The 57671-nt window shown below is 58.4% G+C and carries 51 protein-coding genes and 4 tRNA genes (1 of these 55 running past the window's edge); 19 read left to right on the top strand and 36 right to left on the bottom strand.

All coding sequences use genetic code 11. The features are described 5' to 3' along the window. The 5 genes from LOH53_RS10295 to leuC all read right to left on the bottom strand — a co-directional run. On the bottom strand, positions 1 to 6 hold the start of the coding sequence (locus LOH53_RS10295; protein ID WP_230067648.1) for a lysophospholipid acyltransferase family protein. Its footprint begins 780 nt before the window's first position; only the first 6 of its 786 coding nucleotides appear in the window; the start codon lies at positions 4 to 6; the stop codon falls past the left edge of the window. Between the two features lie 38 nt (positions 7 to 44). Continuing rightward, entirely contained in the window at positions 45 to 1382 is a 1338-nt protein-coding gene (gene murA / locus LOH53_RS10290) for a UDP-N-acetylglucosamine 1-carboxyvinyltransferase (RefSeq protein ID WP_230067647.1), read from the bottom strand. A gap of 209 nt (positions 1383 to 1591) precedes the next feature. Then, entirely contained in the window at positions 1592 to 1948 is a 357-nt protein-coding gene (locus LOH53_RS10285) for a hypothetical protein (protein WP_230067646.1), read from the bottom strand. 120 nt (positions 1949 to 2068) lie between these two features. Further along, a complete protein-coding gene (gene leuD, locus LOH53_RS10280) occupies positions 2069 to 2668 on the bottom strand; it encodes a 3-isopropylmalate dehydratase small subunit (RefSeq protein WP_230067645.1) in 600 nt (199 codons plus the stop codon). Between the two features lie 12 nt (positions 2669 to 2680). Further along, positions 2681 to 4189, bottom strand: coding sequence for a 3-isopropylmalate dehydratase large subunit (gene leuC / locus LOH53_RS10275; RefSeq protein ID WP_326832766.1), 1509 nt, complete (start codon positions 4187 to 4189; stop codon positions 2681 to 2683). 152 nt (positions 4190 to 4341) lie between these two features. Between leuC and LOH53_RS10270 the strand changes: the two genes are divergently transcribed. The 6 genes from LOH53_RS10270 to LOH53_RS10245 all read left to right on the top strand — a co-directional run bounded on the left by LOH53_RS10270 (position 4342) and on the right by LOH53_RS10245 (position 8446). Continuing rightward, on the top strand, positions 4342 to 5061 hold the full coding sequence (locus LOH53_RS10270) for an IclR family transcriptional regulator (protein WP_230067644.1): 720 nt from the start codon (positions 4342 to 4344) through the stop codon (positions 5059 to 5061). Positions 5062 to 5100: 39 nt separating this feature from the next. Next, positions 5101 to 5640, top strand: a complete 540-nt coding sequence (locus LOH53_RS10265) for a DUF1697 domain-containing protein (RefSeq protein ID WP_230067643.1) — start codon at positions 5101 to 5103, stop codon at positions 5638 to 5640. A 196-nt stretch (positions 5641 to 5836) separates the two neighbouring features. Further along, positions 5837 to 6628 carry a hypothetical protein gene (locus LOH53_RS10260; protein ID WP_230067642.1) on the top strand — a complete coding sequence of 264 codons (792 nt, stop codon included), beginning with the start codon at positions 5837 to 5839 and terminating at the stop codon, positions 6626 to 6628. Between the two features lie 17 nt (positions 6629 to 6645). Continuing rightward, entirely contained in the window at positions 6646 to 7356 is a 711-nt protein-coding gene (locus LOH53_RS10255) for a sortase domain-containing protein (protein WP_230067641.1), read from the top strand. A 51-nt stretch (positions 7357 to 7407) separates the two neighbouring features. After that, a complete protein-coding gene (locus LOH53_RS10250; RefSeq protein WP_230067640.1) occupies positions 7408 to 7812 on the top strand; it encodes a cupredoxin domain-containing protein in 405 nt (134 codons plus the stop codon). Positions 7813 to 7855: 43 nt separating this feature from the next. Beyond that, on the top strand, positions 7856 to 8446 hold the full coding sequence (locus tag LOH53_RS10245; protein ID WP_230067639.1) for a hypothetical protein: 591 nt from the start codon (positions 7856 to 7858) through the stop codon (positions 8444 to 8446). Between the two features lie 52 nt (positions 8447 to 8498). Here LOH53_RS10245 and LOH53_RS10240 read toward each other — a convergent pair whose 3' ends face one another. From LOH53_RS10240 to LOH53_RS10190, 11 genes are all read right to left on the bottom strand, one after another. Next, positions 8499 to 10112, bottom strand: coding sequence for a GTPase (locus LOH53_RS10240; protein WP_230067638.1), 1614 nt, complete (start codon positions 10110 to 10112; stop codon positions 8499 to 8501). Further along, a complete protein-coding gene (locus tag LOH53_RS10235; RefSeq protein ID WP_376991390.1) occupies positions 10109 to 11890 on the bottom strand; it encodes a dynamin family protein in 1782 nt (593 codons plus the stop codon). The genes LOH53_RS10240 and LOH53_RS10235 overlap by 4 nt, the downstream gene beginning before the upstream one ends. 104 nt (positions 11891 to 11994) lie before the next feature. Further along, positions 11995 to 12067, bottom strand: a tRNA-Glu gene (locus tag LOH53_RS10230). Between the two features lie 91 nt (positions 12068 to 12158). Beyond that, positions 12159 to 12230, bottom strand: a tRNA-Gln gene (locus LOH53_RS10225). A 129-nt stretch (positions 12231 to 12359) separates the two neighbouring features. Continuing rightward, positions 12360 to 13151 carry an HAD family hydrolase gene (locus LOH53_RS10220; protein ID WP_230067637.1) on the bottom strand — a complete coding sequence of 264 codons (792 nt, stop codon included), beginning with the start codon at positions 13149 to 13151 and terminating at the stop codon, positions 12360 to 12362. A 3-nt stretch (positions 13152 to 13154) separates the two neighbouring features. Beyond that, entirely contained in the window at positions 13155 to 14654 is a 1500-nt protein-coding gene (gene gltX / locus LOH53_RS10215) for a glutamate--tRNA ligase (protein ID WP_230067636.1), read from the bottom strand. After that, the gene (locus LOH53_RS10210) at positions 14651 to 14770 is read right to left on the bottom strand and encodes a cupin domain-containing protein (RefSeq protein ID WP_230067635.1); all 120 of its coding nucleotides are present in this window, start codon (positions 14768 to 14770) and stop codon (positions 14651 to 14653) included. The genes gltX and LOH53_RS10210 overlap by 4 nt, the downstream gene beginning before the upstream one ends. Before the next feature lie 9 nt (positions 14771 to 14779). Then, positions 14780 to 15067 carry a cupin domain-containing protein gene (locus tag LOH53_RS10205; protein WP_230067634.1) on the bottom strand — a complete coding sequence of 96 codons (288 nt, stop codon included), beginning with the start codon at positions 15065 to 15067 and terminating at the stop codon, positions 14780 to 14782. A 7-nt stretch (positions 15068 to 15074) separates the two neighbouring features. Then, positions 15075 to 15266 carry a hypothetical protein gene (locus LOH53_RS10200; protein WP_230067633.1) on the bottom strand — a complete coding sequence of 64 codons (192 nt, stop codon included), beginning with the start codon at positions 15264 to 15266 and terminating at the stop codon, positions 15075 to 15077. Positions 15267 to 15583: 317 nt separating this feature from the next. Next, on the bottom strand, positions 15584 to 16360 hold the full coding sequence (locus LOH53_RS10195; protein ID WP_230067632.1) for a fumarylacetoacetate hydrolase family protein: 777 nt from the start codon (positions 16358 to 16360) through the stop codon (positions 15584 to 15586). A 51-nt stretch (positions 16361 to 16411) separates the two neighbouring features. Further along, positions 16412 to 17227, bottom strand: coding sequence for a formate/nitrite transporter family protein (locus LOH53_RS10190; protein WP_230067631.1), 816 nt, complete (start codon positions 17225 to 17227; stop codon positions 16412 to 16414). A 190-nt stretch (positions 17228 to 17417) separates the two neighbouring features. Here LOH53_RS10190 and LOH53_RS10185 point away from each other — a divergent pair, with 190 nt between their 5' ends. Beyond that, positions 17418 to 18455 carry a mechanosensitive ion channel family protein gene (locus LOH53_RS10185; protein WP_230067630.1) on the top strand — a complete coding sequence of 346 codons (1038 nt, stop codon included), beginning with the start codon at positions 17418 to 17420 and terminating at the stop codon, positions 18453 to 18455. Positions 18456 to 18481: 26 nt separating this feature from the next. Here the strand turns inward: LOH53_RS10185 and LOH53_RS10180 are convergent, their stop codons facing one another. The 10 genes from LOH53_RS10180 to LOH53_RS10135 all read right to left on the bottom strand — a co-directional run bounded on the left by LOH53_RS10180 (position 18482) and on the right by LOH53_RS10135 (position 28091). Further along, entirely contained in the window at positions 18482 to 19594 is a 1113-nt protein-coding gene (locus tag LOH53_RS10180; RefSeq protein WP_230067629.1) for a branched-chain amino acid aminotransferase, read from the bottom strand. A gap of 164 nt (positions 19595 to 19758) precedes the next feature. After that, positions 19759 to 20811 (bottom strand): 3-isopropylmalate dehydrogenase, encoded by a 1053-nt coding sequence (locus tag LOH53_RS10175; protein ID WP_230067628.1) that lies wholly within the window; start codon positions 20809 to 20811, stop codon positions 19759 to 19761. A gap of 60 nt (positions 20812 to 20871) precedes the next feature. Continuing rightward, positions 20872 to 22248 (bottom strand): cryptochrome/photolyase family protein, encoded by a 1377-nt coding sequence (locus tag LOH53_RS10170; protein ID WP_230067778.1) that lies wholly within the window; start codon positions 22246 to 22248, stop codon positions 20872 to 20874. Between the two features lie 34 nt (positions 22249 to 22282). Beyond that, positions 22283 to 23131 carry a prenyltransferase gene (locus tag LOH53_RS10165; protein WP_230067627.1) on the bottom strand — a complete coding sequence of 283 codons (849 nt, stop codon included), beginning with the start codon at positions 23129 to 23131 and terminating at the stop codon, positions 22283 to 22285. Then, entirely contained in the window at positions 23128 to 23436 is a 309-nt protein-coding gene (locus LOH53_RS10160) for a lycopene cyclase domain-containing protein (RefSeq protein ID WP_230067626.1), read from the bottom strand. Before LOH53_RS10160 ends, LOH53_RS10165 begins: the two co-directional genes overlap by 4 nt. Beyond that, on the bottom strand, positions 23433 to 23768 hold the full coding sequence (locus LOH53_RS10155; RefSeq protein WP_326832765.1) for a lycopene cyclase domain-containing protein: 336 nt from the start codon (positions 23766 to 23768) through the stop codon (positions 23433 to 23435). The genes LOH53_RS10160 and LOH53_RS10155 overlap by 4 nt, the downstream gene beginning before the upstream one ends. Continuing rightward, on the bottom strand, positions 23768 to 25420 hold the full coding sequence (gene crtI, locus LOH53_RS10150) for a phytoene desaturase family protein (protein WP_230067777.1): 1653 nt from the start codon (positions 25418 to 25420) through the stop codon (positions 23768 to 23770). The genes LOH53_RS10155 and crtI overlap by 1 nt, the downstream gene beginning before the upstream one ends. Before the next feature lie 104 nt (positions 25421 to 25524). Continuing rightward, positions 25525 to 26430: a phytoene/squalene synthase family protein gene (locus tag LOH53_RS10145; RefSeq protein ID WP_230067625.1), complete on the bottom strand. Its 906-nt coding sequence runs from the start codon at positions 26428 to 26430 to the stop codon at positions 25525 to 25527. Position 26431: 1 nt separating this feature from the next. Further along, entirely contained in the window at positions 26432 to 27493 is a 1062-nt protein-coding gene (locus tag LOH53_RS10140) for a polyprenyl synthetase family protein (RefSeq protein ID WP_230067624.1), read from the bottom strand. Between the two features lie 58 nt (positions 27494 to 27551). Continuing rightward, complete coding sequence (locus LOH53_RS10135; protein WP_230067623.1) at positions 27552 to 28091, bottom strand: MarR family winged helix-turn-helix transcriptional regulator; 540 nt, start codon at positions 28089 to 28091, stop codon at positions 27552 to 27554. 149 nt (positions 28092 to 28240) lie between these two features. On the opposite strand from LOH53_RS10135, the gene LOH53_RS10130 reads away from it, so the two are divergent. The 5 genes from LOH53_RS10130 (at position 28241) to LOH53_RS10110 (ending at position 35206) form a co-directional block, all read left to right on the top strand. Beyond that, the gene (locus LOH53_RS10130) at positions 28241 to 29719 is read left to right on the top strand and encodes an SDR family oxidoreductase (RefSeq protein ID WP_230067622.1); all 1479 of its coding nucleotides are present in this window, start codon (positions 28241 to 28243) and stop codon (positions 29717 to 29719) included. Between the two features lie 67 nt (positions 29720 to 29786). Further along, positions 29787 to 31094 (top strand): sensor histidine kinase, encoded by a 1308-nt coding sequence (locus LOH53_RS10125; RefSeq protein WP_230067621.1) that lies wholly within the window; start codon positions 29787 to 29789, stop codon positions 31092 to 31094. After that, the gene (locus tag LOH53_RS10120) at positions 31094 to 31798 is read left to right on the top strand and encodes a response regulator (protein WP_230067620.1); all 705 of its coding nucleotides are present in this window, start codon (positions 31094 to 31096) and stop codon (positions 31796 to 31798) included. The genes LOH53_RS10125 and LOH53_RS10120 overlap by 1 nt, the downstream gene beginning before the upstream one ends. Positions 31799 to 31915: 117 nt before the next feature. Further along, positions 31916 to 32668, top strand: coding sequence for an ABC transporter ATP-binding protein (locus tag LOH53_RS10115; protein WP_230067619.1), 753 nt, complete (start codon positions 31916 to 31918; stop codon positions 32666 to 32668). Between the two features lie 3 nt (positions 32669 to 32671). Then, entirely contained in the window at positions 32672 to 35206 is a 2535-nt protein-coding gene (locus tag LOH53_RS10110; protein WP_230067618.1) for an ABC transporter permease, read from the top strand. Between the two features lie 24 nt (positions 35207 to 35230). On the opposite strand, the gene LOH53_RS10105 is transcribed toward LOH53_RS10110, so the two are convergent. The 7 genes from LOH53_RS10105 to ilvD form a co-directional block, all read right to left on the bottom strand. Beyond that, positions 35231 to 35572 (bottom strand): hypothetical protein, encoded by a 342-nt coding sequence (locus LOH53_RS10105; protein ID WP_230067617.1) that lies wholly within the window; start codon positions 35570 to 35572, stop codon positions 35231 to 35233. 128 nt (positions 35573 to 35700) lie between these two features. Further along, a complete protein-coding gene (metG, locus tag LOH53_RS10100; protein WP_230067616.1) occupies positions 35701 to 37275 on the bottom strand; it encodes a methionine--tRNA ligase in 1575 nt (524 codons plus the stop codon). A gap of 236 nt (positions 37276 to 37511) precedes the next feature. Continuing rightward, positions 37512 to 39107, bottom strand: coding sequence for a phosphoglycerate dehydrogenase (serA, locus tag LOH53_RS10095; protein ID WP_230067615.1), 1596 nt, complete (start codon positions 39105 to 39107; stop codon positions 37512 to 37514). Positions 39108 to 39404: 297 nt separating this feature from the next. After that, positions 39405 to 40430: a ketol-acid reductoisomerase gene (gene ilvC, locus LOH53_RS10090; RefSeq protein ID WP_230067614.1), complete on the bottom strand. Its 1026-nt coding sequence runs from the start codon at positions 40428 to 40430 to the stop codon at positions 39405 to 39407. Between the two features lie 140 nt (positions 40431 to 40570). Further along, the gene (gene ilvN, locus LOH53_RS10085; protein WP_230067613.1) at positions 40571 to 41083 is read right to left on the bottom strand and encodes an acetolactate synthase small subunit; all 513 of its coding nucleotides are present in this window, start codon (positions 41081 to 41083) and stop codon (positions 40571 to 40573) included. Between the two features lie 3 nt (positions 41084 to 41086). Then, entirely contained in the window at positions 41087 to 42976 is a 1890-nt protein-coding gene (locus LOH53_RS10080) for an acetolactate synthase large subunit (RefSeq protein WP_230067612.1), read from the bottom strand. Between the two features lie 478 nt (positions 42977 to 43454). Further along, complete coding sequence (ilvD, locus tag LOH53_RS10075; RefSeq protein WP_230067611.1) at positions 43455 to 45191, bottom strand: dihydroxy-acid dehydratase; 1737 nt, start codon at positions 45189 to 45191, stop codon at positions 43455 to 43457. Positions 45192 to 45563: 372 nt separating this feature from the next. On the opposite strand from ilvD, the gene LOH53_RS10070 reads away from it, so the two are divergent. Then, a tRNA-Lys gene (locus LOH53_RS10070) sits at positions 45564 to 45639 on the top strand. Positions 45640 to 45886: 247 nt separating this feature from the next. After that, positions 45887 to 46357, top strand: coding sequence for a thioredoxin-dependent thiol peroxidase (gene bcp, locus LOH53_RS10065; RefSeq protein ID WP_230067610.1), 471 nt, complete (start codon positions 45887 to 45889; stop codon positions 46355 to 46357). Positions 46358 to 46390: 33 nt separating this feature from the next. On the opposite strand, the gene LOH53_RS10060 is transcribed toward bcp, so the two are convergent. Next, positions 46391 to 46472 (bottom strand) — tRNA-Leu (locus tag LOH53_RS10060). A gap of 198 nt (positions 46473 to 46670) precedes the next feature. Here LOH53_RS10060 and LOH53_RS10055 point away from each other — a divergent pair. The 3 genes from LOH53_RS10055 to LOH53_RS10045 all read left to right on the top strand — a co-directional run bounded on the left by LOH53_RS10055 (position 46671) and on the right by LOH53_RS10045 (position 53267). Beyond that, entirely contained in the window at positions 46671 to 48347 is a 1677-nt protein-coding gene (locus LOH53_RS10055; protein ID WP_326832764.1) for an ABC transporter substrate-binding protein, read from the top strand. 96 nt (positions 48348 to 48443) lie between these two features. Beyond that, positions 48444 to 49943 carry a malate:quinone oxidoreductase gene (locus tag LOH53_RS10050; RefSeq protein ID WP_230067609.1) on the top strand — a complete coding sequence of 500 codons (1500 nt, stop codon included), beginning with the start codon at positions 48444 to 48446 and terminating at the stop codon, positions 49941 to 49943. 54 nt (positions 49944 to 49997) lie between these two features. Next, positions 49998 to 53267, top strand: a complete 3270-nt coding sequence (locus LOH53_RS10045) for an efflux RND transporter permease subunit (protein WP_230067608.1) — start codon at positions 49998 to 50000, stop codon at positions 53265 to 53267. 32 nt (positions 53268 to 53299) lie between these two features. Here the strand turns inward: LOH53_RS10045 and LOH53_RS10040 are convergent, their stop codons facing one another. Beyond that, positions 53300 to 54763, bottom strand: coding sequence for an MFS transporter (locus LOH53_RS10040; RefSeq protein WP_230067775.1), 1464 nt, complete (start codon positions 54761 to 54763; stop codon positions 53300 to 53302). Positions 54764 to 54985: 222 nt separating this feature from the next. Between LOH53_RS10040 and LOH53_RS10035 the strand changes: the two genes are divergently transcribed. Further along, positions 54986 to 56143 carry a CE1758 family FMN-dependent luciferase-like monooxygenase gene (locus LOH53_RS10035; protein WP_230067607.1) on the top strand — a complete coding sequence of 386 codons (1158 nt, stop codon included), beginning with the start codon at positions 54986 to 54988 and terminating at the stop codon, positions 56141 to 56143. Positions 56144 to 56216: 73 nt separating this feature from the next. Beyond that, positions 56217 to 56612, top strand: coding sequence for a MarR family winged helix-turn-helix transcriptional regulator (locus tag LOH53_RS10030; RefSeq protein ID WP_230067606.1), 396 nt, complete (start codon positions 56217 to 56219; stop codon positions 56610 to 56612). On the opposite strand, the gene LOH53_RS10025 is transcribed toward LOH53_RS10030, so the two are convergent. Continuing rightward, positions 56596 to 57345, bottom strand: coding sequence for a hypothetical protein (locus tag LOH53_RS10025; RefSeq protein WP_230067605.1), 750 nt, complete (start codon positions 57343 to 57345; stop codon positions 56596 to 56598). The genes LOH53_RS10030 and LOH53_RS10025 overlap by 17 nt on opposite strands. Positions 57346 to 57671: the final 326 nt, after the last annotated feature.

The following is a 57671-nucleotide window of genomic DNA, read 5'->3' as shown; positions in this document are numbered from 1 at the left end:
AGACATTCCCCGTGGCTTGAACGGGCGCTTAGCCGGGCTCACCCCTACACCGATGCCCGGTCGGTGTCATGGACGTCAAAATTCGCGCCCAGGTCAGAGAGCTTGTCGGTGAACCTTTCGTACCCACGGCTGATGATGTCAATCCCCGTCACAGTGGAGGTGCCACTAGCGGCCAGTGCTGCGATCATGTGGCTAAATCCACCCCGTAGATCCGGAATATCAATGGTGGTCCCCGTCAGCGGTGTAGAACCAGAAATGACGGCGGAATGTATGAAGTTCCGTTGGCCAAAACGGCACGGAATACTGCCCAAGCATTCGCGGTGGAGTTGAATATTGGCTCCCATCCTAACGAGTGCCTGCGTGAAGCCAAAGCGATTTTCATAGACGGTCTCATGCACGATGGAAACGCCCTGGGCCTGGGTCAAGGCCACGACGAGCGGCTGCTGCCAATCGGTCATAAACCCGGGATGGACGTCCGTTTCCAAGACCAAGGGCAACAAATCCCCGCCGGGGTGGTAAAAACGGATGCCATCGTCGTGAATATCCATCCCGCCGCCGATCTTGCGGAAGGTATTGACGAACGTCATCATGTCGCGCTGGATAGCGCCCTCCACGTAGATGTCACCCCCTGTGACCAACGCAGCTGACGCCCAAGATGCGGCCTCGTTGCGGTCCGGGAGCGCCGTGTGCACATAGCCGGAGAGTTCTTTTACGCCTTCGATCCTGATGGTGCGGTCAGTTTGGACGGAGATGATCGCTCCCATCTTTTGCAAGACAGCAATCAAGTCCATGATTTCAGGTTCCGTCGCCGCCCCGCTGAGCTCTGTAATGCCCTCAGCCCTTGTGGCTGAAAGCAGAACCTGCTCCGTTGCACCAACGCTGGGGTAGGGAAGGCTGATCTTGGTGCCCTTCAGCCCGGTCGGTGCGGAGATCAGGATGCCGCCACCCGTTTTCTCGACCACGGCGCCGAACTTGCGCAAGACTTCCAGGTGGTAGTCAATGGGCCGGTCGCCAATCTTGCACCCACCAAGATCTGGGATGAAGGCGTGGCCGATCGAGTGAATCAAGGGCCCGCAGAGCAGGATGGGGATGCGGGAATCCCCGGCGTGGGTGTTGATTTCCGAACTGGAAGCCGTCTTGGCGTTGGACGGATCAAGTGTCAGATCCCCGGTAACCGGGTCTTTTTGGACTGTCACGCCGTGAATTTGCAGCAGCGAGGTCACAACGTCGACGTCTTTTAGTTCCGGAACATTGCGCAAAGTAGAAGGAGCGTTGCCCAATAAAGCAGCCACCATAGCCTTGGGCACCAAGTTTTTGGCACCACGTACCGTAACCCGCCCCTTGAGCGGAACTCCTCCTCTGACCGTCAGAATCCTGCTCATCTTCACCTAATCCTTAATCGCACCGCATGCTCCCCATCCGGGCGGAGTCTGGAGTCAAGCATAGTTTCTCGCCTCACGATGCCGAAATGACACGGTTTTGGATTCGGGAAGTATCACAAATGGCGAGCGCGCCTTGGCCCAACAGCTCCAGTTGTCCCAGATGAAGCCTGTGCCAAGGCCCTGCCGATTTTCCCGCGGGAGTCCTTGTCCTAAACCAGTACCCTCACTAGTGTCAGAGGTGAGCGGGTATCACGACCGCTCAGTCCATCACTAAGGAGAAGAGAGGTAAGAGTCGTGAACATCGACGAACCCACAATTCCCGGACAAGCACCAAATAGTCCCAGCCCCACCATGCCTTGGCCTAACTCGCCGGAACCCGGTTTTTCGGTGCCGTCCGAGCCTGCGCCGCCGCGGCACCCGGATCCCTCCGAGCCGGGGCCAGAAGCTCCAGAACCTTCGGGGCCGGCACCCTTTCCCCCGGAGCCACTCCAGCCACCTAACCCATCAGCACCCGGAGGCCCGGAATCGTATCCGCCAGATCCGTTTATGCCACCGGACCCGCCCATTCATTAACGCACCAACTAGCCGCAGGGCTGGGCTGGAGCGCCCGGCGGCCAGTCCGGCGGCCAGTCAGCCCGGTGGGCCGTCTTTGTGGCTTTTAGCCCGGCGGGCCTTCCAGTAGTGCGCTAGCTCTTCGCTGGCAACGTGGTGGGCTTCCATGCCGGTCGCGTTGCTTCGAACGCTGTAATCGCTGGCTCGTCCCGCAGCGTCAGGCTGATGTCATCAAGACCCTCAAGTAGGCGCCAGCGCGTGTAATCGTCGATCTGGAATGGTGCCACAACAGAGCCAGCGGTGACCATCTTGCTGTGCAGATCCACACTCACCTGCGTGCCCGGAGCGTTTTCTAGTTCCTTCCAGATCAGTTCAATGTCCTCCTGGGCAAGCTCTGCGGCCACCAGACCCGCTTTGCCTGAGTTGCCACGGAAAATATCGGCAAACCGGGAGGAAAGCACAGCCTTGAAACCGTAATCCTTCAAGGCCCAGACCGCGTGTTCCCGGGAGGACCCGGTGCCGAAGTCAGCGCCGGCAACCAGCACGGAACCGGCGTCGTATGGCTTGCGGTTGAGGATGAAGTCCGGATTCTTTCGCCAACTGGAGAAGAGTGCGTCTTCGAACCCCGTGCGAGTGATGCGTTTGAGATAAACAGCCGGAATGATCTGATCTGTGTCAACGTTGCTTTGGCGCAGCGGAACACCGATTCCGGTGTGAGAGGAGAACTTTTCCAAGGTGATAGCTCCTTACGCTGCGCTAATGGCAGGTTCTAGATCCGACGGTGAGCTCAGCGTCCCGCGGACAGCGGTCGCGGCGGCTACAACTGGCGAGACCAGATGAGTCCGCCCGCCCTTACCTTGACGGCCCTCAAAGTTGCGGTTTGATGTTGACGCGCAGCGCTCTCCCGGGGCCAGCTGGTCCGGGTTCATGCCCAGGCACATAGAGCAGCCAGCGAAACGCCATTCAGCACCAAACGCCAAAAAGACTTTATCTAGGCCCTCAGCTTCAGCCTCGAGGCGGACCCTCGCGGATCCGGGCACTACCAACATGCGAATATTCGGATCTTTTTCTCGGCCTCGGATGACGTCCGCGGCAGCCCGCAAATCCTCGATCCTGGAGTTCGTGCAAGAACCCAGGAACACGGTGTCGACGCGAATGTCTTTCATGGGTGTGCCTGCTGCCAAGTCCATATATGCCAGGGCTCGTTCGGCGGCGGCCTTCGCGTTCTCGTCGCCGAATGACTCCGGAGAGGGGACGGCGTCGTTCAAGGAAACACCCTGGCCAGGATTGGTACCCCAAGTCACAAAAGGCTCAAGTGTGTCAGCGTCCAAGGTCACCGAGGCGTCGAACTCGGCGTCGTCCTCGGTAGCCAGGGACCGCCAATAATCCACGGCAGCGTCCCAGTCATCCCCAACAGGGGCATGCGGGCGGCCTTTTAGATAGTCAAAAGTGATCTCATCCGGGGCGATCATCCCGGCCCGCGCCCCCGCTTCGATGGACATGTTACAGATGGTCATGCGGGCGTCCATGGACAGGGCACGGATAGCCGAGCCCCGGTATTCGAGCACATATCCTTGTCCGCCACCGGTGCCGATTTTAGCGATGATTGCCAAGATGATGTCCTTGGAACTCACGCCGGGGCGCAACGTGCCATCGACGTTGATGGCCATCGTCTTGAACGGTTTCAACGGAAGGGTCTGGGTCGCCATGACGTGCTCAACCTCGGACGTGCCGATCCCGAAGGCCAACGCACCAACGGCCCCATGCGTGGACGTATGTGAGTCTCCGCAGACCACCGTCATCCCCGGTTGGGTCAGCCCCAGTTGGGGACCGACCACGTGGACAATACCCTGTTCGGCATCTCCTAGAGAGTGCAAACGCACGCCGAATTCCTTGCAATTGTTGCGCAATGTCTGAATCTGGGTCCGGCTGGTCAGATCCGCGATCGGCTTGTCGATGGCCAGCGTGGGAGTGTTGTGATCCTCCGTCGCGATGGTCAGATCCGGGCGGCGCAGCGGCCTGCCAGCCAAACGTAGTCCCTCAAATGCCTGCGGCGATGTGACTTCGTGGATGAGGTGGAGGTCGATGTACAGCAAATCGGGCTCCGCAGCCTCACCGCTGCCCGCACCCTGCTTGACCACGTGGTCGCGCCAAACTTTTTCGGCGAGCGTCTTCGCCGCCCGACGCGGGAACGCCGCTGAACCAGCGGGTGCCTGTGCTTGGCCTTGCGCGTCGGATATGGTTTCCCCGGTCACGGCCAGCTCCCTTCAAGAGATGAGTGCCCCTGCCGCTTTGGCGGCTGTAGGAGGCCCTCGGTGGTTAATATATTTCTACTGTCCCAGCCTGCGAACCCTAGATGCTAGCTAGTCGATTTGCATCTCACATAATGAGACGTCAAAATCATTATATGGACAATTCTAGTGGTGTTGGCGTTATTGATAAAGCGGCCCTAGTGCTTGATGCACTGGAGGCTGGCCCTACCACCTTGGCTCAACTGGTTGCAGCTACCTCGCTGGCCCGTCCCACGGTTCACCGTTTGGCCCTGGCCTTGGTTCATCACAGGCTCGTCAGCCGTGACATGCAGGGTCGCTTTGTGCTGGGCAGCAGACTGGTTGAGCTCGCCTCCGCAGCGGGAGAGGACAGGCTCATTGCCGCCGCCGGGCCCGTCTTGCTTCAATTGCGAGACTCCACGGGTGAAAGTGCGCAAATCTTCCGCCGTCAGGGCGATTCGCGTGTGTGCGTGGCCTCAGCAGAACGTCCCATCGGTCTGCGCGACACCATTCCAGTGGGCACTCAATTGACCATGAAGGCTGGCTCTGCCGCGCAGGTGTTGCTCGCTTGGGAAGACCATGAACGTCTGCTCGAAGGGCTGGCAAGTGCCCGTTTTACGCCCACTGTGTTGGCTGGAGTACGACGGCGCGGATGGGGCCAGAGCCTAGGCGAACGTGAGCCTGGAGTAGCCTCCGTTTCAGCTCCAGTGCGTGGCCCCTCGGGACGAGTGATCGCCGCCGTCTCTATTTCCGGGCCGATCGAGCGCCTGACCCGTCAACCTGGCCGCTTACATGCGGAGATCGTGTGCAACGCCTCGCGCATCCTCACAGACGCTCTGCGTAAGACGAGCGACTGAGTCCTGCCATCGGAGGCCCGCTCCCAGTACTGTGGTGCCATGACCAGTTACGCAGTTTTCCTTCGTGGCGTAAATGTGGGCGGCGTCAACCTTAAGATGGCTGAGCTGCGCACGGCCTTGGAAACGCTGGGACTCACCGATGTCAAAACGCTGCTTGCATCCGGAAATTTCGTTGCTGTCTCAGATGCAGCCCCGGACGCTCTTAAATCCACTGTGGAAGGATGCCTCCGGCGAACCTTCGGCTATGAAGCGTGGGTAGTGGTCCTGACGGCGCGTCAGCTTGCCGACATCATCATGGCCTGCCCCTATCCGGCGAACGATCCACAAACCCATAGCTACCTCACGCTCTCCTGTGATCCACTGGCCCTTGACGCCCTAGAGGAAGCAGGCAGAGAAGATACGGAGCTTTGCCGGTTGAGCCCCGAGGCACTGGCATGGCTGGCACCTGCCGGAGGCACCACGGACAGCCCGTTCAGCAAACTCTGCGCCAAGGCCAAGTACAAGAGCACGACAACCACCCGCAACCTACGCACATTGGTGAAAGTCCGGGATGCTTTGGCCCAGGACGCCTCGAACTAAAGAGTCCGTGCATCACACGCTCGAATTCCGCTGTGTCGAATTTCACGCTGAATCTGCTCTTTTTATGGCCCTTCACAAACATTTTTCAGAAAAAACTCAGGATATTTTCATTTTGACCAATCCGTACCGATGAGCGCTCCGAACCATATCCGACGCCCCGACAAGGGAACGTTACATAGATGAGGAGAATTTTCTGATGAATAAGAAATCCGCTTTCCTGATTGCGCCAGTGCTCGCACTAGCCGCCGTTTCACTTTCCGCTGGTGGGGCCATGGCCGATGGTGGCACCACGTCCTACCAGGCCAACTTGGGCGCCATCAATGGCAGCGGCGCGACTGGTAGCGTCATGATCTCCCTGACAGGGGATCAGGCACACGTTACCGAGAACGTCAGTGGCCTTGCCGCAACCTTCAATGATGCAGCATATCCCCACGTCCAGCACATCCACATCGAGGGTATGGGCACCTGCCCCGCCCCCGGCGCAGATGCCAACAAAGATGGCGTCATTAGCACCACCGAAGGTGGAGCAGCCTACGGAAAGATCGGCACCACACTCTCTTCCAGTGGTGACACGAGCGACAAAGCTGCATTGGATCTGAAAGTAGGCGGCATGGGTGCCGCTTACAAGTACGACCGCACCTTCACGATGAACGCCGCCACCATCACGGCATTGAAGGCCGGTACCGCAGTAGTTGTGGTCCACGGTCTTGATCCGGCGACACTTTCACCGGAAGCTGCAAAGGCACCTAGCGACTTGGTACCCTCCTTGCCGCTGGCTGCTACCTCACCCGCACTGTGTGGGACCTTGGTTGCATCTCAGATGAGCGCTGTTCCTGGTGGAGCTCCTGACACAGGAGTAACTCAGGCAGTTGCTCAGACAAGCACCAGCACGTCACCTGAGCTTGGCCTGATGGCCGGATCCGGTGCGCTTGTCCTAGCAATCGGTGCGTTTGTGGCTCTTCGCCGCAAGAAGACCGTAGAGAACTAACGGCGGTCTGATTTCACATGAATAAGAACACCAGTCGCCGCGGGCGCCTTGCTGCATCCGCGGCGGCCGGCGTCCTACTTACCAGTATCGCGTTCGGCACCACCGCCTGCGCCCCCCAAGACCAGTCGAATGCAGCCGCTGCTCCTGCGGCAGTCCAATCGTCAGCCGTAGCAACGCCCAGTATCTCAGCGGCACCCACCACATCCCCTGCCGCTCCTATACCTGTACTACCTGCCCAACCAGCAACCACGGGTCCTATTTTGGAAGCGTCGGATCCTGTCAGCTTGCAGGCACCCGACGTCGGAATCAATATCTCATTGGTCCCGCTGGGCCAAGCAGCGGATGGCAGTATGGAAATACCTGGGGTCAAGCAGGGTGATCCGGGCGGATGGTACAAGTATTCACCGACCCCAGGTCAGCTAGGACCGTCAGTGATTTTGGGTCATGTCAATACCGAATCCTCCAACATTGGCATCTTTTACCGTTTGCACGAGATGAAGCCGGGACAGCAATTCTCGGTCGTACGCGCCGACAACACCGTTGCCGTATTTGAAGTGGACAAGCTCTCAGAAGTCCTCAAAGCAACCTTCCCTACGCTTGACATCTACGGCAATACCAACCGTGCTGAAATCCGGCTTATCACCTGTGATGGTTACGATCCCGCCTCCGGTGAGTTCAAGAAAAATACCGTCGTCTTCGGCCATCTGATTTCTAGCCACGCACTTTAGCCTGACACGGGCTCCAGCCCGCCGAAAAACAACTTTTGGATGGGACAGACAATGAACAAGCAAAGAAGTTTCGTCACAGTTGTGGCGCTGGCGGCCATGTTGGGCCTAGGCGGTTGCGGTGTAGCAGGTGCTGACAATTCCAGCCAGCCCGCCCAGATGCCGGCGTCGAGCGTTCCCATGCCCGCTATGACGGCATCGGGCGATGCCATGGCCAGCATGATTCACATCGAATCCGGTAAATACACCAATGCCGTGCCAGTGTCGGCCGGCTCCACAGTCACGGTGATGAATATGGATACTGCTACTCATTCTGTAACGGCCGACGACGGCAGCAGCTTCAATGTTTCTGTGCCCCACGGTGCCGTGGTCACATTCACAGCACCCATGAAAGCTGGCATCTACTCCTATCATAGTGACGGAAACGCCGGCATGCATGGAGTGCTGACAGTGCGCTAATGCACTACGCCCACCCCCTCACACAGTTCAGAAAGGCAAGAAGATGAACACGCGATACCCCCGATGGGCGGCCGTGGCGGCAACAGCCTTATTGCTGAGCGGATGCGCCGGCGGAACCCCAAACTCCGACTCTGCAGCCCTTCCGGCTCCTGCAAGTCAAGGAGCCGGTGTCAACACTTCCGCCGGGTCCTCTACATCGACGGCAGAGGTTCCGCCTGCGGCCGCCATGATCTGCTCTGACGAAGTAAAAGACAACGTGCAAAAGATCCTCGGTTTAGGATCCAAGCCCGCCACCACGCAAAGCTGGGACGGCTCGGTGTTCTCCTGCAACTACACGTTGCCCGAAGGTAATCTTCAGCTTTCCGTCCAAGTATTCGAGGGTCTGAAGAAAGCACAGGCGGGGGCCAAAGATCTGGCGAGTAAAGTCAGTGCCAACCCCATTGTAGGTCTTGCGAATCTGGGACTCCCCGGATACCAGTCGCCTATAGGTCAGGTCGTTTTCGCTAAAGACTCGATGTCCTTGCATGTGGACGCCACTAAAATGAAAGAGGTCGTGGGTCCCGACGCGATCCCGCGCACAGACTTCGCGTACCAGATCGCCACCACAATCTTGGGCTGCTGGACACACGGATAAGAACCCTGGTGCAGCGTCCGGGCTGTCACTGCACGTGGATGCTACACCAGGCTCAACGGCCGGCGAGGGCCAGAGCTTGCTGAAAGTCCAGGCACCGGGCAACTTCTGTCCTCGTCGGCTCTACCACCAAAGATTCACCGACGGCCTCAATACTGTGCAAAAGTCTTCGCCTCGCCATCTTTGCCCTGCCTCTGGCACCGGCTGCGGCAAAGAACTTGGCAGTCACAGCTAAAAAGATGCCCAGAACGACGCCCGTCACGAGCATCAGTGTGGGCAGCGGCCAGCCCTGCGTCTTCGGCACGTCGGGGACAGGAAGTTGGAGATATCCCAAAATGGTCAGGACGCCCAGCCAGATTAGGCCGCCGACCGCCACCAACAGGGCTAACCATTGGAGTATGGAAAAAACCGGCCACCACCAAGGACCGGCGTTCGCTTTAAGATCGCAAGACGCCACGGCTACATCCAGGGCGTCCGGTAGCGACTCCCTATTCGAACGGGCCGCTGTCCGGATTGACGCGTGCCATGGACCCGAAGAACCAGCGCTGGCAGCATCACCAAAAGCCCGAACCGCCGAATCCAGCTGCGCAGACTCCGCAGCAACGGCGGGCGGCAACGAGGTCCGCTTGAGGCCCGCGTCCGCCTCATGCTTGAGCCGCAGACGACGCAGCGGATCCTTCCGGAACCGTGACATCCACCGGGTCACCGGCCATCCGGTATGGCGGGATGCGTCCAGGCGGTGGGACGCACGGACTGCGGAAACCACGGTTTCAATGTGGGTAGCCTGCGCCAACCCAGCTGTCATCGCTTGACGGTTCTGCTGGTGAACGCCTGCCGGAGTACCCACGCCTGCTGCCTCGGAGAGCCGCCCTGCAGCGACTGCTACGTCTGCCGCAAGCCGGGCTGATTGGGCCACTTTGGCCTTGACGACTTCGGCGATCCGGCCCCGCAGATCATCCACTCCTACCCCAGTCACTGCCGAAACCGTTAGTACTGACGCTTTGGCTAACCCATCACTCGCCAGAATCTGGGCCAATGATTCCACCACGGCTGGCACTTCCGATGGCGCCAGCTTATCCACCTGGTTCAGCACCACCAGCGTGACGCTCTCATGGGCGCAAAATGGGCGAATGAAGTCATTGTGGATGGCGGCATCTGCATACTTTTGTGGGTCCACAACCCATACCAGTACGTCTACTTGGCCTGCTAGCCGCTCCACGGTTTCCCGGTGGGAGCGTTGCACAGAATCAAAGTCGGGCAGGTCCAGAAGTATCAACCCGGCGCCACCATTGGTCAATCCGGGTACAGGCTGGCCCTCTCGGCGATCGGCAATCTGGAGCCAATCCAAAAGCGGGGAGCTTCCAACAGGGTCCCATACCAACGCAAGTGGCTCGCTGGTGGTGGGCCGTCGCACGGCAACCCGTGCCACATCAGTACCCGTCACAGCATTGAAAAGGGAGGACTTCCCGCTACCGGTGGCCCCAAAAAAACCCACCACAGTGTGTTCGCCACTCAACGAACGCCGCGTAGCGGCCCGGGCAAGAACATCGTAAACTTCTTGGAGCGCAGCGTCCTCCAGGCGCCCCTCTCCAAGTTCTCGAGCGCGGTTCAGTGCCTCCATTCGGAGTGTCAGCGCAGATTCAACCCGAATATCCCGATGCCGACTCATGCGCCAGCCCCCAAAGCTGACAGTCGCAGCGCCTGAGCGTCCAGGCGGTCCTCCAGCGATTGTGCACCTTCTGGCGGCAGCATAATTCGTTCCAAGAACCTTATCTGCTGCCGCTCCAAAAGGGTTGCACAACGCTTTTGCAGTGAGAGGCGGACTTCTTTGACCAAACGCCGCACAGCGTCTTCGCCAAACACTGCTTCAAGCAACTTTTGACCCACCACCGCGCTACCTCCCGCGATGCCGATCTCGGCGCCTGTCAACCCTCCGGTCAGTGAAAAGACGACAATCATCAAGATGACACCCAGTCCGTTGACACCGAAAGACAGCCAGCGAGCTTGGGAACGTTTTGCTGCACCTTCTCCCCGTATCAGAGCCAGCACATCGCCTTGCCAGGCGCGGATTTGCGTGGCTACTTCTTCCGGGAATTCCGGGCTGACCCCCGCGAGGTCGTCGACGCCGAGCAGAGCGCGGCCGGCCGGGTTTGCACGCCAGCGTTGGTCAGCGTCTTCTGCCGCACGTGCAGCCTGGTCCACGATGACCGCCAGCAAACCCGTTTCTATGGCTGTTTCAACTTTTACTGCTGGCGGTGGGACTCCCTTGAAGAAGGCACCGATTCTGTCCCGGACACGCCCGATCCCACTTTCCACGGCCCTGAAGAGATCTCCGGTTCCAACAAAATCCTGCCAACGGGAAAGCACTTCGCCACGCAGCAGTGTGCCGTCGCTGGTGGCTTTGCCGATGCGAACCGTCGCGGCCGCATATGACGCTCTAACATCCTCTGCGAGCTGTCTGCGGGCAGCGTCTTGCTCCCGTGCTGCGTGAGCCACCACCTCAACCTTTGCGGAAAGAATCCGTACCGCCCCCCGGAGGGTGCGCCGGGCAATCTCACTGCGCCCTGCCGAATCTGCGGCAATCCCTGCCAGCCAGTCAACGATCGGCGCTACGCTAGCGGCAGGCAGCATCCCAAGCTCGTCAAGTTTCGCCTCTTGGACAACAAATAGTCTGGAGTCGGACAGGCCTTCTCTGGAGAGCATGGCACGCAAGTCAGCGCTAATTTCCTCTTGCGCACCAGCCGGAACTCGGTCCAAAACCACAGCCACGAGGATGTCCCGGCCTGCTGCATCCACCAGCAGATTCCAGGGGAGAGCATCGGCGTACCGATTAGCCGTAGTGACAAATAGCCAAAGATCCGCCGCCGCCAGCAACGTTGTGGCAAGCTCGCGATTCTCTTTTGCCACGGAATCGACGTCCGGAGCATCCAGAAGTGCGACGCCGGGCGGAATGGCAGGATCAGACACCAACACTAGCGAGCCCATGGCTGTGGCATCCGGCGTGGCGCCGGCCCGGTTAGCTGGCGTCTTGCCTCCCTCCAGCGAGCCACTAACGCGAGCAAGGGTGGGCAGCACGCGCGTAGAGGTGAACCAGTGTGCATCCACGGGGTTGTGGAGGAGGATAGGTTGGCGAGTGGTGGGGCGGATGGCCCCGGCTCGGGTCACAGGGTGGCCCGCTAAGGCATTCACCAGTGTTGATTTACCAGCTCCTGTGGAGCCACCCACAACGGCTAGCAGCGGCGCATCCAAACTGCGGTGCCGTGGCAAAATGTAGTCGTCCAATTGGCCAACGGCGGCGCGGGATATTTTCCGGGCTTCACCGGCTCCGGGAAGTTCAAGTGGGAGTTGAAGAGAATCCAAGGTGTCGCGGACAAGTTCCAGCAGCGCAACGGCTTCTTCTTGCGCAAAGGAGGCGACGCCGTCGTCCGCGGCTTTGGGCGATTCAATCGGGTTCACAGCTTCATCATGCCAGTCCCTCGGAGAATACTCGCCCAAGCGCGCGCAGGGGGCATGCAAAAGGCCGGAATCCCGTAGGTTTCCGGCCTTGCTTGTGACCCCAGCGGGATTCGAACCCGCGTTACCGCCGTGAGAGGGCAGCGTACTAGGCCGCTATACGATGGGGCCCTAATACATTCACTTTTTACCTGTAAAACCTCGTTGATAATACCCGAAGTTTCGCGTGTATGCCAAGTGAAAAAAGCAGCTTTTGCAAGCGCTGGGATACCAGGACTCGAACCTAGAATGTCGGTACCAGAAACCGATGTGTTGCCAATTACACCATATCCCAATGGCCACGTTCTGCCGTGAATTCAAGGGGTTTCCCCGGTCCTTCATCGGCCCTCGCGCCGGGATAAAACTATACCTGAGAGTTTCCCAGACTCCAAAACGCGAATGTACACTTCTACAGGCACGCGCACTAGCCGTTGAACACCCCGGCTGGCTCCTGAAGGACGCTCAGCAGTTCCATCAGCCCGGAGACCATCAAGACCCGGTCTGCAGCAGCTGTGGGCGGTGTTCTGGCACCTTTTCGATTGAGCCAAAAACTCTTGAGTCCAGCTTGGGCGGACCCGGCTCCGTCGATCACATAGTTATCCCCCACGTAGAGCGTCTGGGCAGGGGCAGTGCCCAGCAGGCGACAACCTTCCCAAAAGACCTCGGGTTCTGGCTTGGCCGCGTTGAGCGTGTCAATCCCGACCAAGACTTTCACTCGAGAAAGCCCGGCGTGATCTAACTTGGCGCGTTGATAGCCATGGACGTTGTTGCTCACGGCCCCGTAGGGGATGCCGATCGCATCCAACGCATCGAGTACCGGGACCACGTCCGGATAGGCCCTGATGGCAGCAGGCTGCGCTTTTTCAAAGTCTTCGATCCACACCGTTTCAGCAGCTTGGTCAAAGCCGTCAATTCCCAAGTGCGCAAACACTTCGCGGGCTCTCAGCCCACGCTGTTGTGAAAACGTGAATTCTCCGGCTATATAACGATCGTAGTATTTTCCGGCGTCGGCCATATAAAGGCCCGCGAAACCGTCCCACTGCCCCTGTGTGAATGCGGGCAGTATGTGTTTGCTGGCGGCGATCATGGCCACTTTCATGGCAGCGTGCAGATCCACCAAAGTGTCATCAATATCAAACAAAACACCCCTGACCGATCCCCCAGAGCCCACGGAGGCGTCTGGGGCAGGAGTATTTTGTGCTGCGTGTAAGCCCATAATTTAGCCCCTGAAGGACTTTAGTCGTGTCAAGGATGACTCCTTGCCCAAGATCACCATGGACTCGAACAAGGGTGGGGAAATCCGACGCCCGGACAGCGCAGTGCGGACGGGGCCAAATGCCAGACGCGGTTTGACGCCCAACCCCTCCACCAGAGCCGACTTCAATGCCCCCTGAATGTTTTCCGCTGTCCATTCCTCAAGCGGAGCCAACGCCGCCAATGCGGCATCGAGGACCTCAGTGAGGTTCTCGGGCATGCCCTTGCGAGCGTCATCGGCCACGTCAACGCCGTCGTCGGCCTTGAATAAGAAGGCGAGCATCTCGGGAGCCTCACCCAGAAGCGTGATCCGCTCTTGGATAAGCGGAGCGGCCTCGGTGAGAATCCCCTCCTCCCGCGGGGTCAGGGTCTCCCCCACGATCCCGGCGGCTTGGAGGTAAGGCACCAGCCGGTTACGGAAGTCGCTGCCCTCCAACAAACGCACATGATTGCCGTTGATCGCCTCCGCCTTCTTGATGTCGAAACGCGCCGGATTGCCCAAAACGTCATGAACGTCAAAGTTCGCGACAAGCTGCTCCACCGTGAAAATGTCCTCGTCGGCAGAGAGCGACCAGCCTAGCAAGGAGAGGTAGTTCAAAAGTCCTTCGGGGATGAAGCCGCGGTCCCGGTGCAAGAACAGGCTTGACTCAGGGTCACGCTTGGACAGTTTCTTATTACCTGCCCCCATTACGTAGGGCAAATGGCCAAACAACGGCATATGCTCGGCAATGCCCACCTCATACAGGGCCTGGTAAAGGGCCACCTGACGCGGCGTGGAGGACAGCAAGTCCTCCCCGCGCAGCACATGGGTGACGCCCATCAGGGCATCATCCACCGGGTTCACCAGGGTGTATAGCGGCGCACCGTTAGGCCGGACGACGGCGTAATCCGGGACCGATCCTGCCTTGAAGGTGATCTCTCCCCGGACCAAATCCGTGAAGGTGATGTCCGCATCGGGCATGCGCAGGCGCAGCGCAGGCAAACGACCCTCCGCCTTGAACGCGGCTATCTGCTCTTGGGAGAGGTCACGGTCAAAATTATCGTAGCCAAGTTTGATGTCCCGCCCAGCCGTCTTGTGCCGCGCTTCGACTTCGTCCGGCGTGGAATAGGACTCATATACGTGTCCTCCGGCGATCAACTTTTCAATAGCGTCCCGGTAGATGTCTCCACGCTGCGACTGGCGGTACGGCTCATGCGGCCCGCCGACTTCAACGCCCTCGTCCCAGCTGATGCCCAGCCATTTGAGTCCATCCAGAAGCTGTTCATAGCTTTCTTCGGAGTCGCGTTTGGCGTCAGTGTCCTCGATGCGGAAAATGAGTTTACCGCCGGTGTGCCGTGCATAGGCCCAGTTAAAGAGGGCTGTGCGGATCAACCCCACGTGGGGCGTACCGGTGGGAGAAGGACAAAACCTTACCCGGACGGGAGTTTGCGCATTTACAGTGGGGATTTGAGCAGCATTAGTCATGGTGAGACCAGTTTAGCGGCCTGTGGGTTCAGCGCCGCCCATGCGCGGATCGAATGGACAATGAGAACATCCGCCAGCCGGTCGATCACACCCCCTTGCCCGGGTGCCGAGGTCATGATTTCTTCTTAGAGGAATCCCAACAGGGTCGGGCTCAGTTGCTCCGCCGGGACCACAGCAACGTTCGGCAATGCGTTCGTGACTACAGCTCCGACCTCAGCATCGCTTTCATAAGTGCCGATGAGTATGGTCGTGGCACCATCCGAGGTGCGGCCCCAAGTACGTATTCCACTCGTCCTGCTGGTGTAAACATCTTCTCCGGGAGGTGACGTACACCGCTGATCCGGATAGATGATGACGTCCTGGGTCCGAAGGGGATCATCCCTCGAAGTGTTTGCGGCCGGCCCTCGTACCACAACGACATCACGCCTTTTCCAGAACGAAGCGCCCGCTATCTGCTTCCAAGAAAGCGGTTCCGGACATCATGGCCATGACAGTGAAAGGCGCTCGATCCTGAACCAAAATGGACCACCCCGGTGACATGACCACGTGGCAGCTATCTGCTCCGGCATTGCGGGCGAGGTCTACCTGGTCTTGCAGCGATTGTGCTGCCACCACTGCGCACCTTGCCGGGCGACGTGGCGACTACCGCGATGCAACGGATCAATAAAAGCGCCGTTCCGCTGCCCTTCAGGACGGTCTTCTTTGGGTGTGCAGCGGCCTCCGCAGCCGTCAGCTCACGCCATCGCCATGGATAGCTTTTGATCGGAGCTGGAGCCGGGCCAACCTGCGCGGGGTTCGCCGCGATAGCCGCGGCAATCCTTCTGGTTGATTCCTTTACACGTTGACGCCTAGTCGAGGCCAAGCTGATCCGCGCTGAGCCGCATATTCCGGTCGTTTAACATTCCGCCGTCACCTTCACGGAGGGCAGACTACCGCCTAACCACAGGGTTGGAAAGACGCCCGATGCCTTCGATCTCGACTTCATAGCGATCTCCTTCGGTCAACAGACCCACACCAGCCGGAGTACCAGTCATGATGACGTCGCCTGGCAGGAGAGTGAACGCCTGCGAAACGATCGAGACAAGCTCGCGAACACTGCGCACCATCTGGTTGGTGTTCCCGTCCTGTCGAAGTTCACCGTTGAGGCGGCCCTGAATGGTGAGGTCGTCCGGATCAAGCTCCGTTTCGATCCACGGTCCCAGGGGGGCAGAGGTGTCGAACCCCTTCGCACGGGCCCATTGACCATCCGTTTTCTGGACATCGCGGGCCGTCAGGTCATTGCCGCAGGTGTAGCCGAAAACGACTTCGTCCACGCGGTCCTCCGGCACATCCTTGCAAATGCGGCCAATAACGACACAGAGCTCAGCCTCGTAGGATACTTCCTCAGAGAACTCCGGCATCACGATCGGCTCGTTGGGGCCTACCACCGAGGTGTTGGGCTTGAGAAAGAGGAGCGGGTGCACGGGGACCTCGTTGCCCAGTTCGCGTGCGTGCTCGGCAAAGTTGCGGCCTACACCGATGACTTTGCTGCGAGGGATGATCGGGGCTACCAAGCGGACGTCAGCCAGCGGGTACTTGATGGTGGTTGTTTCCACACCGTTGAAAAAGGGATCACCTTTGATGACGGTGACTACTTCATTCCCATCTTCCCCTTCCACAATGCCGTACATCGGGTCATTATCAACAACAAATCGGGCTATACGCATGAGGGGAAGTCTACCGGTATTCGCCCCTTCTGGCCGATCAGTACTGTGCTATCACACCGCGGGGTCAGCGCGGCTTTCTTTGATGAGCTCTTTGGTGCGCACCAAACGCAGTGCCGTAACGAACACCAGCCCGCCCGCCACGTTCAGCAACGCCGTGTACCAAAACCATCCCAGCCACTGTGTGTAGCCAAAAGGTGCCCCCGTATGAATGGCTCCAAAAATGAGCAAAGAATCCAACACGGAGTGAAACAGTGGAAGTCCCGCTAATAGGAAGCCGCCGCCCACGGCGGCCACAATCTTAGCCATCATGGAGTCGGTGCCGTGTTGCATGCGGGTCATGAGCGTGATGGTGCTTCCGCCGAGCACTGCCAGGGCCGCCGTCTGCAAGGACAAAGGCGCTAGAGCGTAGTGCGCCGCTGCATCAATAATGGTCTCCCGCCATTGTGGAAATGCTTGCATCACCACCCACATGAAGACCCACCCGCCAGCGAGGTTGGCCACAAGGGTTCCGCCCCACAATTTCATCAGCTGTCCCAACGTTGCCTCTTTAGCCACAACAGCGGTGATGGGTACTAAAAAACCTTCCGTGAAAAGTTCGCTCTTGGCTAACAGAAGTGCGATGAATCCAATCCCGAACGCCAGCCCGGCTAAAAGCCTGCTGCCCGTGGCGTACTCCACGCCAAGGTATGCCATGACCCCCAAGCCAACTTCAACCCCACCAAAAACCCCTGTCACCAGCACCTGTAACCACGAACGATTCAGCCGCTGTGCGCCTTCCTCGACGATGCGGTCAAAGGTTTCCTCAATCTCTTCCTCCACCGGGGCGTCATTGCTCCCTAGATCACGCCGGCGTTGCTCTTCATCCATGGTTACTCCTTGCCGGCGGCGTCTCCGCAGTGGACATTCCGGCGCCGCATGTGACGTCTTTTTGTGCATCCTATGCCAGTGTGCGTCCACAATGGCGCTGTGCCCGCAAGAATTTATTGCGGGCCGTTGCCCGGGTTCGCCACGCACTCCAGTTGGACAGCACCCCGGGGTCCTCTGACACGATTGATGGATGGCAGAACTGGAAGAACTCATAAGGCCCGCTTTGGCAATCCTGGCAGCCATTGCGGTCGCACTGTTGCTTACCGTGATCCTTCGGGCAGTCTCAAATCGTCTATTTCGCAAAATTGTGGACTTTCGCCGCCGCTCTGCGCAGGCAAAGTATCCTGTTTTCGGGGTCTTCTTGTTTGTCGGTGTGCGTATGGCATTGAATTACACCGTTCCCAAGCAGCCATGGTTCGCCCCGGCAGACTTCGTCTTGATGCTCGGGCTCATCGCCGCCCTTATCTGGCTGGCGCTGGCCACCTTGGGAATCACCGAGCGACTGGTCCTGCGCCATTTTTCCACGCGCATCAAGGACAACCGCAGGATGCGCCGTCTAACCACCCAAATCACATTGGGCCGGCGCATCGTTGCTGCACTGTTGATCACATTAGCTGTGGCCGGAGTCCTCTTGACCATCCCCGAGGTCAGGGCACTGGGCACAGGACTGTTGGCATCTGCCGGACTAATCTCCATTGTGGCCGGCTTAGCCGTGCAAAGCTCACTCTCCAACGTTTTCGCCGGCGTCCAACTCGCCTTCACCGACGCGATCAGGATTGACGACGTCGTCGTGGTGGAAGGGTTATGGGGCCGGATTGAGGAGATCACCATGACCTATGTGGTGGTCCGAGTCTGGGATGAGCGGATGCTGATCTTGCCGTCCACGTATTTCACCACAACGCCGTTTGAAAACTGGACCCGCAACAGCCCCAAGATCATGGGCAGCGTGGAACTGGACCTCGATTGGCAAAGCCCGGTTCCCGAACTCCGCGCACACTTAGACTCCGTACTGGCAGGGACTCCGCTATGGGACGGCCGGACGGGCAAGCTGGAAGTCACCGACGCCGTCAACGGGATGGTGCGGATACGTATAGTCGTCAGCGCCAAGGACAGCGGTGAACTGTGGACGCTGCGTTGCCTGGTCCGCGAATCAATGCTCACCCATGTCCAACAGGGCGAAGGCGCTATCCCTCGACAGCGTTGGGAAATGACCAACCCCGCAAAATGAGCCAAACCCGATTTGCGGGGCGTGCCTTAGATCAGACGGGTCAGCCAGCCGTGCAGATCTTCCACAGCACCTGTCTGAATCCCCAGAAGCGTCTCGCGGATGGCCATGGTGACCTCACCAGCGCCGGAACCAGGAGAAGCAATCGAGCCCTGGGCTGTCTTCAACTCACCGATCGGGGTGATCACTGCCGCGGTGCCACAGGCGAACGCTTCGGTGATCTCACCGGAGTCAACGCCGTCGCGCCATTCATCGATCGTGATCTTGCGTTCTTCGACTTTCAAGCCCCGATCCGCAGCCAACTGCATGACGGAGGAACGGGTGATCCCGTGCAGGATGTGGCCGTTGAGTGCCGGAGTTACTAGACGTCCGTCCTTGAACACGAAGAAGATGTTCATCCCGCCCAGCTCTTCGATCGCGTTGTCGTTGAACGGGTCAAGGAAGAGGACCTGCTTACAGCCCTGCGCTTCGGCTTCCATCTGGGCCGCGAGCGACGCCGCATAGTTGCCACCGCATTTAGCCTCACCAGTGCCACCTTCACCAGCGCGAGCGTAGTTGGTTGAGAGCCAGATGGAGATCGGCTTGAGCTCTCCGCCGAAGTAGTTCCCGGCCGGTGAGGCAATCACCCGGTAAGAGACTTCGCGCGCGGGGCGGACACCCAGGAACGCCTCAGTCGCAATCATGAACGGACGCAGGTAGAGAGCTTCGCCGTCGCCGGAGGGGACCCACGCCTGATCTGTCTCTACGAGCTGGCGCAAAGACTCAATGAAGATCTCTTCGGGTAGCTCGGGCAGGGCCAGACGGCGAGCCGAGGTATTGAAGCGGGCAGCGTTGGCTTCCGGCCGGAAACTCCATACTGAGCCGTCGCCATGACGGTATGCCTTCAGACCTTCAAAAATTTCCTGACCATAGTGCAGCACAGATGCAGCCGGGTCCATGGCAATGGGTCCGTATGGCTCGATGCGCGCATTTGACCAGCCTCCGACGCCGTCCACATCGACTTTATAATCCACGACGGCCGTGTGGTCGGTGAAGTAGTCGCCAAATCCGGGGTTGGCCAAAATAGCTTCACGTTCGGCATCGCTCTTCGGGTTCGTGGCGAGCTGCTTATCGAATGCGTGCTCATTTGGGGTCTGGGTCATGCTTCCTCCACTTGGTTGCGCCCGTCATTGGATGTACCAGCCTGGGCGGAGTTTAGGGCTAAAAATCCGTGCTTTGAATAGTCTCGTGCACCAAATATTTCGGTTACGATGCATTCACTCTATGGGATAAAGCCTACTCCTACACACTGCCCGGCACGACGGCGTCAGAGGGCTTGCGCGATTGCGTCTCCGACGACGCTGGTAGCCCGTGGCGAGGCACTATTGCGCATGGCGATGTCAGAGGCAACAGCCGCTTTAATACGAGATGCGGCGCCAACGTGACCGAGGTGTTCTAGCAAGAGTGCAGCCGAGAGTATCGCTGCACTGGGATCGGCCTTTTGTTTTCCTGCAATGTCAGGTGCCGAACCATGGACGGGCTCAAACATCGACGGTGCTGTTCGGTCCATGTTGATGTTTCCGGATGCCGCAAGACCAATACCGCCGGTGACGGCGGCGGCAAGGTCGGTGATGATGTCTCCAAAGAGGTTGTCGGTGACAATCACATCAAAACGCGCCGGATCGGTGACCAGGAAGATCATGGCAGCATCCACGTGCAGGTAGTCAACGCTGACCTCTGGGTATTCCGTGGCGATGGCTTCAATGGTGCGCTTCCACAGGTGCCCGGCGTAAACCAGAACATTGTGCTTGTGAACATATGTGAGCTTCTTGCGTGGGCGCTCATTGGCTCGGCGGAAGCCGTCTCGAACGATTCTCTCCACACCAAACGCAGTATTCACAGAGACTTCTGTTGCCACTTCATGCGGAGTCCCTTTTCGGAGGACTCCACCGTTGCCAACATAAGGCCCTTCGGTTCCTTCACGAACCACGAGAAAATCAATGGTGCCCGGATGAGCTAAAGGTGAGGCCACGCCGTCGTACAGAAAGGACGGGCGCAAGTTGACGTAGTGGTCAAGGCTGAAACGCAGCTTGAGTAGCATCTCGCGCTCAATGAGCCCGGACGGGATGCTGGTGTCCCCGGGAGCCGCGCCCACTGCCCCAAAAAGGATGGCATCATGACCGCGCAGAGCCTGGATGGTCTCCTCCGAGAGAGTCTCCCCTGTTGCCAACCAGTGCTCGGCGCCGAGCAAATAATCAGTCAATTTTAGACTCAGGCCTTCGGACGCCGTGACTTTCTTTAGCACCTTCACGGCCTCAGCTGTAACTTCCGGACCTATGCCGTCGCCAGCAATTACTGCTATGTCAATCAATGCGCTCATGCTTTCATGCTAACCAAACCATCCACATGATGGTCAAATGATCCCAGCATTTGAGACAACCTACTTGGTGAGATCGTAAGCTGCCAAGGCCTCACGGCGCGTTTGCAACAGATCCACGATGGGTTCCGGGTAACCGGGAAGAAGAAATTCCGGCACCCACTGACTGACATATTTGCTCTCCGGATCAAACTTGCGAGCCTGCGTCAACGGGTTGAAGATCCGAAAAAACGGTGAGGCGTCCGCTCCTGAGCCAGCCACCCACTGCCAATTCGCCGGATTCGATGCAGCATCAGCATCCACCAAGGTGTCCCAGAACCACTCCTCCCCCACTCGCCAATGGATCCCGAGATTCTTCACGAGGAAGCTTGCGGCAACCATCCGGACTCTATTGTGCATGAAGCCGGTGGTCCACAACTCGCGCTGTCCGGCGTCCACCAGAGGGATTCCGGTGCATCCCTTCTGCCAGGCGTGCAGCATCGTGTTCGCTGATGATTCGACGGCGCTACCCTCTGACTTTGACGACGGCCATCTCCATGGATAGTCGTCAAATCGTGGACGCAGATTATCGGTAGCCAGCGTTGGGTGGTGGAAAAGTTGGTGCCAGCAGAATTCTCGCCAGCCCAGCTGGGACGCGAAGACGGCGGCTCCATCACTGCGGGTGTCTGTCAGGGAGTGCCACACTTCAAACGGGCTCAACTGTCCCCAGCGCAGGTAAGGCGAGATCCGGCTAGTTCCCGGTTTATCTGGTCGGTCCCGGTCCGCGGCATAGTCATCTACCACCCCGTCCAAGAAATCTGCCAGCGCTTCGCGTCCCCCAGCTACGGTCGGGTCCCACGCTGTGCGCAAACCTCCCGCCCAATCAGGAGCATCCGGAAGTAAAGACCAGTCCCCCAGCCGATCAGATGCGGGAAGGGCACCCAGAAAACCGTGGCCAGCATCGGGAGCATCCAAGGGCGCCCGGAAATTCAGTGCTGAGAGGGCCCGCCAAAATGGGGTAAACACCTGATACGGGGTCCCTTGCCCCGTGCTAATTTGCCAGGGTTCGTGCAAAAGTGACGCTTGGAAGCTTTCGGCATGTAGGCCGCGCTCGACCGCCCATTCCTTAGCGGAGGTGTCCACTGCGCGCTCTGCACCACCATAGCGGCGGTTCCAGAACGCCGACGTGGCGCCAACGGCATCCATAACGTCGGAGAAAACCCCGGTTCCAGCACCCCGGCGCAAGATCAGCGGGATCCCCAGCCGCTCTAGTTCTAGGCGCAAGTCTTCTAGCGCATGATGTAACCACCAACGCCCGGCACCCCCCAGCGGCCGCACCCCTGGCGATTCCTCGTCCAGAACATACAGGGCGACGGCATTTCCGGCGTTACATGCAGCTAAGAGAGCGGGGTTGTCAGTTACCCGCAGATCGTCTCTGAACCAGATTAGTGAGGTGGAGATGATGGTTCCTTTCACGCAAGGACAGCCGCAGCTTTTAGTAGTTGAAATACAGCCAAATGAGAGCCATGGTGGCCAGGAAGCCGGTGAGGTAGTTCAGCCACAAAAAACGTTTCCACGCTACGTTGGCTGCGGCTGAAGTAGCATCCGCAACGGTCAGATAGGGTGCAACATTGATCATGTACGGCAGTGCAAGGACCGCCGCGAAGGGTACCGGGGTCCATAACATCAGAAGGCCTGCGGCGGTATAGGCCAGAAAGGAAAACCATACGGTGAACCGGGACCCTAAAACCGTGCCGATCGATGCCAAGCCACCCAAGCGGTCAGGAACTATGTCCTGGACTGCGCCGAACGCGTGGCTGCCAATTCCCCAGAGGAAGAACGCCAATAAGAAGGCCCATAGGCTTGGCGTCAATGGTGTTTGAGCCAGCACCAGGCCATAAAGTGCCGGTGAGACAAAGTGTGTACTGGATGTCAAGGAATCAAGAAAGGGCCGTTCCTTGAACCGTAGACCCGGCGCGCTGTATGCGACCACGGCGAAAAGAGAAAACACTAGAACAGCGTTTGCTGCCCAATTGCCACTGATCATCAGCACCACAACAAAAGGTGCTGTGGACACCAGTGCGGCCCAGAGAATGAAACGATGGTGTCTGCGGTCCAAGACGGCACCCTCCACGCCTCCCTTGCGGGCGTTGAGCAGGTCCGATTCATAGTCGAAGACGTCGTTGATGCCGTACATGGCCAAATTGTAGGGAAACAGGAAGAACACCGTTCCCAGCACGAGCAGCCAATCCACGCGGCCAGTGGCCAAAAAGTACGCGGCGGCAAAAGGATATGCCGTGTTGACCCAGGAGATTGGCCGGGAAGTCAGGATCAAATTCTTCATTCTTTCCTTCCACGGGAAAACAGCAACCATAAGCCAGGCAGCAGCATGGCCCCCGCCAGCGGGTAGGCCAGGTCCTCCAGCGGCATGAGTCCAATTCGCGCCCAGCTTAGGCTCGACTCTCCATAGTCGAAGAGCCCCGAAACGATCATGACGTTATCAAAGACAATGGTCAGAACGAAGAGCACCCCAATAGCTACCAAGACCGCGATAAACGCAGTGGCACGCCCGGCTCGGCGCCAGAGGCCGCCAGCCAGCACCAAGGCGGCTACAGCTACAAATATTATGTTCAGTTCTAAGTAGCTCATTCCGGGGCACCCGCTTTTCGCCAGGGTTTGCTGTGCAGCACGCGGATGATAGCGGTGAAGAGGATCATTGTTTGGTAAGACAAGAAGAGCAGGAAAAATGCTTCCTCCAACGGCAGCGACGGCGCCAACATGACGCCGGTCATGAGCGAGGATTCACGGTGTAAGAAAATTCCGCCCGCGATCGCCCACAGATCCCAACCCAGAAAAAACGCGGTGCCTAGCATCAGTACTGTGATTGCCGCCATGGGCCGGGCGAACACAAATAGCTTGAAGCGGGCGTCTATCAAGGCCATGCATCCGAGCAGTGCCACCAGTATCAGCAAGTAGACCACTAGAGGCTCCCCTTTCCGGCAGTCGGGGAGTCTCCTGGCGTATTGGGAAGAACGCGCTCACGTGATGAGACCGGCGTATCTGCTGGATCCGGTTCGGGCAATGGTCCCCCAGAAGTGTCACCTCGGACAGATTTGAGCACGATTTCCGCGCTAATCATGCACAGTGGAACTCCGATGCCCGGACGGACGGAACTTCCGGCATAAAAGAGTCCTGCAACTTTTCGGTTGTTATTGGGAGGGCGTAAGAACGCGCTTTGCCGCAACGTATGTGCCAGTCCCAGTGCACTTCCCTGGAATGCGTTGAAATTCTCGGCGAAATCTGCCGGCCCGAAAGTCCTCCGGACGCTAATGCGTGCGGGCAAGTCGTCCACGCCCGCCCATGCGCCAAGCTGAGCGATGGCTGCGTCAGCAATCTTTTCCACCATGGCTGAACCGTCCCCGTCGACACCGCCCTTACCCCATTGCGGCAACGCGGGAGCGGGGATCAAAAGGAACAAATTTTCACTGCCCGCAGGCGCCACAGATGAATCAGTTGCGCTGGGACGGCATACATAGATCGACGTCGTTTCGGAGAGCTCCTGGCCGCCAAGAATACGGGAAAAATTGTCTTGCCAGTCTTCCGTGAACAGGAGATTGTGGTGTGCCAGCATCGCCAACTCTCCGCTTACTCCAAGGCAAACCAAGACGGCGCTAATCCCAGGATCAGCTCGCCGCCATTTCCGCGCGGATTGCGTACGCAGATTTTGCGGTAGCAACGATGTTTCCACATGGTGCAGATCGCAAGCCCCGACCACCACAGTGGCGGCCGTCCTGCGCGGGCCCCCTTCGGCGTCGTTCCATTCCACGGCCTCGCAGCGTTGCCGCTTCCCATCAGCAGTTGTGAGGATGGCAGTGGCAGTAGCCCCTGTCTCAATCCTTACTCCGCAGGCACGAATGACGCGCTCCATCGCGTTGACAACTTCAATGAATCCGCCTTGGGGGTAAAGCACTCCGTCTTGAAGGTCAAGATGGCTCATCAGGTGATAGATCGACGGCGCTTTGTACGGGCTGGTGCCTAAAAAGACAGCAGGGTAGCCAAGAATCTTTTGCTGCAGTGGGTTCTTGAACCGGGCTGCAACGAAGCGGTGTAACGAAGTGGTCAGTAGCCCAGCGAGCCGCGGCGCATGGCGAAGAACCGCGGGGCTCGCCAGTTGCCGCAACGTCCCGAACGGGTCATACAGGAAGTGTTTCTTTGCCAAAGTGTAAGCAAGCGCAGCGGAATCGAGGTAACGACCCAGCGCTTTCCCCGAACCAGCCTGTTGGGTATCAAAGAGTGCCATGGCCCGCTCGCGGCCAGTATGGACTTCCTCCGAAGTGGTTGCTGAGCTGCCGGGAGCGCTGAACAGTTTGTAAGCCGGGTCCAGTGGCGTCAGTTCCAGCTCTGCTGCGGCACTGGTTCCCATCATTTTGAACCAATGGTCAATGACTTCTGGCATGAGGTACCAGGATGGGCCAGTATCGAAAGTGAAGCCGTCATGGCTCCAGCGGCCGGCACGCCCGCCCAGTTCATCTTGTTTTTCCAGAACGGTCACCTGATAGCCGTCGCGGGCTAAGAGACCAGCTGTAGCCAGACCTGAGATACCTCCGCCGATCACCACGCACGGACCGGAAATGGACTCCGTTCCGCCATGTGGCTGCTGGTTTCTAACGGGTTGAATGCCGGGAGCGGGCTCGCTGCGGGTGAAAGGTAACCGACGGAAGCGATTGCTGTTAGCGCTCAAAGGCCAGACTCCTGAACAGATGTGGTGCTGCGCTGATGCCAGGGTCCTGCGCAGGCTCCGAGGGCTATATACGCTTTTTGATATCCGGGCACCCTGATACGTCGCGTCACTAGCTCCGCAGCAGGGACCCGCTCGAGTTTGACCACAAGAGCCAGGAAAAGGTTGTGTGCCATACGCACCGCGAGCCGGGCGCGTGGCGCTAAGAGAGGGATTCCCCAACGGGCTACTTCTAAGTCATGGCGGATATCCGCCAGCAAGGCAAGTTTGTGCCCGTCGTTGAAAGCGCTTGGATCAAGCCCCGGAAAGTACAGTCTGCCCAGGTCCGTGCTGTCGGCGCCGAGGTCACGGAGAAAGTTCACTTTTTGGAACGCGGCCCCTAGGCTGCGAGCAGATTCCGTGAGTTGGATATTATTCTGGCCTGCAGTAGCCCCATCCATGGTTTCAAAGACCGCAAGGCACATCAGGCCCACAACCTCCGCTGAGCCATAGATGTAATCCTTCAGGCTCTCCGGCGAATGGCTGTGTTGTGCCAAGTCTGTGCGCATGGAAGCAAAAAACGGCCGCGTCAGCTCAACCCCGATGGAACAGCGGCGAGCCGTCCCGGCAAATGCGTGCACCACCATGTTGGTGCTGTAGCCAATCTTGAGCGCATGCTCCGTTTCGCGTTCGAGCCCATCGAGTTGGGCCTCTACTTCCGTAGGGCACAGCCCGGCGGCCTCCGCAGCGCCGTCGACCACCTCATCTGCCACACGCACTAGAGCGTAAATGTTTTCAATGTCTTGACGTTCTTTACGCCCCAGCAGCCAGCAGGCCAAGCCGAACGACGTCGAATAACTGCCAATCACCACTGAGGCACTGCGGGACGCAGTTGTTGAATAGTGTCCGAGGATATCGCTGCCCATGTCAGTTCCTCCTTGTCAGGACGTAGTTGCAAATCTGTGTCAAATCCACCATCAGTGTCTCCGGCAAATCAAGCTCCCGCGCTTTGTCCAGCGCCTGCTCAACTAGCCGGGAGGCAAGCGTTAGTGCGTAGGAATCGGCCCCCAGCTCCTTCATGGCATCACGGACCACGCCTGCCTCAGCGTCACCCTTGCGGAAGGCGTCCATGATGGCGGATGCCGCTGCATACCCGCCCGCGTAAGTAGTCAGGATGGTCCGTTTGCCTTCACGCAGGTCTGACTCCACAGATTTACCCGTCACACTCGATTCGCCAAATGTTCCCAAGACGTCGTCAATGACCTGGTAGGCGATTCCAATGTCACGACCCACTTCCGCGAGCGCGCCGGCCAGCTCATCGCTCTGCCCGGCCATGAGTGCCCCCGCACGTAAGGGCGCCTCAAACGAGTAGACAGCCGTTTTGAGTCGCTCCATACTCAGTACCTCCGTCAACCCCGGCGAGGAGTCGCTGAGGGAGAACAGAAGATCGTCTAATTCCCCGGCTGCGGAGGCAAAAATGGCATCATGAACTGTTTCCAGAATCAGGGGGCTATTCCTATGTCCTGTGGATGCTGAGGTGGCCAACCGCAAAGAACCCGTTAACAAAAGATCCCCAGCGATGATGGCAGCCGAGTATCCAGCGTGTTCCGCGTCGGCTTGACTGTGCCCTTCGATCAGGGCCAGATCCCGATACACAGCACCCAGGGTGTCACTGCCTCGGCGAACAAAGTCCCTATCAATCACATCGTCATGGACCACTAGAGCCGCATGGAGCATCTCGAAGGATGCGGCCAGCTTCGCACAGGAGTCAACCTCCCTGCCACCGAAGGCGTGGTAGGCAAGATGTACCAATCTAGGCCGCAGCCACTTGCCGCCGGAAGTACTAGAGGCTAGTCGATCCCACATGGCCGCAAAGTTGGCCGAGTAGCCTCGAGCCCGCGCACCCTCGGCGCTAAAGTAGTCATCCAGTACACCCGCAACTTGAGGTTGGAACTGCGCCCACGTCAGCTCCGTCATCTCTTGACTCACCGTAGGAGTCGGTGTCTGCTGGCAGGGATAGAGTGTTTGCTGACGTGTAGCGTCCATCTCACTGGCTCTGGACATTATATTTGTCCCCCTCTGCCGTGGCTTTTTTCCTGCTGTTGGCTTGGGGTTCTCGCCCCTGTTCCAAACAGTCAATCCGCTCGTTCATGTAGTCAACCATGTTTTCAAAAAAATCGACGATGGACTCCTGACTTTCTTCTGAATACCCCCGCACCTTTGCATCCACCTTGAGGATCATGGGCATGATGGTTGCCATGGTTTTTCGCACCGACTCGTCGCTGGGCTTGATAAGCCAGCGACGGCGGTCAGTTGGGTGCGGCTCACGCATCACGTGTCCCTTCGCGATCAGCCGGTCCACCACGGTAGTTGTCGCTGCCGCTGTCAGGTGCAGCTTGGCGGCTAACTCTCCAGGAGACATGGCAGGATCCTTCATCAGGTGCTGCATGGCTTGGAAGTCTGTCTCGTTGAGGCCCATTTCGCGGCGTACCGCATATTCAATGGATTCGCCAAGCACCAAGACCTGTCGAATCAGCAAGGTCGCTGGGTGCATCTGGGGCATCGGCGGTTTTCCGGTGTGCTCCATAATTAGCTCCCATCACTTGATAATAAGAAAATCTAAATACATAATGGTTTACTCATGAGGATTTGTACAGTCCACTCCTCCCAACGATCAGAAAATGGGGCTCCAGTGACAGCTTCGGGATACTGCAAAATGCCTTCAGGTGAAACCAAGTGAGCATCGTCGCCGTCGCCGGAGCCACCGGCTATATTGGTGGGCGTCTAGTTCCGCTACTCCTCGACGCCGGACACACCGTCCGGGTCTTAACGCGGGATAAGAGCAAACTGCGGGATGTGCCGTGGAGTGACACGGTGGAGGTAGTGGAAGGCTCATTAGAGGACCCTGCCACTGCCGACGCTCTTTGCCAAGGAACAGACATTGTCTACTACCTGGTTCATTCGATGTCCGGCGGCGGCCGCTCGGTCCAGGACTTCGCCAAGATTGAACGCCTGTGCGCCATCAACGTGGGCAAAGCTTCTCGAGAGTCGGGAGTTGAGAGACTCGTTTACCTGTCCGGGCTGCATCCACAGGGAGAACTCAGCAAACATCTGTCTTCTCGTAAAGAAGTGGGCGAGATTCTGCTGGCCTCCGGCACACCCACCACTGTGCTTCAGGCAGGCTTAGTCATTGGTTCCGGATCGGCAAGCTTTGAAATGGTCCGCCACCTCACGGATGTGCTTCCCGTGATGCCAGCACCGCGATGGGTACTCAATAAGGTTCAGCCGATCGCCATCAGAGATGCATTGCACTACTTGCTTGAGTCCGCCGGGCTGCCTAAAAAACTGAACCGCACCTTCGACATCGGTGGGCCACAAGTGCTCACCTACGCGGAAATGATGTGTAGCTACGCAGAAGCAGCAGGATTCCGCCGCCCAGTCGTCATACCGCTGCCTGTGCTGACACCGTGGCTGGCCGCGCAATGGGTCAATTTGGTGACTCCCGTACCGAGGGCACTGGCTGTTCCCTTGGTCCAGTCCCTCCAACACGATTGCGTAGCGCAGGAACGAGACATTGAACGCTACATTCAAGCACCGGAGGGCGGGCTAACGCCATATAAGCGTTCCGTGGAGCTGGCGCTGGCGAAGATTGAAGCCGACGACGTTCTCACAACCTGGGCCACTGCCCACGCGATCAGCGCTCCGGCCGAGCCTCTCCCCAGCGATCCCGATTGGGCCGGACTGACGGTCTTCACTGATGAACGAAAGAAAGAGACAGCGGCGCCCCCGGAGAAAGTATGGGACGTCATTGAGGGGATCGGCGGCCAGCACGGCTACTATTCAATGCCCTTGGCCTGGTCGGTTCGTGGCTGGATGGATAAATTAGCGGGAGGTGTGGGCTTAGCGAGAGGACGGAGAAGCCCCACCTCGTTGCAGCTCAACGACACGGTGGATTGGTGGCGTGTAGAAAAGCTTGAGCGTGGCCAGTTATTGCGATTGCGGGCAGAAATGATCGTTCCTGGCCGCGCGTGGCTGGAATTTGAGGTCACCCCCGCGCCGGGGACAACCGGTGGCAGCATCTTCCGCCAACGTGCCATCTTCATTCCGCGTGGCTTGTCCGGACGCTTGTACTGGCTGGGCGTTCTTCCCTTCCACGGCATCATCTTTAAATCGATGGCCAATCGGATCACTGCCACAGCCGGAACGCCGGACTAAACCAGACGCAACAAGCTCCACCCGTGGCTGGATGCGCCATGCTCAAGAGCGCCCTAAAGTTGAGGACGTGATCACGCACTCCATTTACGACTGGTTCGCCCGGCATCGCTTTGCCGTGGACTTGTCACTCGCGGGGCTCCTGTGGCTCGTTGCGGCACCCTTTAGCTTCAGCAATCCAGGCTCGTTTCTGCATTCCCTCGCGGTCCTCGTTATCGTCACAGCCTTGGTGGCTCCATTAGCATGGCGCCGCACCCGCACGCTCACGGCTGGTTTCATTGTTGCCGGGGTCGCCATCCTCCAATGGGCCACTGCACTGCCGCCTACGGTAGCGGACATCTCCGTGCCGCTCATCGTTTACGCATTGGCCGCATTCGGTCCCCGTTGGGCAAGCCTTGGCGGGCTAGGGCTTGCGCTCATAGGCTCCGTCATGTTCGTCACACGCTATATTTATGATCTTTCTTCTGCATCAGTGGCCGAGCTGCCCTATGGGGTCGTCTGGATCTTTGCCCTCTGGATTCTGGTCCTCTTCAGCTGGACAGCCGGAGACCTCACCCGCACCAAGCGGCTGCGCGAGCAGGCGCTCTCTGATCGTGCACACCGTTTAGAAATTGAGGCGGCACATGAACGCGAGCTTGCGGCCAGTGACGAAAGAGCGCACATCGCCCGTGAAATGCATGACATCGTGGCGCATTCGCTGTCAGTCATCATTACCCAGGCCGACGGCGCCCGCTATGCAGCAGCCACCAACCCGGAGGTTGCCCTGACCACCTTGGCCACGATCGCAGGCACTGGGAGGTCATCACTGCAGGAAATGCGCCGTCTGCTGGGAGTTCTGCGGGGTGATGAGCAAGCGTCCACCCGCCCGCTCCCTGGGCTCATCGATCTCGACGAGCTCCTCTTAGGTATCCGTGCCACAGGTCTTCCCATCGCCTACACCGTCGTCGGCTCTGCACGCAGACCCCTCCCTCCCGGCGCTGAGCTGACCGCGTACCGCTGCGTCCAAGAGGGCCTGACAAACGTGATCAAACACGCCGGGCCCAACGTCAGTTCCACCGTAATCTTGAACTGGAAAGCACAGGGGCTAGAAGTGACGGTCACTGACAATGGCAGAGGTGCATCGGCATCGCGCCAAAGTACCGGTTCCATCCCGAAAACTTCATCCTTTCAAAGACAGAGACCCACCCCTGGTTACTACGACGGCGCAGCCTCCGCTGAGCCTGCTCCTTACTACAGGCTCTCCCACTCCCAAAATGGTGGGAACGGCCTGCGCGGCATGGCGGAGCGCGTCAAACTTTACGATGGAAGCCTGTCGGCGGGTCCACTGGCCGGCGGCGGTTTCGCCGTCACAATCTTCATCCCCTATACGGAGTTCTAATGACAAGCACACCCATCCGCGTAGCACTCGTGGACGACCAACAATTGGTGCGTTCCGGATTCGGCATGCTGATCAATTCCCAGCCGGACCTCTGCGTTGTTGTTGAAGCGGGGAACGGGAACGAAGCCTTAGCTGCGCTATCTTCAACCGCCGCCGACGTGGTGCTCATGGACGTTCGTATGCCCGGCATGGACGGGATAGAGACCACCCGTCGACTCATGGAACGGATCAAAGTAGCCCCTGTTGGGTCTTGGCTGTCCGGCCTGCGAATAGTCGTGCTCACAACCTTTGACTTGGATGAATATGCGCTGGCTGCCATCCACGCCGGAGCCAGCGGATTCCTCCTCAAGGATGCTCCCCCGGAAGAACTGCTCGGCGCCATCCGGACCGTTTTCGCCGGCGACGCCGTAATTGCCCCGTCCACTACACGCCGACTGCTCGATCATGTGGCTCCTCTACTGTCTGCGCCGAGTCCGGCAAATGACGCCGCTTCGAACGCTGTCGCGTCGCTGACCGCCCGCGAGCATGAGGTCTTCGTTCTCATCGCCAACGGACTTTCCAATCCCGAGATCGCCCTTCAGTTGTTCGTTTCCGAGGCCACGGTAAAAACCCATGTAGGACACATTCTGGCCAAATTGGGAGCCCGGGACCGTGTGCAGGTAGTTGTGATAGCTTACGAAACCGGAATCGTCACGCCGGGCTAGAACCAGTGGCGATGCAGACCGGCTCATCCCTGGGTAGGAGGCTGCGCCCTCGGGCGGGCACAGATATCAACCCGTCCTCCGATTCGCTGTGCATAACCTCGCAATTAGGCTGAAGCCATGACGATCATCACCGAGAAAAAACAGCACAATCTAGCGGTTCAGGCCCGCGGATTGACTAAAAGTTACGGCAAGGGCGACACCGAGGTAGCCGCCCTAAAAAGCGTGGATATCGATTTTCCGGCTGGCCAATTCACCGCCATCATGGGTCCTTCAGGCTCCGGGAAATCCACCCTCATGCATTGCCTCGCCGGACTTGATTCAGTCACGGCTGGCACCATCCATCTTGGTGAAACTGAGCTGACCCGCCTCAACGATAAAGCACTAACACAACTGCGCAGGGACAGGATCGGTTTTGTCTTTCAAGCCTTCAATCTTGTCCCCACTCTCACCGCCGAAGCGAACATCACGTTGCCGCTTGCCCTTGCTGGCGCCAAGGTTGATCCCCAGTGGTTCTCCTCCGTAACCACCACCTTGGGTCTGCGCGATCGCCTTGCACACAAACCTCATGAACTCTCCGGAGGGCAGCAACAGCGAGTCGCCGTTGCCCGTGCACTCCTCACCCGTCCGGACGTCATTTTCGGTGATGAGCCCACGGGTAACCTGGATTCTCGCTCCGGTGCGGAAGTTTTGGGCATGCTCCGGCGGGCCGCACGGGAGATGGGGCAGTCCATCATTATGGTCACCCACGATCCCATCGCCGCGTCCTATGCTGACCGCGTGATCCTCATGAACGACGGCGAACTCGTGGGGGAAATTGCCGATCCTACGGCCGAGACGGTGCTGGCCAAGCTTGCACAGCTGGGGGCATAGACCATGCTGAAGGTTTCGTTGAGTCAACTAAAAGCCCACTCCAGGCGATTCATCGCCATCACCTTGGCCGTGTTGCTGGCCGTAACGTTCCTGTCCTCCACCCTCATGGTCAATGCAAGTTCCACGGCGTCATTGAAGGCCTCACTTGGCGAGGCATACGCCGCCGCTGACCTCGTCGTCTCCCCCAGTGGACAGCTTCCATTAGCCCAGTCCGCTGTTGACACCGTAGCGGCCTCTCCTCTTGTGGCTGCATCTTTTGCCAGCCACACTATCTACCCGCAAGTTCGGGTGGGGAACAGCACCCTGGGTGCCGCGTTGAGCACCGCATCGCCGGTGGCCTCGCTTGAACCGCTAACACTCATCTCAGGCACGTGGCCCACCACTGATTCACAGGTGAGCGTCGATCAAACCACAGCCGATCGCAATAAGCTCTCGGTGGGCAGCTCAGTTACCTTTTTACCTTCTGTTACTCCCATCGGTAACGCTGAAGGCATTTCTACCACTGTGAGCCCCAAAGCCCTCACTGCGACGATCACCGCCATCACCTCAACATCCCGCGACCCGCAGCGCTCCGCCTTTGCCCAGTTTGAAGGCACAAATGCAGCACTTATGGGCCTTTCCACCACCGGATCGGTGTATGATCTCCTCACGCTCAAGCTCAAGCCAGGCACCAACGTCTCAGAAGCCAAGTCCACTCTGGCGCAAGCCCTGAATCAGCCAGCAAATACCGTCCAAACCGCAGCCGAAAAGACAACGGCGCAAGTTGCTGTGTTGACCGGCGGGCAAGACCAGCTAACCATCGTGTTGCTGGCATTTGCCGGCGTCGCTCTCTTGGTCGCATCCCTCGTGGTCGCTAATACGTTCTCTGTCCTAGTGGCCCAACGTACCCGCGAATTGGCGCTGCTACGCTGCGTCGGTGCCAGCCGCCGCCAAATTCGCAGCTCAGTGATGATCGAGGCCCTCGTGGTGGGCCTGGTCGCTTCTGCACTCGGCGTGATCACAGCCATTGCTCTCATGTCCGCCGTTGTCGCTCTGCTGCGCAATAACCCGGACTTCGCGTTTGCCACCCTGTCCGTCCCGCCGTCGGCCATCATCGCCGGACTACTCGTCGGCACCTTATTGACCGTGCTTGCGGCATTGGTGCCGGCCCGCGCGGCAACAAAGGTAGCGCCACTGGCGGCCCTGCGCCCGTCCGACGACGCCACCGTCCACACGACCGCCGGTCGAGTCAGGCTTGGCGTCGGCGTTGCGCTAATTCTCCTGGGTGGGATCGGACTCATTATCGGCGGTCTCAACTCATCTTTGTTGCTGGCGCTCCCTGCCGGGGCGGCCTCCTTCGTCGGAGTTCTGCTGGCGGCAAGCTTGTTCGTTCCTCGACTCGTTGCTTTTGCCGGAAAGCTGGCACGTCCTGCAGGGGTGCCGGGGAAAATGGCCGCTGCCAACGCCGTCCGAAATCCGCGCAGAACCACTGCCACGGCATCGGCCCTGCTCATTGGCGTGACTCTTGTGACGATGATGATGACGGGCGCCGCAACAGCACGATCAGCATTCGATACTTCGCTGGACGGTCACTACCCAGTAGATATTGTTGCCGAGTCCTACCCTGGCGCAGGAGGAAATTCCGGGAGCGCGGACAGCGGCATCATGACCGCCCAAGACGTGGATAAAGTCCGCTCAATAGCTGGGGTGAAAGCTGTCGCGGCCCTGAAATTGGTAGGTACGCTCACTGCTGGTGAAGAACTTATGCCGGTTTACGGGATGACCGATGCAGACGCTAAAACTCTGCTGGCGAATGCAGACAACCGTCCCAAGGGAACCACCGTCATCATGCCAAAGGGAACTAAGGCCGTTTCTGGTAGTTTGCAGGCGGGCACCCAGAGCACCGACGTCACGATTGCCCAGGCAACCACGGATACCTTCGGTGCGCTGGCCTCCTTGGACTCCTTTGCCCCCTTGAAAGAAACCGACCCGCAGTTGCTCGAGCACCCGAGCATCGTCTGGATTTCGGCGCAACCGGGACTGAACACCGCTGAGCTGATGACGATGCGCACGGCAATTGCCGGCACCCTGCATCTGAACGAGTACCAAGTTTCCGGAGCCGTATTGGAGAAGGCCACCTTCAGCCAACTCATCGATCTGCTTCTACTCGTCGTCACGGGGTTGCTAGCGGTAGCCGTTTTCATAGCCTTGATCGGCGTCGCTAACACCTTGTCGCTCTCGGTATTAGAACGTACCCGGGAAAACTCGCTACTACGAGCGCTGGGCCTAACCCGCGGCCAACTCCGCGGCATGCTCGCCCTGGAGGCCGTTCTGATTGCGGGAGTTGCCTCGCTCCTGGGCGCTGCCTTGGGAGTGGTGTACGGCTGGGCCGGTGCACAGGCCGCGCTGGGCCAGTTTGCCCACGTGACCGCCGTCGTCCCTTGGGGCCAGATCCTGCTGGTGGTCGGCGTTGCGGCAGTCGCAGGATTGCTCGCCTCCGTAATCCCTGCCCGCCGAGCCGCCCGGCTCTCACCCGTGGAAGGTTTGGCCATGGACTAACCCACCCAACTGCGGGCCAGTTCGCTAAGCGTCGTTCCTGGATACGGGTCCACGCCGCAGAGCCGTGCGGTATCCGGACCAGAATGCGAGTAGGAGCAGTCCCCCTACCGTGACGGTTATGGCCACCTTAGAGGAAGGGCCCATATAGATCAGTCCGTCGCCGGTAAAAACTTCGTTGGACAACGGTGCGTAGGCGAACCAGCCATAGCTTGCGGACGAATCCGCGAGCAACGCAATCATGATCCCGGTCGCGACGGCCAGCACTGCCGTAATGGGCACTGCTAGCCCCACCATCTTGCGCAACCGTTGATGTTGACTCACTCCGCCAACGTTATCCATGCGGGCCAGCGTAGCAGCAGTATCCATACCGGCGCATCAGAGGCCCCGGCACTACAGAAGCCATTTGAGAAGCTGTTGGAGAAGTCACCGTTACCCAGTCGAACTTCGCCGTGCCGGGGACGCTCACCCAAAATCCACTCTTGGTTTGTGCGGGACTATGCCTCTGCGGGCTCCTCGTACTTGGGGAAAATAGGTGTCGGAGCTGGCAGAACCGTGCCGGGGACCAGCGGAGTGCCAATCGCGGCGAATTGACGCACTGATTCGTCAGAGCTCTCACCCTGGCCCAGGACCGTCAGCAGCTTCGCGGCGGCATCCGGCATGACCGGCTGGATCAGAATCGAGACGATGCGCAGGACCTCGAGGGTCACATAGAGCACTGTTTCCATGCGCGGGACGTCGGTCTTGCGCAGCACCCACGGCGCTTGTTCGGCGAAGTAGGCGTTGGTGTCTCCCAAGACATGCCAGATCCGTTCCAGAGAACCATGGAAATCCTGTACCTGGTAACAGTCCCGAGCGTGCGGAAGAAGTGCCCCGGCAGCAGCCAGCATTTCCTCGTCGGCAGCCGTGAGTGGACCGGGTACTGGCACAGTGGCGTTGCAGTTCTTTGCCACCATCGATAACGAGCGCTGCGCCAGGTTACCCAGGTTGTTAGCCAAGTCGGAATTCATGCGTCCCACCACGGCGTCATGGTTGTAGGAACCGTCAGCACCAAACGGGACCTCGCGCAGCAAGAAGAAGCGCACTTGGTCCAAACCGTACTGCCCCACCCAGTCGGCGGGAGCCACCACATTGCCCAAGGACTTGGACATCTTCACGCCGTTGTTGTGCAAGAAACCGTGGATCATGACACGTTTGGGAAGCTCGATTCCCGCGGACATCAGGAACGCTGGCCAGTAAACGGCGTGGAAGCGGGAAATGTCCTTACCGATCACGTGGACGTCAGCAGGCCAGAACTTCCGGAAGGACTCCGAATCCGTATCCGGGTAGCCAACACCGGTGAGGTAGTTGGTCAACGCGTCCACCCACACGTACATGACGTGTTTGTCGTCGCCCGGCACCGGGACTCCCCAGTCAAACGTGGTGCGGGAGATGGAGAGGTCCTCCAGACCACCCTTGACGAAGCTAATGACCTCGTTGAAGCGCGTGCGTGGGGCACCAAAGTCGGGCTCGGCGTCGTAAAGTGCCAGCAGTTTGTCCTGGTAATTGGAGAGGCGGAAGAAGTAACTTTCCTCTTCAGTCCACGTCAGTACAGTTTCCGTGACCTTGGAGTAGCGATTGCCGTCTTCACGAAGTTCCGTCTCATCTTCGCCGTAGTAGGCCTCGTCGCGCACCGAGTACCAGCCCTCATACTTGCCAAGGTAGATGTCTCCGGCCTCTTCCATCTTTCTCCAGATGGCCTGAGATGCAGCGCAGTGGTCGGCATCCGTGGTGCGGATGAAGCGATCGTAACTGATGCCAAGGACCGCGTGGGCTTCCTTGTAGACGGCCGCGTTGCGGTCGACGAGTTCGGTGGGAGTGATGCCCTCTTTCTCGGCCGTCTGTGCGATTTTCATGCCGTGCTCATCGGTGCCTGTCAGGAACATCACGTCAAAGCCGTCCAGGCGCTTGAAGCGTGCCATGGCGTCGGTGGCGATGTATTCGTAGGCGTGTCCGATGTGCGGAACGCCGTTCGGGTAGGTGATGGCAGTGGTGATGTAGTAAGGCGTCTTGGCCGAGTCAGTTGATGTCACCCTATGAATTTACCGTGAATTACGGGAAACGTAGATTCGTGACCCTGCATGTGCGGTGGATGAACTCCCTCGCGGGCAGTAAGGTTTCTGGGGTCGCGGGCGACCCTGGAAATCCATCCCCGCTCCGGCAGCCCATCCACCACAGAGTAACGTTCGACGGCGGCACTCACCTTAGTCGTTAAACACCGAAGTCGCGATCCCCGCTCCCGGAATCACAACTTCGGCTTTCGGCAGGCTTAGTCCTCTAGATCGACCTCGCGGGCCATCGTAGCCCCAATTTCTTCCTTGATGGCCTCCAGCACACTCTGCGGAACAGAGCTGTCCACGGTGATCAACGCCAGTGCCTGACCACCCTCACTATTACGGGCGACCTGCATGCCGGCAATGTTCACGTCGTTCTCTCCGAGTAGACGCCCCAGAGTTCCAACAACGCCGGGACGGTCCGCGTAAGAGATGACCAGCAAGTGATCGCTCATAGGGATCTCCAGCTCGTACCCGTTGACGTCCACAATCTTTTGGATCTGCTTGGGACCGGTCAGGGTGCCCGAAACAGAGATCTGGGAATCATCAGAGAGCGCGCCACGGATGGTCAACACATTACGGTAGTCGGCGCTGTCGGCCGTCGTGATCAGTCGGGTGACGATGCCGCGTTGCTCAGCCAAGATGGGGGCATTGACGTACGAGACCTGCTCGGAAACAATATCCTTGAAGACCCCCTTGAGTGCGGATAGTTCTAGGGCCTTGACATCCAGCGCAGCTATTTCACCGGCCACCTCAACGTCGATCTGTGTCACAGAAGCATGGGTGAGAGCGGTAAAGATCCGGCCTAGCTTTTCAATCAGAGGAATACCTGGACGGACATCCGGGGCGATCACGCCACCAGCTACATTCACGGCGTCCGGGACCAACTCGCCCGCCAAGGCCAGGCGGACTGACTTCGCTACAGAAACACCCGCTTTTTCCTGTGCCTCTCCGGTCGACGCACCCAGGTGGGGGGTTGCAACGACGTTGTCCAGTTCCAGGAAGGCCACATCCGTGGCAGGTTCCTTCACGAAAACGTCGATGCCAGCCCCTGCAATTTCTCCGTTGCGCAGGGCAACGTTCAGCGCTGCTTCGTCCACCAAACCGCCACGGGCAACATTGATAACGTAAGCACTCTTCTTCATTTTCGCGAAGGCTTCCGTGCTGATCATGCCCAGAGTTTCCGGCGTTCTCGGCATATGAATTGTGACGAAGTCGGATTGCTCCAAGAGCTCGTCCAAGCTCAATAGCTTCACACCGAGGCTCGCAGCCCGGGCGGAGGTGACATAGGGATCGTAGGCGATGATCTCCATACCAAAGGCCTTGGCACGTTCAGTGATGAGCGCCCCAATGCGCCCCAAGCCGATGATGCCCAGCTTCTTTTCCAGCAGTTCCGTACCGGTGTACTTGGAGCGCTTCCACTCACCGTGCTTGAGCGCGGTACTCGCCGCCGGAATATGGCGGGCCAGAGAGAGGATGTGCCCGATCGTCAGTTCCGCGGCAGAGACAATGTTCGACGTCGGCGCGTTGACCACCATGACCCCGGCCTGGGTTGCGGCCTTGATATCTACGTTATCGAGCCCCACACCGGCACGGGCAATCACTTTCAAGTTCTTTGCGGCCGCAATCGCTTCAGCGTCAACTTGAGTGGCAGAGCGAATCAAGATCGCATCAACGTCAACAATGGCTGCAAGAAGAGCGGACCTGTCGGCTCCGTCCGTGTGGCGAATTTCAAAATCGGGGCCTAGCGCCTCAATCGTTGCGGGTGAAAGTTCCTCTGCGAGGAGTACTACTGGCTTGGTGGCGCTCACCTGTGACCTCTTTAGCTTCCGTATATGTTCTGGTGGGGATTTTGGTGAATGGTTTTTAAGTAGCGTGTCCAACAAAAAAGCCGGACTCCAGTTTATGGGAGCCCGGCTTCCTCGCCGTAACAATCCGGCACGCTGGCGACGCAAGCGAGCTGCGTCACACGAATGTTGGGCCCACGCGCCCGAGGAACTGGAAGCACTGGGCCCACGCGCCCGAGGAACTGGAAGCACTGGGCCCACAGCCCCGAGGGACCCAAAAGCTGGCTCGCTAGCGAGCTAACTTTTGGGAGGGTCTGGGGACTAGCGTGCGACTGAACCTTCGGTGTAGTCGTCGTCGCTCTTGATCCACGAGAAGAGCTTGCGCAGTTCGCGGCCGGTGGCCTCGATCGGGTGGTCTTCGCCCTTCTTACGGAGTGCTGCGAATTCCACGCCGCCGTTGTCCTGGTCCTCGATGAAGCGCTTTGCGAAGGCACCACTTTGGATGTCCGCGAGGACTGCCTTCATGTTTTCCTTCACCTGGGGGGTGATCACGCGAGGACCGGAGACGTAGTCGCCGTACTCTGCCGTGTCAGAAACGCTCCAGCGCTGCTTGGCAATACCGCCTTCGACCATCAGGTCCACAATGAGCTTGAGCTCGTGCAGTACTTCAAAGTAAGCGACCTCGGGCTTGTAACCAGCTTCGGTCAAGGTCTCAAAACCGTACTGGACCAACTGCGAGGCTCCGCCGCAAAGGACTGCCTGCTCGCCAAAGAGGTCCGTTTCAGTCTCTTCGGTGAACGTGGTCTCGATGACGCCGGCGCGGGTGCCACCAATGCCCTTGGCGTAAGACAGTGCCAGCTCGCGGGCCTTTCCGCTGGGGTTCTGCTCGACGGCGATCAGGTCTGGTACTCCGCGGCCTGCTTCAAATTCGCGACGCACAATGTGCCCCGGCCCCTTGGGTGCAACGAGAGCGACGTCGACGTCGGCCGGCGCCTTGATGTAGCCATAGCGGATATTGAAGCCGTGACCAAAGAAGAGTGCGTCGCCGGCCTTGAGGTTCGGGGCAATCTCCTCTGCATAGACAAAGCGCTGAACCTGATCCGGTGTGAGGATCATGATCAGGTCAGCTTCCTTAGTTGCCTCGGCGACGCTGAGGACGCGAAGGCCCTCCGCCTCTGCCTTGGCCCGGGACTTGGAGCCTTCCTTGAGGCCAACGCGGACGTCGACGCCGGAATCCCGCAGGCTCAGTGCATGTGCGTGGCCCTGGCTGCCGTAGCCAATGACGGCAACCTTGCGACCCTGGATGATGGAGAGGTCTGCGTCGTCGTCGTAGAACATGTCGGTCACTGTGAAACTCCTTGAATAATTGATGTGTAGAGCTTGTTTTCAAAACGATGTGTGCCGCGGGCGGCTAGTGCACTAAGGATTACTTTTCCGTTGCCGCTCCCGACGTCTGGTGGGCGCGGAGCCCCCGAGTGTTTGCGAAGCTAGGACGCGCGAAGCGCCCTGTCACTCATTGAGCGCGATCCTCGGCCAATGGCGAGGGTGCCCGACTGAACGATTTCTCGAATGCCGAAAGGCTCCAGCACGTTCAGCAAAGCAGCCAGCTTGTCCGGGTGGCCTGTGGCTTCAATGATCAGCGAGTCTGTGGACACGTCGATGATCGAGGCGCGGAAGAGATCTGCGGCTTGGGTGACCTGCAGTCTCGTGGCGGCATCCGCGCGTACCTTGACCAGGATGTGGTCCCTTTGCACGGAGTTCTCTGATACCAGTTCAACAATCTTAATGACATTGACTAGTTTATTCAGTTGCTTGGTAACTTGTTCAATCAGCTCGCCGTCCGCATCGACCACAACAGTCATCCGGGACACCCCGTTGATCTCGGTTGGGCCCACGGCTAGTGAGTTGATGTTGAAGGCGCGGCGGGCAAACATGCTGGCCACACGGGTCAGAACACCTGGTTTGTCTTCCACTAGAACGGAAAGAGTGTGTCGAGTCATCTCTTAGTCCTCTTCTTCCCAGACGGGCGTCAGGTTGCGGGCCACTTGAATTTGGTCGTTGCTGACGCCGGACGGCACCATGGGCCACACCATTGAATCTGGGCTGACCACAAAATCGATCACAACGGGGCGGTCGTTGATAGCAAGAGCGGCCTCAATGGTCGCGTCGAGGTCTTCAACACGTTCGCACCGCAGCCCCGCACAGCCGTAGGCATCTGCAAGCTTGACGAAGTCGGGGACATGAATGGTGTCGTGGCCGGTATTCAAGTCAGTGTTGGAGTACCTGCTGTTGTAGAACAGCGTCTGCCACTGGCGGACCATGCCCAGTGAAGAGTTATTGATGATGGCAACCTTGATGGGGATGTTGTTGATCCTGCAGGTGGCCAATTCTTGATTGGTCATCTGGAAGCAGCCGTCGCCGTCGATCGCCCAAACCACGCGATCCGGACTTCCCACTTTGGCACCCATGGCCGCCGGAACCGCGTATCCCATGGTGCCTGCACCTCCTGAGTTCAGCCAGGAACGGGGCCGCTCGTACTTGACGAACTGTGCTGCCCACATCTGGTGCTGACCAACGCCTGCCGCATAGACGGCTTCGGGGCCGGTCAGCGCGCCAATCCGGGAGATGACCCGCTGCGGTGACATCAACCCGTCCTCAGGCTCAGTCCAGCCCAGAGGGTAAGTGTCACGCAGATTCGACAGAAACGCCCACCAGTCACTGATATCCGGTGTGCCGTGCTGCTCAAACTCAGCGGTCACAGCCGCGTTGAGGTCCGGAATTATTTCCTTCAGTGAGCCGACAATCGGCACGTCCGCCGTGCGATTCTTAGAAATTTCTGCGGGGTCAATGTCGGCATGAATCACCTTGGCATAGGGCGCAAAGCTCTTGAGAACCCCGGTGACGCGGTCGTCAAAGCGCGCTCCCAGCGTGATGAGTAGATCAGACTGCTGCAAGGCAGTGACGGCAGAGACGGAGCCATGCATCCCGGGCATACCAACATGGAGCTGGTGTGAGTCGGGGAAGGCTCCGCGAGCCATGAGCGTAGTGGCTACCGGGATGCCCGTCAGTTCGGCCAGTGCCAAGAGTTCCGTTGACGCATTGGCCTTGATCACACCGCCGCCAACGTACAAAACGGGCTTCTTGGCTTCACGGATGAGCCGCGCCGCTTCCCGTAGCTGCTTTGAATGACCTCGGACCACTGGCCGGTAGCCGGGAAGCTCGATCGTGGGAGGCCAGGAGAAAGTCATCTGGGCCTGCTGGGCGTCTTTGGCAACATCCACCAGAACCGGGCCTGGACGGCCAGTGGAAGCCAAATGAAAGGCCTCTGCTAGCACGCGCGGAATATCTTGGGCGTTGGTGACTAGATAGGAATGCTTTGTGACAGGCATCGTAATGCCAACAATGTCCGCCTCTTGGAAGGCATCCGTACCAATGACACCACTGGAAACCTGGCCTGTGATGGCAACCAGAGGAACTGAATCCATGTGGGCGTCCATGATGGGGGTGACCAGGTTGGTAGCTCCTGGGCCCGAGGTTACGATGCATACACCCACCTCGCCGGTGACCATTGCATAGCCTTGGGCTGCGTGGCCGGCGCCTTGTTCGTGGCGAACCAGCACATGGTTCAGCGATGACGCCATCAAGGGGTCGTAGGTCGGAAGGATGGCACCACCTGGCAGCCCGAAAATATCTTTGACGCCAAGCTCTTCAAGCGAGCGTACGAGTGCCTCGGAACCGGACATTTGCACGGGCGCCACGACATTGTTGGGACCCATGACTGCGGAGGTGGCTGCGGTATGGCTAAGAACGCCAGAGCTGCTTCCGACGTGGCCACTGTGTCCGTGGGACTTGGTTGCCAACAGCGCAGGGCTGGCGGGCGATCCTTTACTCATCGGTTCTTCCTTTGGGGAACTCATGCTTTGGGTAGTTCTCTTTGCTGGCGATCATTGGGTCGTTCACGCTGTTTGTACGAGTTGCCGCTGGTGGTGGAAACAGAAATACCCCTCGGCCATCAGGCTCTTATCGAGGGGTATGCACGTGCTGCGAGGTTCTCTTATTGGTTATTAGAGTCTTAGGCCTGGGGTGTGGCCTTTTCGCGTCACGCGCTAGCTAATGACGACTACGAGCAATATGTGCATGTGTGTAGTCTTTCCTTTTGCTGTGAGGGGTGTCAAACAACCACATCGTTCATCTCACAATGTGGATGCATGGTCCACACTGTGGTCATGTGCATGTAGCCGTCCAATAAAGCTCTTCTAGCCACCCAGATCAAACCGTCAACGTCTAGCATTTGACGGCTGGAACCAGAAGCCGAAGATAATCCCAGTATGAACCACGTTCGCACGCCGTTCATACCAAAAAGTGCCTGCACTAACCGCAGTATGCTCCCGTAGAGGCGCTATTGACCAGCTTTGCGTACTTAGCCAGGACCCCGGAGGTGAACTTGGGGGCAAGCGGTTCCCAGCCAATCCTGCGGGACTCCAGTTCGGCGTCGTCCACTAAGAGATCAAAGCTGCGCGCCGCAATGTCCACACGGATTCTGTCACCATCATGCACGAAGGCGATGGGTCCGGCGTCGACGGCTTCAGGGGCGACGTGGCCGATGCACAATCCAGTGGTGCCGCCGGAGAAGCGCCCGTCCGTGAGCAACAAGACGTCCTTGCCGAGGCCCGCCCCCTTAATGGCACCGGTAATGGCTAGCATCTCGCGCATTCCCGGGCCTCCCTTGGGACCTTCGTAGCGAATGACGACGACGTCTCCGGCATGGATTTCCCCCTTGTCGAGAGCATTGAGGGCGCCTTGCTCACGCTCAAATACCTTGGCCGTGCCCTCGAAGACGTCAAGGTCGAATCCGGCGCTCTTCACGACGGCCCCGTCCGGCGCCATGGAACCATGGAGGATGGTGATGCCGCCGGTCTTGTGGAGGGGGTTATCAAGTGCGCGCAACACCTTTCCATCCGGGTCCGGCGGATTGATCTCGGCGAGGTTCTCGGCGACAGTCTTGCCGGTGACGGTCAGGCAGTCGCCATGCAGGAGCCCGGCGTCCAGCAGCGCCTTCATAATGACTGGCACCCCGCCGATCTTATCCACATCAAACATGACGTAGCGACCAATCGGCTTCAGGTCCCCGAGATGCGGGATTTTGTCTCCGATTCGGTTAAAGTCTTCCAGCTTCAAGTCAACCTGGGCCTCCCGGGCGATCGCCAGAAGATGCAGGACAGAATTCGTCGATCCCCCAAAGGCCATCGTGACGGCGATCGCGTTCTCAAAGGCCTTCTTCGTCATGATGTCCCGGGCCCGGATGCCCAAGCGGAGGAGGTTGACCACTGCCTCACCGGATTTGTGGGCATACATGTCACGACGGCGGTCAGCACTTGGCGGGGCGGCAGAACCGGGTAGTGACATGCCCAGGGCCTCGCCGATGCACGCCATGGTATTAGCCGTGTACATCCCGCCGCACGCGCCTTCTCCGGGGCAAATCGCCCGCTCAATAGCGTCGAGATCCTTCAGACTCATTTTTCCCGCAGCACAGGCACCGACAGCTTCAAAAGCATCGATGAGCGTGACTTCCTTTTCGCTGCCATCCTCCATTTGGGCGAATCCGGGCATGATGGATCCGGCATACAAGAACACACTCGCTAGGTTCAGCCGCGCGGCCGCCATGAGCATTCCTGGCAATGATTTATCACAGCCGGCCAACAACACTGAGCCGTCCAAGCGTTCGGCCATCATCACCGTCTCCACGGAGTCGGCAATGACCTCACGAGAGACCAGGGAGAAATGCATGCCTTCATGACCCATGGATATGCCGTCTGAGACGGAGATAGTACCGAACTGCATGGGATAACCCCCGGCCGTAAAGACGCCCTCTTTGGACCCCTGAGCGAGCCTGTTGAGGGAAAGGTTGCAGGGAGTGATTTCATTCCACGAGCTAGCAATACCGATTTGAGGTTTGGAGAAGTCATCGTCACCCATTCCAAGAGCACGGAACATGCCCCGAGACGGCGCAGCATGAATACCATCTGTTACAACACGGCTGCGTGGTTTGATATCCGGGCGCCCGTCGGCAGTGCGGACAACATCTTCAGAATTCGTCTCGGCGCTCATGACCGAAGTCTATGACTGTGCGCTCAAGTGGGCCAGCAATGTCAACAGAGTGGACACTTTCGTACTGATGCCCCTGCACGCGGCCCGCCTGCTCCCGGCCATAATGCCTGTCCCGAGGATTTTCTGCGCGCTGGCGCTGGGAACCACCGTCTGCGCGCTAGCGCTGGTGCCCGCCCTCTCGTCTGCCCGCCCACCCGGACCATGACACCGGATAAAAACCCTAGAATTCAAGGATCTATGAGCCCATAAGGGTGATCTGCGCCTCACCCCAACCTTTCGATTTCACACTCATCAAAAAAACCAGTATAGTTTCATGTCGTTGCGGGGAACACATCGGACACAAGCCGGAGTGATCCATAGCAGCCTCAAGATGCACCTCTAGCTCAATTGGCAGAGCAATTGACTCTTAATCAATGGGTTTCGGGTTCAAGTCCCGAGGGGTGCACCAAGAAAGTCCGTTTCAGCACTGGTAATTTCCAGTGTTGGAGCGGATTTTTTATTGCCCAAATAGAACTAAGTGACCGAGCTGTCCTAGGCTAAAAATGTTCTGCCCTGAAATGTTCTACGCTGACATGAATCGAAGAATCTTTCTGTCCTGCCCCGAGCTTTCCTGTCCTAGGCCCCCGCGCCTTGCACCTTTTCCATTCGAGTTTTCCATTCGACGTTTGCGGCACACCATCCTCAAGGAGCATCCCATGACCGAACGCCTTGTCCCCGGAGACACCGCCCCCGCATTCACTCTGCCTAACGCCACTGGCGGCACCACTTCGTTGGCGGACTTCGCCTCGGAAAAAACTGTGGTCTATTTTTACCCTGCCGCGTCCACTCCCGGGTGCACCAAGCAGGCCTGCGACTTCCGCGACAGTCTGGCGTCATTGGCTGGCGCCGGCTACCAGGTTGTGGGTATTTCCCCCGATCCAGTGGCCAAGCTGAAGAAATTCGCACAGCAGGAAGGACTGACGTTCCCACTTCTCGCGGACGAGGACCACGCCGTCGCCGAAGCATATGCAGCGTGGGGTGAGAAGAAAAATTACGGCAAGACCTACGAAGGCCTGATCCGCTCCACGATCGTGGTCGACGGCGACGGCTTGGTTACGCTGGCTCAATACAACGTCCGTGCCACCGGGCACGTGGCCAAGCTTCGCCGCGATCTAGAGATTGACTAACTTCTCGGCAATGCCGGAAGTCATTCATTTGTGTGCGCAAGAGGGGACTTGAACCCCTACGCCCGAAGGCACAGGTACCTAAAACCTGCGTGTCTACCAATTCCACCACTCGCGCGCGGTGGCCCTGAGGCCACCAAGTCCGTTAGGACGTCAACCATACTACCCGACTAGAACGCCAAGATGTTCACAAAGCTAAGCGGGGAACCTGACATGGGCACAATGTCCGGTGACAATGACCGTGCGGGCATTGCCAAGAAACTGCCACTATGATGAGTGGCTGATGGAGTCCCACCGCCGCAAGGAGAACCAAAACGTGCCAACCCAGGCCGGCCACAGACGCAGGGCGATACTCAAAGCCATGGCCTCGGCCGCCGTCGTACTGTTTGCCGCGGCCGGCTGCACTGCCACTCCAGATCCCACGCTGACGGGAACGACGACGGCCACTGCCGCCCCCGTGACCTTCACTTTTGGGACGGGTGCCGATCCTTCGGGTTTGGACCCAGCTCTCGTTTCAGACACCGAATCTTACCGCGTCACCCGGCAAGTGCTCGAGGGCCTGGTAACCATCGACCCCGTAACCGGCGCCCCGAAGGCCAGTTTGGCCACCGACTGGAAAGAACTAGACGACGGCCTAAAATACCAATTCACACTGCGCAAGGGCGTCACTTTCCAAGATGGCACAGCCTTCGATGCTGCCGCTGTGTGCGCCAATTTCAATCGCTGGTACACACTTCCGGATGCGACGCGCGGCGACGGATCCCTCTCTATGTTCAAGCAGGTATTCCGGGAATTCTCAGATAACAGCGCCAACTCCCTTTACGAGAACTGCACCGTAGACGGTCCCCTGCAGGTCACCGTGGGCTTGAAAGTGCGCCTGACCGGTTTCCTGCAGGCAATGACCATGCCAGCCTTTGCCATCTCCTCCCCCACCGCCCTGGAGAAAGGCAACGCAAACGTCCTCAACGCCACCATGGGCTCCAACAAAGTCTCCACGTACGCACTTCACCCTGTCGGGACCGGACCGTTCAGCTTCATATCGTCCAAGGACGGCGTAGTGACTATGACCGCAAACCCCACATATTGGGGGGAAAAAGGCCAGATCACCACACTGAAATTCATGACTTATGAACAACCTGAAACACGTCTGGCAGCCCTGGAAGACGGTACCCTTGACGGTTTTGACCCGGTCACGCCCAGCAACTTTGACAAGCTGATCAAAGCCGGCAAACAAGTTCTCCAACGGGATCCGTTCTCAGTGATGTATGTGGGAATAAACCAAGCAAATCCCCTCATGGCAGATTTGAAAGTTCGAGAGGCAATCGCCGCCGCGATCGACAAATCATCGCTGGCAAGCACGTTTTTCATTGCGGGTACGGCCACCACGGCACAGTTCATCCCGCCAAAGCTCAGCGGTTTCAACAATGCCGTGCCAGGCATTTCCTACGATCCCGTCAAGGCAAAAGCCCTTTTAGCGCAGTCCAGCTACAAGGGTGAAGAGATCAAGTTCTATTACCCCACCAATGTCTCCCGAACGTATTTGCCCACGCCTGAACAGGTCTATGCGCAGATCGGCAAGGAATTGACAGCGATTGGGCTGAACATTAAGCCGGTCCCGATCCCGTGGAACGCCGGATACGTTAAAGCCGTCACAAGCCCCGGGGACCATGCATTGAGCCTGATGGGCTGGAACGGCAGTTATTCAGATCCGGACAATTTTGTGGGGCGCCTGTTCGGTTCCCCCAATGCCGAACTGGGACTGGCAGACCCACAGCTGGTGTCCAAGATCACGCGGGCCCGCAGCATGCCCAACGGGCCTGACCGCAATGCTGCCTATGACTCCATCAACAAACAAATTGCCACGACCGTCCCAGCGATCCCCATTGTGTTCCCCATTTCCGCGGTGGCTCTCTCCGACAGAGTGGCAAACTACCCGCTCAGCCCGGTGCTCAATGAGGTCTTCAACTCCGTCAAACTGACTCCCAAAAGCTAGGATTACCGCAGAAAAGGGACGACGCTGATTTAAGCTTCCAGTGTCCGCCGCGATACGCTTCTACCGCTAGGAAAGAGCCTCTACCCGGAGTTGACCGTGACCTTCATTTCCACCACCAAAGACGCTGACGTTGTCCTCATCGGAGGCGGCATCATGAGCGCCACGCTGGGCACCATGCTCAGGCAACTCGAACCAGACTTGAAGATCGTGCTGTTTGAACAGCTCGATCAGCCGGGCCTGGAATCATCCAGCCCCTGGAATAATGCCGGCACCGGGCACTCCGCCCTCTGTGAGTTGAACTACTCACCCATGGGCAAGGACGGCGTCGTCAATCCGACGAAGGCCCTGGCGATCAACGAGCAGTTCCAGCTCTCCCGCCAATTTTGGGCCCACTTGGTGGACAACGAGCTAATCGGCTCCCCCAAAGGCTTCATCAACACTGTGCCGCACATGAGCTTCGTCATTGGCCAAGAGCACCGCACTTTCCTCAAAGCCCGACACAAGGCGCTCTCCGCCAATCCGCTGTTCTCATCCATGAAGTACACCGAAGACCCGGCACAGATCGCCGCCTGGACTCCTTTGGTAATGAAGGGCCGCGATCCCCAGCAGATGGTCACCGCCACCCGCGCTGCCGAAGGCACCGACGTTGATTTCGGTGCGCTGACTCGCGAACTCCTCGGCTACATGGGGCGCCAAAATGTTGAGATCAACTACGGCACCCATGTAACTAATGTCTCGCGCACCAGCGATGGACAGTGGGATGTTCTCACCCGGCATCCCTCCTCCGGTGAGCATGGGCGAATCAAGGCAAAGTTTGTTTTTATCGGCGGCGGCGGTGGCGCTCTCCATCTCCTCCAGCTCTCCGGCATTCCCGAAGGGAAGGGCTTTGGCGGTTTCCCCGTCTCCGGCCAATTCTTCCGCTGCACCGACGAGTCCATTGCAAAAAAGCACAGCGCCAAGGTGTACGGCCAGGCGTCAGTGGGCGCCCCGCCCATGTCAGTTCCCCACCTGGACACCCGATACGTGGATGGCAAACGCTCCCTACTCTTCGGCCCCTACGGCGGCTTCTCCACCAAGTACCTAAAAAATGGCAGCTATCTGGACCTGCCAGCATCGATTCGTCCCGGCAATATCATCCCCATGCTGGCCGTGGGCAAGGACAACCTGGACTTGGTGAAGTATTTGGTCAGCGAGGTCACCAAATCCCATGCTGGCAAACTTGATGCACTTCACGAGTACTTCCCGGAAGGCGATGGCAAGGACTGGGAGCTCATTACAGCCGGCCAGCGTGTCCAGATCATCAAGAAGGACGCCAAGAAGGGTGGGGTTCTGCAGTTTGGCACCGAGGTCATCACCTCTTCAGATGGCACCATTTCCGCTTTGCTGGGCGCCTCCCCGGGAGCGTCCACCGCTGTCCCGATCATGCTTGAACTCCTGCAGCGATGCTTCCCTCGCAAGTTCAAGTTGGAATGGCAGGATTCATTACGCGAGATGATGCCAACCTATGGCACCACGCTCAATGACAATGCAGACTTGTTTGACCAGACGCTCGCCTCCACAGCAAAGTCACTGCTCTTGGAGTCGGGCAAAGCCTAGAGTTCCATGACGAACTGCTAAGCGGAACCGGCACGACACAATGGAAGTGGATACATGTTTCGTTTGGCAAAACTGTCCTTGGCAAACCGGGCACTGATTGCGCTCATCACCATCTTCGCGGTGGTGTTCGGCGTGATTACGCTCGGTTCCCTCAAGCAGGAGCTCATCCCATCCATTGAGTTTCCCCAAATCACCGTGGTTTCCGCCATGCCGGGGGCATCTCCTGAGGTGGTCGACAAACAGGTCAGCGCACCCTTGGAAGCAGCGCTCAATGCCGTTGAAGGTCTAGAGTCAAGCACCTCAACCTCGCGCAGCGGTATCTCCACCATCAATCTCGCCTTCACGTACGGCACCAATCTGGACCGTGCACGGAATCAGATTGACCGTGCCATCTCCAATGTCAGCGCCCAGCTGCCCTCAGGAGTCCAACCTCAGCCCATTGCTGGAAGTATCGCCGACTTTCCGATTGTCTTCCTTGCCGTCTCTTCCGACCAAGATCTGGCCGCGCTGAACACTGATTTGCAGCGCTTGGCAGTGCCGAAACTGATGAAGATCGACGGCGTACGCAGCGCTGACGTGACTGGTGCCAATTCCCAGCACATCGCGATTATGCCGGATCCAGCGAAAATGGCGGCCGCGGGCGTCAACACTGGATCTATCACTTCTGCTTTGAAAAACAACGGTTCGCTTATCCCTGTGGGAACGCTGAGCAATGATGGGCTGACCCTTTCCATCCAGGCTGGCAGCCCCGTGGATTCGCTAGAAAGCGTGTCCGCCCTGCCACTGGCCGGAAGCAACAAGGGCCCTGCACCCACCATCGCTTCCGTGGCCAGCGTGGCACTCGCTGACGATCCCACCACGTCAATCACGCGAACTAACGGTGTCGCCACTCTTGCCTTATCGGTCACCAAAAAGCCTGCGGCGGACACGGTTTCTCTCTCCAAAGAGATCAACGCCCAGCTGCCCCAAATCGAAGCCTCACTAGGCCATAACACCAAGTTCACGACCGTCTTGGACCAGGCACCCTTCATTGAAAAGTCCATTCACGATCTCACGGTGGAGGGTCTGCTGGGACTGGGCTTCGCCGTCGTGGTGATCCTGATTTTCCTACTCTCGCTCCGGTCTACTCTGGTGACTGCCATCTCCATCCCGTTGTCACTCCTCGTGACTTTCATTGGACTGTGGGCCACCGGGTATTCGCTGAACATCTTGACCTTGGGTGCGTTGACCATAGCCATTGGGCGGGTGGTGGACGATTCCATTGTGGTCATTGAGAACATCAAGCGGCACATGGGCTACGGCGAAGATAAGAAAGCGGCCATTCTCTCCGCAGTCCGGGAGGTAGCCGGAGCTGTGACGGCGTCTACCTTGACCACGGTGGCCGTATTCTTGCCCATCGCCTTTGTGGGGAGCCTTGCCGGCGAACTGTTCCGACCGTTTGCCCTGACGGTGACGTTTGCATTAGTGGCTTCCCTCCTAGTTTCGCTGACGATCGTACCTGTGCTGGCCTACTGGTTCCTCAAGCAGACGGTCCACACGGACGACGGCGGCGCTGTCCTAAGTGGGCAGGCTCTCCTACGCGTTGTGGAAGAAAAGGAACGCAAATCCTGGCTGCAACGCGGCTACCTTCCCATATTGGCCAAAACCCAAAAACATCCGTTTTATACGCTGCTAGCCGGTGTTATTGTTTTGGGCGCCACACTGGCCATGACACCCCTTCTGCCCACGAACCTACTTGGTAACACCGGACAAAACAGTCTGAGCGTCAATCAGTCCATGCCTCCGGGTACCAGCCTGGATGTGACCAACGCGGCCGCCAAAAAGGTGGAGACTAAACTCTCAGCCATTGACGGTGTCCGGGATGTACAGGTCACCATCGGCAACAGTTCCAGTGGTTTCTCCGCATTGTTAGCTTCCGGAGCATCAAAAGCTACTTTCCAGGTCATCACCAATCCAGATGCTGATCAGGTCAAACTCCAAGACACTGTGCGAACAGAAATTGCAACCATCAAGGATGCAGGAAACATTTCGCTTGGTGCTTCTGGCGGCGGCTTTGGCACTTCCAGCACCGTGGATATCACCGTCAAGGCAAGCACGGGTGCCGAACTCCAGCAGGCCTCCGATCTCCTGGTCAAAGCTATGACAGGTCTCCCCGGCGCACAGTCCGTGAATAGCAACCTCTCCTCCGCTCAGCCTGTCGTGCAGGTCAGCGTCGACAGGGCCAAGGCAGTGGCCGCTGGGCTGGATGAATCGCAGATCACTGGAATGCTCGCAGCTACCGTCAGTCCCATCCCCGCAGGAACTGTGCGGATCGACACCACAGACTACAAAGTGTTGGTCGGTGCTGGGACCACTTTTGATTCAGTGGCCGCTTTGGCTGAGGCTCAGATCCCGACACCATCCGGGATGGTTCCGCTAACCTCGGTGGCGACTGTCAAGCAGGTGGATACTCCGCTAACGCTCACTTCTTCCAACGGGCAGCGCACCGCGACGGTATCACTGACACCTCAAGAGAATGCGCTGGGCTCGCTCAGTGCGGATGTCCAGAAACGTTTGGATGAAACCACACTGCCCGCCGGCGTCATTGCCAGCCTCGGCGGCGCTGCCACACAACAGGCAGAGTCTTTCCAGCAGTTGGGACTGGCGATGCTAGCCGCCATTGCAATTGTTTATGTCATCATGGTGGCTGCGTTCAAGTCGCTGATCCAACCGCTGATCCTCTTGGTTTCCATTCCATTCGCCGCAACAGGAGCCATTGCACTGCTGCTGGTTACTGGCATTCCTTTGGGACTTCCGTCGCTGATCGGCATGCTGATGCTGGTGGGGATTGTGGTGACCAATGCCATCGTCCTCATTGACCTCATCAACCAATACAGGCGTCCCTCAGGTGACCGGCCCGCTATGAACGTTGCCGATGCGATCGAGCATGGTGCCCGCCAGCGTCTTCGTCCCATCCTTATGACCGCGCTGGCTACAATCTTTGCGCTGACCCCCATGGCCCTGGGCGTCACGGGTGGTGGCGGATTCATTTCGCAACCGCTGGCCGTGGTCGTCGTAGGTGGGTTGATTTCCTCCACGCTATTGACTCTTATTCTGGTCCCCGTTTTGTACCGCCTTGTAGAGGGGCGTAAGGAACGACATGATTTGATGAAGGCACTCAAAGTGGTCCACAAGCCAACCGCGCCGGATAGCACTGGCACTGATTCTGGCTCCAGCTCCGATTCGGAGGCAAACCCCCACACTTCGGATTCCAAACCTGAATTTCAGGACTGGACTACGGGCGCCATTCCGAAGATCCGCGGCCGACGCGCAGCGACTGACTGAGCAGCCCTTACGCCACTTCTAGAACGTGATCACTAGTGTGGCAGTGTTGCCCCAAACGCGAGCTTTGGAACGAAGTAGAGTGCCACGGCCGCCACCAATGCTGTTACGCCGCATATAGTCCACACGAGGAGGTAGCCGGCCAGTGGCGCGGCAGTGTTCTGTGAACCAGCGGTAAGGGATCCAAGGGCCTGGCCGGCCAACGCGATGCCAAAGACGCAGGAGGCAAATGCGCCGCCTATGGTTTTGGTGGCGTTGGTCAATCCTGTGGCCATTCCTGTCTGGGTCAGGGGTGCCGCTGCAGCCGCGGCTGAAGGTAGCGCCGCCACGAGCGCTCCACTGCCGATACCAGCCACCGCCATATTAGCCAGCACTTGGCCTATGGAATCGTGGAATGGTAGGAAGAGCAAGTAACCCACAGCGACAAGGAAAGCTGCGCCCATCAAGGTGATCCTCGGCGTCGTCCATTTCGTGACGACGGGGAACATCAGCGCCCCCACGAGCAAACCGAGCACATAGACGCCGATCAGGATCGATACCAATCCGGAGCTAGCCCCCAGCCCATAACCGACCTCGAGCGGGTTCGTGCGGGCGAACGTGGACAGTGGGGCCTGCGCACCCAGGACTGAAACGCCAAATAGGAACGCTGTCAGTTGAACGGGCCACATGCTGGGCTGGCGCAGGAGCCGGATGTCGATCAATGGATCTTTGTGTCCTAATTCGTGACGCGTAAACGGAACCAGTGCGCCAAGGCCTAGTGCAACCGCGGCCCAAGCCCACCATGTGCCGGGTCCATTGATGCGCATCAACGTCAACCCGGCAGTGATGAGCAGTAGAGACAGGGTCATGATGGACAGGCCAACGGTGTCAATGCGGCCACCGGTCCGGTTTGCGGATTCAGGAACACCGAACAAGATTACGAAGAAGCAGAGGGTCACGGCGATGGCTGGGATCATAAGCGTCAGCCACAGTTTGCCGGCAAGCGCGCCCCCGATAAATCCACCGGCTAGGGCCCCAACGATCACGCCAAATTCGAGAGCACCTACCAAGATGCCAGCCGATTTTCGGGTCAGCGCGGCGCCGTCGGGCCTGCTGTGTGAGCGGCTGTAAATTAATGCGATTTCCAATGGCAGCCAGACGACATAAAATCCCTGCAGAGCCCAGGCAATGATGAAGAGCCAAAAGTTGGGTGCGAACGCGACGCCCCAGGAGGCAGCAGCCGTCAGTGCCATGGAAATGAGTAGAACTTTCCGATGGCCAATCATGTCGCCCATTTTGGCCAGCACGGGGACCACGAGTGCGCTGACCATCAACTGTGCGGCTTCGAACCAGTTGACGTCGGCGTCGTGAATGCCAAGGAACCGGGCTATGTCCGTCAACAACGGGGTGTAGTAGCCCTGCAGAATGCCACTGGTGAGTTCCACGAGGACCAAAAAACCAACGATCGCGGCCGCCGTGGGTCCTGTTTGGCGTGCCATGGAAATACGGCTATTTTGCATCAAGCCCGCTCCTACCATCCGGTCATGTGACGAGGATTACAAAACACTTATTGAATCCTAGTACCGGAGAGTAACTTTCGGGGCAGCCATCGCCGACGGTGCATTGGATTCCTGTTCGCCAAAGGAGCAACGCCGGGAACATTTTGGTCTTTAGACGCATTCGGCGCTATATTAGATGCAAACGCATGTAAATTGGCAAGTCTGGAAGAAGAGGTTCGTACCATGCAGTTCGGAATTTTCAGTGTAGGGGATGTGACAATGGACCCGACAACGGGCCGCACTCCCACTGAGCACGAACGGCTGAAAGCTATCACCACGATAGCCAAGCATGCCGAGGACATCGGCATGGATGTCTTTGCCACTGGCGAACACCACAATCCGCCGTTCTATCCGAGCTCCCCCACAACTATTCTGGCGTACATTGCCGCGCAGACGAGGAGCATCATTCTCTCCACGTCCACCACGTTAATCACCACTAACGATCCGGTGAAGATCGCAGAGGACTTCGCGACGCTCCAGCACCTTTCTGACGGACGCGCTGACATCGTGCTGGGCCGCGGCAACATGGGAGCTGTCTACCCGTGGTTTGGCAAAAGCAATCAGGACGCGGTGGAACTCACCGTTGAAAACTATGCGTTGCTGCGCCGCCTCTGGGACGAGGAGGTAGTGAACTGGGACGGAAAATTCCGGACACCTTTGCGGGGCTTTACATCAACACCCAGGCCGCTCGACGGCGTTGCCCCCTTTGTCTGGCATGGCGCAATCCGCACGCCTCAGGTTGCAGAGATCGCCGCGTACTATGGCGACGGCTTCTTTGCCAACAATATTTTTTGGCCGAAGGAGCACTACCAGCAATTGATCGGGCTTTACCGTGAGCGCTACGCCCATTATGGGCATGGCACCGCAGAGCAGGCCGTAGTGGGCTTGGGCGGTCAGTTCTTTATCCGCAAAAATTCGCAGGCCGCCGTCAATGAATTCCGGCCCTACTTTGACAATGCCCCCGTCTATGGTCACGGACCTTCCATGGAGGACTTCACGTCTCAAACTCCCCTGACGGTAGGCAGCCCAGCGGAACTAATTGAAAAGACTCTTTCGTTCCGTGACTATTTTGGCGACTACCAGCGGCAATTGTTCCTCGTAGACCACGCTGGGCTACCGTTGAAGACTGTCTTGGAACAACTGGATCTCTTTGGCTCGGACGTTTTGCCTACCCTTCGCAAAGAATTCGCTGCTAACCGCCCCGCCAACATACCCGACGCCCCCACGTTTGCGGCGCGGAAGGCAGCCAAGCTGGCTGCCGAGGCGGTCCACGCCGATGTTGCCGACTCCCTTGATCTCGAAGGTTCTATTCCCACACCGTTCGCTAAGGAAGTGAACTAAGGTGTCCGCGGCGTCGCACCGCCGGCTGGCTACGGAATCTTGGGAATCATTGCTGAGATCACAGGTAGCAGTCATGCGCGAGCTCCACAAGGAACCCATGTTCAAGAAGGTAGGACGGGAGTATGACGTCTTGTTTAATCTCTCACGCTGTCCCAACGGATGGCTGCGCTTGAATGAACTTAACGACAACGTCCTTTTGACCCAGCCAAGCATTTCCCGTCTCGTGGACAGACTGGAGGAGCGCGGACTTATCCAGCGTAAGACACCGGAGGGAGACCGTCGGGGTGTCCTGATCGGCCTCACAGAGGCGGGTGCTCAGCTGCAAAAAGAGGTGGGCCGAGCTCACGTCCAAAACATCATGAACATCATGGAGGAGGGCCTCAGTGATGTTGAAATGCAGACGCTGTTGGAGCTCACCGGTAAGTTGCGCGACGCTGTGGCAGGGCGAAGTTCTAACCCAGGAGCTTGAGGGAAGTGATCATCCTTTCAATGTTCTGGAACTCGCCGGTGTTCATGTAGGCCTGTGCTTCCGCGATGGTTGTGAAGGCTCGAGTTCCTGCCGTACCTTCAAGTGCGCTCGTAAATTGAGGTACATCACCAAACATGATGATGCCGAGTTTGTCAGTGGTTACTGCGTTGTAAACCAAACACGCCATTCCGTCGGCGCCGGCAGGGTGGTCTGCAATACCGTAAGAAGCATAGAAATGGTTGGCCCCTTGAATCAGTCTGTAGACAAAACGGGGTTCAAGGGCATTGGGGTCCTTCGTGTACTCAGGAATCTTCAATGGAATGCTGGCAAGGACGGTGTACGGACGCATGGTGTCTGGTCCGCAGGCGCCGCCTAGACCATTGCCCTTCGTCTGAAGGGTTGCCATCTTCATTCCGGCGGCATCCTTGACCTCTACAGCAAAAGACGAACTCCCGGCAGCCGATGCCACTTGAGTAGTCCATTCCGAGGGAAGTTCAAAGCTGAGTGTCTTCGCGGGATCCGTATATGTTTTCCACTGGGCCGCCGTAGCTTGGGACGTCGATTCGCCCGGAGATGCTGACGCCCACGAGCTCGATGCACCGGCGGCCTCCCCCGCACTGGACTGTGAAGTGGCACTTCCAGATGTCTGCAACTGGGATGGGGAACTGCTCGACTCAGGTACTCCGAGCGATACACCGCAACTTGCCAGTGAGAGCGCAACAGCCCCTGCCATCAATAAGCTGGCTCCCCGGTATGGACCAGGTCGCGAAGGACGATCGGTTGGAGCGAACATTGGAGCTTCCAAGCTACTAGCACTGACTACTTGCATTGCTGCCCATGCTAACGAGTCGTTGAGCAGCTAGCTGCCAACAGCCGATACGGCTCGCTGCACCAAACATATTCCGCCAGCATTCGAACCTGACGGCCGGTCCGGTTGAATTACTCAGGATGGGTGAAAATTTGCAGGAAATACCCTCTTGTTGGCCTGTATTTGGGGCTTTTTGGGTGTTTAGAGTGTTTTGGGTGTGCGTGGGGTGGCGTGGTGGTAACTGTTGTGGC

The sequence above is a fragment of the Arthrobacter cryoconiti genome (assembly GCF_020905375.1).
Taxonomy (GTDB): domain Bacteria; phylum Actinomycetota; class Actinomycetes; order Actinomycetales; family Micrococcaceae; genus Specibacter; species Specibacter cryoconiti.
This window is presented reverse-complemented; position numbering and strand designations above follow the sequence as displayed.

Coding starts and splice junctions, on each gene's coding strand:
- murA (WP_230067647.1), bottom strand. CDS start 1,382: ATGAGCAGGATTCTGACGGTCAGAGGAGGAGTTCCGCTCAAGGGGCGG.
- LOH53_RS10285 (WP_230067646.1), bottom strand. CDS start 1,948: ATGGGCGGGTCCGGTGGCATAAACGGATCTGGCGGATACGATTCCGGG.
- LOH53_RS10270 (WP_230067644.1), top strand. CDS start 4,342: ATGGACAATTCTAGTGGTGTTGGCGTTATTGATAAAGCGGCCCTAGTG.
- LOH53_RS10265 (WP_230067643.1), top strand. CDS start 5,101: ATGACCAGTTACGCAGTTTTCCTTCGTGGCGTAAATGTGGGCGGCGTC.
- LOH53_RS10260 (WP_230067642.1), top strand. CDS start 5,837: ATGAATAAGAAATCCGCTTTCCTGATTGCGCCAGTGCTCGCACTAGCC.
- LOH53_RS10255 (WP_230067641.1), top strand. CDS start 6,646: ATGAATAAGAACACCAGTCGCCGCGGGCGCCTTGCTGCATCCGCGGCG.
- LOH53_RS10250 (WP_230067640.1), top strand. CDS start 7,408: ATGAACAAGCAAAGAAGTTTCGTCACAGTTGTGGCGCTGGCGGCCATG.
- LOH53_RS10245 (WP_230067639.1), top strand. CDS start 7,856: ATGAACACGCGATACCCCCGATGGGCGGCCGTGGCGGCAACAGCCTTA.
- LOH53_RS10240 (WP_230067638.1), bottom strand. CDS start 10,112: ATGAGTCGGCATCGGGATATTCGGGTTGAATCTGCGCTGACACTCCGA.
- LOH53_RS10220 (WP_230067637.1), bottom strand. CDS start 13,151: ATGGGCTTACACGCAGCACAAAATACTCCTGCCCCAGACGCCTCCGTG.
- gltX (WP_230067636.1), bottom strand. CDS start 14,654: ATGACTAATGCTGCTCAAATCCCCACTGTAAATGCGCAAACTCCCGTC.
- LOH53_RS10210 (WP_230067635.1), bottom strand. CDS start 14,770: ATGACCTCGGCACCCGGGCAAGGGGGTGTGATCGACCGGCTGGCGGAT.
- LOH53_RS10195 (WP_230067632.1), bottom strand. CDS start 16,360: ATGCGTATAGCCCGATTTGTTGTTGATAATGACCCGATGTACGGCATT.
- LOH53_RS10190 (WP_230067631.1), bottom strand. CDS start 17,227: ATGGATGAAGAGCAACGCCGGCGTGATCTAGGGAGCAATGACGCCCCG.
- LOH53_RS10185 (WP_230067630.1), top strand. CDS start 17,418: ATGGCAGAACTGGAAGAACTCATAAGGCCCGCTTTGGCAATCCTGGCA.
- LOH53_RS10180 (WP_230067629.1), bottom strand. CDS start 19,594: ATGACCCAGACCCCAAATGAGCACGCATTCGATAAGCAGCTCGCCACG.
- LOH53_RS10175 (WP_230067628.1), bottom strand. CDS start 20,811: ATGAGCGCATTGATTGACATAGCAGTAATTGCTGGCGACGGCATAGGT.
- LOH53_RS10165 (WP_230067627.1), bottom strand. CDS start 23,131: ATGAAGAATTTGATCCTGACTTCCCGGCCAATCTCCTGGGTCAACACG.
- LOH53_RS10160 (WP_230067626.1), bottom strand. CDS start 23,436: ATGAGCTACTTAGAACTGAACATAATATTTGTAGCTGTAGCCGCCTTG.
- LOH53_RS10145 (WP_230067625.1), bottom strand. CDS start 26,430: ATGGGCAGCGATATCCTCGGACACTATTCAACAACTGCGTCCCGCAGT.
- LOH53_RS10135 (WP_230067623.1), bottom strand. CDS start 28,091: ATGGAGCACACCGGAAAACCGCCGATGCCCCAGATGCACCCAGCGACC.
- LOH53_RS10120 (WP_230067620.1), top strand. CDS start 31,094: ATGACAAGCACACCCATCCGCGTAGCACTCGTGGACGACCAACAATTG.
- LOH53_RS10115 (WP_230067619.1), top strand. CDS start 31,916: ATGACGATCATCACCGAGAAAAAACAGCACAATCTAGCGGTTCAGGCC.
- LOH53_RS10110 (WP_230067618.1), top strand. CDS start 32,672: ATGCTGAAGGTTTCGTTGAGTCAACTAAAAGCCCACTCCAGGCGATTC.
- LOH53_RS10105 (WP_230067617.1), bottom strand. CDS start 35,572: ATGGATACTGCTGCTACGCTGGCCCGCATGGATAACGTTGGCGGAGTG.
- ilvN (WP_230067613.1), bottom strand. CDS start 41,083: ATGACTCGACACACTCTTTCCGTTCTAGTGGAAGACAAACCAGGTGTT.
- LOH53_RS10080 (WP_230067612.1), bottom strand. CDS start 42,976: ATGAGTAAAGGATCGCCCGCCAGCCCTGCGCTGTTGGCAACCAAGTCC.
- ilvD (WP_230067611.1), bottom strand. CDS start 45,191: ATGAGCGCCGAGACGAATTCTGAAGATGTTGTCCGCACTGCCGACGGG.
- bcp (WP_230067610.1), top strand. CDS start 45,887: ATGACCGAACGCCTTGTCCCCGGAGACACCGCCCCCGCATTCACTCTG.
- LOH53_RS10045 (WP_230067608.1), top strand. CDS start 49,998: ATGTTTCGTTTGGCAAAACTGTCCTTGGCAAACCGGGCACTGATTGCG.
- LOH53_RS10040 (WP_230067775.1), bottom strand. CDS start 54,763: ATGCAAAATAGCCGTATTTCCATGGCACGCCAAACAGGACCCACGGCG.
- LOH53_RS10035 (WP_230067607.1), top strand. CDS start 54,986: ATGCAGTTCGGAATTTTCAGTGTAGGGGATGTGACAATGGACCCGACA.
- LOH53_RS10030 (WP_230067606.1), top strand. CDS start 56,217: ATGCGCGAGCTCCACAAGGAACCCATGTTCAAGAAGGTAGGACGGGAG.
- LOH53_RS10025 (WP_230067605.1), bottom strand. CDS start 57,345: ATGGCAGGGGCTGTTGCGCTCTCACTGGCAAGTTGCGGTGTATCGCTC.